Origin of the sequence: Loktanella sp. DSM 29012 (assembly GCF_900110705.1) — a bacterium.
Taxonomy (GTDB): domain Bacteria; phylum Pseudomonadota; class Alphaproteobacteria; order Rhodobacterales; family Rhodobacteraceae; genus Loktanella; species Loktanella gaetbuli.
Map to the genome: position 1 here is coordinate 628,371 of NZ_FOEJ01000001.1, position 55,963 is coordinate 684,333.

The window sequence follows — 55,963 nt, forward strand, 5'->3', positions numbered from 1 at the left end:
GCGCCCCTGAACAAGGCATCGGTCGATGCTGCGTTCGATCGTTTCGACGGGCTGCGCCACGCCAGCGGTGGCACCCCCACCGCAGAGCTGCGTCTGGAAATGCAAAATGCCATGCAGGCCGATGCCGCCGTTTTCCGCACGGACAAGACATTGGCCGAAGGCGTGGAAACCATGACCGGCATCGCCGCGAAACTGGACGATTTGCACGTCACGGACCGCAGCATGGTCTGGAACAGTGACCTGATGGAAACGCTGGAACTGACGAACCTGATGCCGAACGCGCTGGCGACCATCGTTTCCGCCGAGGCCCGCAAGGAAAGCCGCGGCGCACATGCGCACGAAGACTATCCCGAGCGTGACGATACGAACTGGCGCAAGCATTCGCTGGCAAAGGTTAAGGGCAACAAGACTGACCTGTATTACCGTCCGGTCCACCTTGATCCGCTGACGACGCAGGACGAAGGCGGGATCGACATGGCCAAGATCGCGCCGAAAAAGCGCGTCTACTGATGGTGCTGCGCGGGATCAGCCTGATCGCACTGTCGGTGCTGGTGGCCTGCGGGCCACCGGCACCGCTGACGATCCAGCAGATCGAGGCGCGCTGTGCCGATCAGGCGGCCTCGGCCGCGGGGCCGACGGGACAGGTCGCGATCGGCGTATCCAGTTCGCGTGGGGTACAGACGGGTATCGCCATTGGCGTGACGGATGATTTCCTGCGCGGCCGTGATCCTGCGACGGTCTATGCCGAATGTTACACACGGCTCAGCGGTGCTGCACCGCTGACGCCCTATTCCGCCCGCTAAGGGCACGCTTTGACGGGCGATCCGCCCACCGACGAAAGGTCTGAGACATGGTCGAACTGACGCTTCCCAAGAACAGCCGCATGGTGACGGGCAAGACATGGCCCAAGCCCGAGGGTGCCACCAATACCAAAAAGGTGCAGGTCTATCGCTGGAGTCCCGACGATGGCAAAAACCCGCGTCTGGATACCTATTACGTCGATCTGGACAACTGTGGCCCGATGGTCCTGGATGCCCTCATCAAGATCAAGACGGACATCGACCCCACGTTGACCTTTCGCCGGTCCTGCCGCGAGGGGATCTGCGGGTCCTGTGCGATGAACATCGACGGCGTGAACACACTGGCCTGTATTTCGGGCCTCGACGAGGCGAAGGGCGACATCAAGATCTATCCGCTGCCCCACATGCCCGTGGTCAAGGACCTGATCCCGGACCTGACGCATTTCTATGCGCAGCACGCCAGCATCATGCCGTGGCTGGAAACCAAGACGAACGCGCCCGCCAAGGAATGGAAACAGTCCATCGAGGACCGCGAGAAACTGGACGGCCGGTACGAATGCATCATGTGCGCCTGCTGTTCGACGTCCTGCCCCAGCTACTGGTGGAATTCGGATCGCTACCTCGGCCCGGCGGCGCTGCTGGCCGCGCACCGCTGGATCGTTGACAGCCGTGACGAGGCAACAGGCGAGCGTCTGGACGACCTTGAGGATCCGTTCAAACTGTATCGCTGCCACACCATCATGAACTGTGCGAAAACCTGTCCCAAGGGTCTGAACCCCGCCAAGGCGATTGCGGAAATCAAGCACATGATGGTCGAGCGGATCGTTTGATTTGCTCTGTATGACATAGGTGCAGAAACGCCGTCCCATGACTGGGGCGGCGTTTTCGTTTCGCGCGATGACAACTGAGAGGCGCAAAGATGACTGTGACTGACATGCCGCCAGAGGATGCCGACGCACGCCGTGCGGTGCCGCCGGTGATTTGCTATCCCAATGATGCGTTGCCCGTGCCGAAACCCGCATTGGACCGCGCACATCAGCCGCTGCAGGTCATCGAAACCGTGCGGGTGCCACCGCGCGATGCGGGTTTCGTGCGGGTGCGCGCAGGTCAGGTGCTACGCATCCTGTGTCCCGACGGTCCACAGGTCGGCGATCTGAACCTGTTTAACGCGCATGACCTGTCCGAACGTTTCTATTCAGGCAAGACGCGGGCGCTGCACGGGTCGCATGTGACGACCGGGGATCGGCTTTGGTCCTGTTTTCCGTATTTGCGGCCCATGGCCACCGTCGTGGCGGACAGTCTGGGCTGGTACGGGCGCGATGCCTTCGGCGGCGCGGTCCATGATGTGATCGGCACGCGCTGTGATCCTTATACGGCCAATCTGCTGGGCGGGGCGCAGTATCATCATTGCTGCCATTCGAACCTGACCCGCGCGTTGTCGGATGCATCCGGTCTGCCGCTGACCGAGGCCGAACCGCATGTCCATGATGTGCTGAACGTGTTCATGTGCACCGGTTTCACCGCAGACACTGGTCAGTATTTCATGAAGGCAAGCCCGGTCCGCGCGGGCGATTACCTGGACCTGCTGGCCGAGATCGACCTGCTGGCGGTGTTGTCCGCCTGTCCGGGTGGCGATTGCAGCGCGCAGCATTCTTCCGACGTGGCGGTCTGCTATCCGCTTGATATGCAGGTCCTGGACACGAAAGAGGCGGCCCCTTGGTCGGAGCCGCCGCTGAATTCATACGACCGCAGTCACGGGCGTTAGGCGAAGGCGGCTTCGAGCGCGATTTCCACCATATCGCCGAACGTGCGTTCCCGCTGGTCGCTGGGCAGTGATTCGCCCGTGATGATGTGGTCGGACACGGTCATGACAGCCAGCGCACGGCGCTTGTAGCGGGCTGCCAGAATGTACAGCTCAGCCGCTTCCATTTCGACGGCCAGAACGCCGTGGCGAATCATCTGTTCGGTCAGGTCGTTGCGTTCCGCATAGAACGTGTCGGACGAATAGATGCTGCCGACGTGGGTCGGCGTGTCACGCTTTTGCGACGCGGCATAGGCGGCCTGCAACAGCCCGAAATCGCAGACAGGCGCATAGTCGATTTCGCGAAAGATCGTCGATGATGGCGTGCCGGTCGACGTGGCCGTCATGGCAAGCACGACGTCGCGGACCTTGACGTCGTCCTGCATGCCGCCGCAGCTGCCGATGCGGATGATAGTCTGCGCGCCGTAGTCTTTCATCAGTTCGTTGGCGTAGATCGACATTGAAGGCATGCCCATGCCGGACCCCATGATCGTCACGCGGTTTCCGTTCCACATCCCGGTAAAGCCCAGCATGCCCCGGACCTCATTGATGCAGACGGCGTCGGTCAGATAGGTTTCTGCCGCCCATTTCGCGCGGTAGGGATCGCCGGGCATCAAGACCGTTTCAGCGATATCGCCAGGCTTGGCGGCAATGTGAGGTGTCATGGGTTCTTCCTTTGCAATTTACCGCTAGTATTGGTCGAAACCGGGGCGAAAGAAAAGCGATGCGGCACATCCTAAAGATCATTTTGATGGGCCTGCCGCTGACCTCGCTTGCAGCCCAGGACCTTGATGAGCTGGCCTTGGCCGAACGCACCCTTGGCGACCTGCAAGCGCTGTCTTTTGCTGAGCGGCGTGAATACTGTGGATTTCTGGGCTACAATGCCGACGGCGATCTGGTTGCCAGCCGACCGGAAAAGGGGACGATTGATAGCTGTTCAGCCCCATTTCCACCTGATCTGGCGGTGACAGCATCCTATCACACGCACGGGGCCTATGATCCGGGCTATTTCAACGAATTGCCCAGTCTGATGGACGTCGATGGGGACGCCGACTTTTTTCTGGACGGCTATGTCTCAACCCCCGGCGGGCGACTGTGGTATGTGTCTGGTCGAAACCGCAGCGTGCATCTGATGTGCGGGCTGGGCTGTCTGCCCGTTGCACCCGATTTCCGCAAGGGATCAAGCGGAGAGATCCTCGATGGCTATACCTACGAGGATCTCCGACGCGCGTTGCAACGCTGAAAAATCAGATTTCCAACGTGGACGGATCAGTTCCGGCCGCGATTGCGGTCTTGAACCAGTCTGGCTGACGGCCTTTGCCGGTCCAGGTTTGTGTCGCATCGTTCGGGTTGCGATATTTCGGTGCCGATTTCGTCGCTGCCGCGCGTTTCGCACCCGGCAAATTCGACAGGTCGGCCAGCGTGAAACCGTATTCCGCTGCGGCCTTGGCAGCGGCTTCCTGGGCCATTTTCAACTCGCGGCCTTCGATGGATTTGAGGGCCTTGTCGACATCCTTGCGCAGTTTTTCGAGTTCCTTGCGCGACATTTCGTTCAGGTTAATGGTCATGAAGACACTCCTATGCGAACGTTTGTTTTCCAAACGCGGTATCGCAGAGCATTCGCATTAACGAGGGGATGAAATCAAGTTGTATTATTCGGCAGCGACAGCCGTCGGATTAACCAACGTGACGATATCTTCCATTATTCGGTTCAATTCGAAATCCTTGGGTGTATAGACTTTGGCGATTCCCATTTCCAATAGCCGGACGGCATCTTCGTCCGGAATAATGCCCCCGGCAACGACCGGAATGTGGGACAGGCCGTTTTCGCGCATCTTATCCATGAATGTCGCGATCAGTGGGATGTGCGAACCCGAAAGAATTGACAGGCCGATCACATGCGGATCGTCCTGCTTTGCCGCGGCGACCAGCGCGTCGGGGGACAGGCGAATACCCTCATAGGCGATATCCATCCCACAATCGCGGGCGCGTGCGGCAATCTGTTCAGCCCCGTTGGAATGACCATCCAGACCAGGCTTGCCAATCATGAATTTCAAACGCCGCCCGAGGGTGTTTGAAACAGCATCGACGCGCGCGCGCAGATCATCCAATCCTTCGGTCTGGTTGGACGGCGCACGCGCGACCCCCGTCGGACCGCGGAACTGGCCGAAAACCTCGCGCAGGATACCCGCCCATTCGCCGGTTGTGACACCAGCTTTTGCGGCTTGGATCGACGGCGGCATCATGTTGCTGCCATCGCGGGCGGCGGCACGCAGTGCGGCGATAGCTTCTTTCACAGCGGCAGGGTCACGGTCCTGTTTCCAGGCCGCCAGCCGCGTCAGTTGATCCGCCTCTGCCGCGGCATCCGCAACCATGATCGCGTCTTCGCCGGCGGTCAGGGGTGACGGTTCGCCCGCCTGCCATTTGTTCACGCCGACGACGGTGGTGTGACCGCTTTCGATGCCACGGATCCGCGCTGCATTGCTTTCGACCAGGCGGTTCTTCATGTAGCCGATCGCCTTGACCGCGCCGCCCATCGCGTCAATCTGCGCAAGCTCTGCCCGTGCGCCCTGCTTGAGGGTTTCGACCTTGCGTTCGATTGCGGGGTTTCCGTCGAACAGATCCTCGTATTCCAAAAGGTCGGTTTCATAGGCCAGGATCTGCTGCATCCGCAACGACCACTGCTGGTCCCATGGCCGGGGCAGGCCCAGGGCCTCATTCCAGGCCGGCAATTGCACAGCGCGCGCCCTGGCGTTCTTGGACAATGTCACGGCCAGCATTTCGATCAGAATCCGATAAACGTTGTTTTCGGGCTGCTGTTCGGTCAGGCCAAGCGAATTGACCTGCACACCATAACGGAACCTGCGATATTTCGCATCCTCGACCCCATAGCGGTCACGACAGATTTCGTCCCACAGTTCGACAAAGGCACGCATCTTGCACAACTCTGTCACGAACCGGATTCCAGCATTCACGAAAAACGAGATTCGCCCGACCATTTCCGGAAAGTCCGCCTCGGACACCTTATCGCGCAAATCGTCCAGCACTGCCGTTGCGGTTGCGAGAGCGAATGACAATTCCTCTTCTGGTGTCGCACCGGCCTCTTGCAAATGATAGGAACAGATATTCATCGGATTCCATTTCGGCAAATGCGCGCGCGTGAAGGCCGCCACATCGGTAATCATGCGCAGCGACGCCTCTGGCGGACAGATGTAGGTTCCGCGCGACAAGTATTCCTTGATGATATCGTTCTGTACGGTCCCCTGCAGCGCGCTGATATCGGCGCCCTGTTCTTCGGCGACCGCGATATACAGCGCCAGCAACCAAGGGGCGGTCGCGTTGATCGTCATCGAGGTGTTCATCTGTTCCAGTGGAATAGCGTCGAACAATGCGCGCATGTCGCCCAGATGGCAGACAGGCACGCCGACCTTGCCGACTTCTCCTTGGCTCAACTCATGGTCGCTGTCGTATCCGGTCTGGGTCGGCAGGTCGAATGCGACGGACAGGCCCGTCTGACCCTTTGCCAGGTTGCCGCGATACAGCGCATTTGATGCCTTGGCCGTGGAATGACCCGCATAGGTCCGGAATAGCCAGGGGTGGTCTTTCGTGGTCTCGGTCATCACGGCTCCGATCGTCGCGCAACAATGTTTCGTCATGAACTGAATAGAGGACACTTTGCTACAACGTCAAGATGCCGCGTCGCAGCATGTATCGTGTTCCCATTGTCGTGAGCGGGATTCCCTGCCACCAATGGCGCATGACGCAACCGGTGACATTACCATTCTGGGCTTTTGGGCTAATCCTGATTTTTGCCGGGGTCACCTTTGCGTCCCACTTTCTGTTCCCTTCGGTGCGCTGGTTTTTCCGCAAGCGGGCCGAACGCGTCATCGCACGACTGAACCAGCGGCTTGCCCGTCCGATCGAGCCGTTCAAGCTGGCCCGGCGGCACGACATGATCCAGCGTCTGATCTATGATCCAGAGGTGACGGCCGCGATCGTCGAATACGCCCGCGAAGAAAACACGCCTGAAAACGTCGCCTTTGAAAAGGCGCAGAGATACGCGCGCGAAATCGTGCCGGGGTTTTCCGCGACGGCCTATTTCAGCTTTGGAATGCGGATCGCACGCTGGCTGTCGAACTCTCTCTACCGCGTGCGGATCGCCACATTCCCGCGTCAGGAACTTGAAACGCTCGACCCGAACGCGACCATCATCTTTGTCATGAACCATCGGTCGAACATGGATTATGTGCTGGTCACCTATCTGGTCAGCAGGGCCGGTGCATTGTCCTATGCGGTGGGCGAATGGGCGCGTGTCTGGCCGCTGTCGGCCCTGATCCGCGCGCTGGGGGCGTATTTCATCCGGCGCAGGTCGCGGGGCAATCTGTATCGCCGGGTGCTGGCGCGCTATGTGCAGATGGCGACGGATAACGGTGTGACACAGGCGATGTTCCCCGAGGGCGGCCTGTCATTGACAGGCGAGGTGCGGCCAGCAAAGCTGGGCCTGCTGAGCTATATCGTCACCAATTACAAACCCGGTGGGCGGGACGTGATCTTTATCCCGGTCGGTCTGAACTATGACCGCACCATCGAGGATCAGTTTCTGATTCGCGCCCACAAGAGGGGCAATCGCAGGTTTCGTCCGCCTGCATCGACGGTGCTGCGCGGCGTGTCATCGCATCTGTGGGCGCGGCTGACGCGGCGGTTTGATACATTCGGGACAGCATCCGTCGGGTTCGGGCAGCCGTTGGAGCTGTCGTTGTTTCTGAAAGAGGTGACAGGCGATCCGACCGAGGCGGTTGCCAATGAACTGATGGAACGTGTGCGTCAGGTGGTTCCTGTTCTGGCAACGCCGCTGGTCGCGCGCCTGTTGCTGGAAACACCGGGATTGGATCGTGAGGCGCTACTGGGTCGGGCACGGGACTGCCTTGCGGCCTTGGCAGAGCAGGACATGCCGCTGCCCCGCCGGTCTGCTGAGGAACTGGTCGAGGATACGTTGCGTCGACTGGGTAGTCGCGGCCTGTTGCAGGAGATTGGTGGCCGCATCGAGATCACGCCGGCGGGGGAAGAGGTCCTGCCATATTATGCCGCCAGCATCGCACATCACTTTCCGACCGAGGGACAGCAGGAATCCGTCACGTAATTAAATTACAAAAATAGCGATATTGGGGTTGCATAGTTACGCTGCAACCGCATAAACAATTCCTGCGCCGGTACTGCGGTGCAGCGAATTGGTGGATCATCGCGATGGAGACGGACATGGCCCTAGATCGAAGCGCAACCGAAGCGGCGGCGGAAAAGACACTCTACGAGGTCGGCCAGCTGCCGCCTCTCGGCCATGTGCCGGACCAGATGTATGCGTGGACGATCCGGCGCGAGCGTCACGGCGAACCCGACAAGGCATTCGAGATCGAAGTCGTTGACGTGCCCAAGCCTGACAGCAACGAAGTGCTGGTCATGGTGATGGCGGCAGGCGTCAACTACAACGGGATCTGGGCCGGCCTCGGCATTCCCCTCAGCCCATTCGACGTGCACAAGGCGGATTATCACATCGCGGGGTCCGACGCCTCGGGGATCGTCTGGGCCGTGGGCGACAAGGTGAAACGCTGGAAAGTCGGCGACGAGGTCGTGATTCATTGCAATCAGGACGACGGCGACGACGAACATTGCAACGGTGGCGATCCGATGGACAGCCCCAGCCAGCGCATTTGGGGCTATGAGACACCTGACGGCAGCTTTGCCCAGTTTACCTGCGTGCAATCGCAGCAGTTGATGCTGCGCCCCAAGCATCTGACATGGGAAGAGGCCGCCTGCTATACGCTGACGCTGGCCACCGCATACCGGATGCTGTTCGGCCACCACCCGCACGAGCTGAAGCCCGGTCAGAACGTTCTGGTCTGGGGGGCCTCGGGCGGTCTGGGGTCCTATGCGATCCAGTTGATCAATACGGCAGGTGCCAACGCAATCGGCGTGATTTCAGACGAATCCAAACGTGATTTCGTCATGTCGCTGGGTGCAAAGGGCGTGCTGAACCGCAACGATTTCAACTGCTGGGGCCAGATGCCCACGGTCAACACGCCAGAATACAAGGAATGGTTCGCCGAGACGCGCAAGTTCGGTAAGGCGATCTGGGACATCACCGGCAAGGGCGTGAACGTCGACATGGTGTTCGAACACCCGGGCGAAGCGACGTTCCCCGTGTCGACCTTTGTTTGCAAACGTGGCGGCATGGTCGTGATCTGCGCAGGCACCACCGGCTATAACCTGACATTCGATGTGCGCTACATGTGGATGCACCAGAAACGTCTGCAAGGCAGCCACTTTGCCAACCTCAAGCAGGCATCGGCCGCGAATCAGTTGATGATCGAACGCAGGCTGGATCCATGCATGTCAGAGGTGTTTGGCTGGGACGACATCCCCGCCGCCCACACCAAGATGCGCAAGAACGAACACAAGCCCGGCAACATGGCCGTTCTGGTTCAAAGCCCGCGCGCTGGCCTGCGCACGGTCGAGGATGCACGCGCCGAACAGCGCGGGTAAGACTTGCACCACGGGACAAAGGGTCCGCCGGTTTGGCGGGCCCTTTTTTGTCTGCGGTCCTACCGCAGCGGTGCGCGTCTGCGGAACTGAACACGGCACCGCATGAACCCGGCGCGCAGGCCCGGTTAGCGCTGGCAGGGCCGGGCCACCGCAGGTAGTGTCGCGGCCATGAATACCCCCGCGATCACCTTTTCCGATGACCAGGCGCAAGCCTGGGACAATGTTGCCGTTATTCTGCGACAGGCGGGCATCGACCTTGACGGCGACCTGCTGGAACCGCCGCAAACGGACGAATCCGACGTGATGGCCGTGATCGGCAAGGCGGGCAGCGGCAAGACGATGTTGCTGGCGGAACTGTATCGCGCGCTGGAGGGCGCTGGCGTCGATATCGTGTCAGGCGACTACGAGAGCAAAAAGCGTCCCAACCGCCGTACGCTGGCGATCCTGGCACCAACGAACAAGGCCGCCAGCGTCTTGCGCAATCGTGGCGTGCCTGCAACGACGATCCACCGCATCCTGTACACGCCCGTTTATGATCCCGAATATGAACGGGTGGCCGAATGGCTGGCAGGGCAGGGCGAACGACCTGAAATCGAGGGCCTGACCGACCTGTCTCTGGACCGCGCCGCCGCGTCCTATGAGCTGCACAAATCCATTCCCGCAGCACTGGCCGCCGCCGGTCTGCGCGGCAGTGATTTCATCACCGGCTGGAAACGCCGCGAGGAACCACTGGATATCGGGTTCGTCGATGAATCCTCGATGCTGGATCAAAAACAGTTCGAAGATCTGCGCGAGATCTTTCCCACCTTGCTGTTGTTCGGTGATCCGGCCCAGTTGCCGCCGGTCCAGTCCAGCGGTGGCATGGTTTTCGAGACACTACCAGAGAGCCGGGTGCAGACGCTGAATCGCATCCATCGTCAGGACGCAGACAACCCGATCCTTGATCTGGCGCATGCGCTGGCAGACCCGATGCTGGATTTCTATCATTTCGAGCGGATGATCGCAGAGGCCGCCGCGCGCGACGAACGTGTGGTCATGGCCCAAAGGGTCGAATCCGATCTGATGGCGCGGTCACCGGTTCTGGTCTGGACGAACAAGACGCGCATCAGGTTGATCCACGCCTTTCGCGCGGCCTTTGATGCACCGCCCGACAGCCTGCTGGAAGGCGAGCCGCTGATCTGCGACGGCATCGAACTACCGATGAAGCACCGCAAGAAACGGCTCGACCTCGAGGCGCGCGGCCTGATCAAGGGCGCACAGGTCATCTACCTTGGGCCGGGCAAGCGGCCCGGTTTCAGCCGTTTGCACCTGATCGGCGCACTGGACCCGCAGATGTCGGCGGCCAGTATCGTCAAGATCGAACACGAGGGCGACGCCGAACCCTTTATCCCCTTTGCCGCGAAGATGGGGGCGACGTTCCTGCACGGGGCCGCTGTCACCATCCACAAGGCACAGGGGAGTCAGTGGGACACGGTGCAGGTCTTTGCTCCCGATATCGAAATGGCGTCCCGCATGGGCCGGGTCGAGGCTGGCCAGCCGCTGTGGAAACGGCTGGCCTATGTTGCCATCACGCGGGCGGAAACGCAGTTGCGCTGGGTCGTGCGGAACCGTCTGGGCAAACCGGCGGAACCGGTCTTGCGGGTCGATGATCTGAAACCCGGCCCTGCGCCCCTAGTCTTGCAGGCCGAAACCGACGACAGCTAGCGGCGCAGTGCTGCAAATCCGGCCGATGCCGCCCAACCCGCAGCCGCCGCCAGGACCAGAGACAGCATCCCGTAGATCAGCGGATCGGAATGCGCGAGGTTGTACAGCCACCGTTCCAGTCCAACCTTTTGCACGGGAATGACGGTGCTGGCCTCGTCGATGGGGCGACCGTCACGGGTCAGGAAAATACGCGCCACATAATCGCCTTCGGTCAGATTGGCAGGCAGGGCAAATGACGCCATGAACAGCGTATCCTGTTCCAGATCGACGCCGTTGATCTGGGTCTGATACAGGTTATCCGCCTCGCGGATGCGGATCAGTGCCTCGGTGAATGCGGCGCTGTCCTGCACGGTTGCGCCAACCGACCGGATCGCGCGAGGGATCGTGATCTCTTGGCGCAGGTCTGACGTGTCACGCAGCACCTCTTGCAAGGGGCCGGATGTAGCCACTGCATAGAATGAGGGGGCATTGTCGACCTCGACCTCGTCGGTGTTGATCCAGATGCCATAGCGGCGGGCCTTGCGATAGACCGACACGCGCTGGTCGGGGCCCGCCACGGTGACGATGACGCCCAGATCGCCGTCGTCCGTCGGGGCGGGTGCGTCGCGGCGGACAGCACCAAAGATCAGGATATCATCCCCGTCAAAGGTCGCGGTGATCGAAACGGAATCCTGGCTTAGTCCCAGAACGATGGTTTCTGCACGGGCAGCACCGGTCAAAATAAGCAAGATCAGGATGATGCGGAACATCAGACCCCTCCTGCGCTGACGGAATAAAGTTCGGCCGGTTGCAGCAGCAAATCCAGCGCCAGTTTCCCGCAGACCAGCAGCACCAGCAACGCCAGCAGGATGCGCAGCTGTTCGGCCTTGAGCCGAAGCCCCAGGATCGCCCCGAATTGCGCACCGATCACGCCGCCGATGATCAAGAGCAGGGCGAGCACGATGTCGACGGTATAGTTCGTCGTGGCGTGCAGCATGGTCGTGTAGGAGGTCACGAAGATGATCTGGAACAGCGATGTGCCGATCACCACCTTCGTCGGCATGCCCAGCAGATAGATCATCGCAGGCACCATCACGAAACCGCCACCCACGCCCATGATCGCGGACAAAATGCCGACGAACACGCCGACCAGCAGGGGCGGCACGACCGAAATATACAACCCCGATACCCGGAATTTTACCTTCAGCGGCAGCTTGTGCACCCAGTTGTGCTGACGGCGTGCGCGACGCGGACCCGACGGGTTACGCGCCCGGCGCATGGCGTTCAGACTCTCGATCATCATCAGCGACCCGATGGTGCCCAGAAATACCACGTAGAACAGGTTCACCAGCAGATCGACCTGACCTAGTGCGCGCAGGTAGTTGAACACGACCAGACCCAGCGACGACCCGATCAGGCCGCCGATCAGCAGCACGGTGCCCATTCGGAAATCGACCGTCTTGCGTTTCACATGGGCCAGCAACGCAGAAAAGCTGGAGGCAACGATCTGGTTTGTCGATGTCGCAACGGCGACAGCCGGGGGAATGCCCACAAAAAACAAGAGCGGCGTGATCAGAAACCCGCCGCCCACACCGAACATGCCCGATAGCAACCCGACCAGCCCCCCGAGGCCCAGCAACAGGAACGCGTCGACCGACACTTCGGCGATGGGTAGGTATATCTGCATGTCTGATCCGGACAGTGGCACGAAAACGATAACCGGGCGCGAAAGCGCACCCGGCTGTCATAGCACCCTTACCGCTCTTTGACGTAGGGTTCACCCCCTGCACGTGGTGGAATCGCCTTTCCGACGAAACCAGCAAGGATGACGACGGTCAGGATGTAGGGCAGGGCGTCCAGCAGCTGCGACTGGATGTTGAATTGCAACACCCGTTCGATCAGGTCGGACCGTAGTGCTATGGCTTGCAGGAAACCGAACAGCAGGCAGGCCCACAGACAATAGACGGGCCGCCATTTTGCAAAGATCAGCGCGGCCAATGCGATATAGCCACGTCCGGCGCTCATGTCCTTGGTGAATCCCGCTTGCAGGGCGGTCGCCAGATAGGCACCTGCAATGCCGCACAGCACGCCACAGATGGCCACGGCAGCGAACCGCATACCGACGACGCTGATGCCCGCCGTGTCGACCGCCGCCGGATTTTCACCCACGGCCCGCAGGCGCAGACCGAAACGGGTGGAAAACAGCACCCAGGCCGTGATCGGGACGATCAGCAGCGCGAGATAGACGATGATGGTATGGCCTGAAATCAGCTCGTAATAGATTGGACCCAGCACGGGCACATCGCGCAGTGCCTCGGCCCCCGGCAGGGTGATGGGATTGAACCGTGCGGCACCCGCCAGCTGGGGCGTGCGTCCGCCTTCGGCAAACCAGCTTTGTGCGATGACGACCGTCAGGCCAGCGGCCAGAAAGTTGATGGCGACCCCTGAAATCAACTGGTTGCCCCGGAAGGTGATCGAGGCGAGCCCGTGAATCGCGGACAACAACAGAGATGCAAAGATCCCCGCCAACAGGCCCAGCCAGACGCTGCCCGTGACCGCAGCAATCGCCGCGGACAGGAATGCGGCAGCCAGCATCTTGCCCTCTAGCCCGATGTCGAAAATGCCCGCACGTTCGGAAAACAGACCGGCCAGACAGGCCAGCAGCAGCGGTGTTGCCAGTCGCAGTGTCGAATCCAGCAGTTGCAGCAGTGTCAGCAGATCCATCAGTTCGTCCCCACGGCAGGCGTCGATTTCGCGTCAGGCTTGGGCGGCTTGCGGCGCGACAGGAAAAACCGTTCCAGCGGCATCCGCACCATGTTGTCCAGCGCACCGGTGAACAGGATGACCAGCGCCTGAATGACGACAATCAGCTCGCGCGGGATAGACGTCCACAGCGCCAGTTCTGCCCCGCCCTGATACAGAAAGCCGAACAGGATGGCGGCGAGAAATACGCCCAGCGGGTGACTGCGCCCCATCAGCGCCACGGCGATGCCGATGAAACCAGCACCTTCGACAGCGTTCAGCACCAGGCGCTCTGCCTCGCCCTGCACGTTGTTGATCGCCATCATCCCGGCCAGACCGCCCGAAATCAGCAATGACACGACGATGATCTTGGTCGGGCTGATGCCCGCGTATTTCGCTGCCGATTCCGAATGCCCGTAGGCGCGGATCTCGTATCCCAGGCGCGTGCGCCAGATCAGCGCCCACAGCGCGATACAGGCCGCGATTGCCACGAAAAAGCTGATGTTCGCCGGTGCGCCGCGAAACAGCGTGGCCTCACCGAACGAAAACATGTCCTGAAAACTGGGCAGATGCGTGGTTTCGGGAAACTTGCCTGTGGCGGGTTCCATGCTGCCCGCAGGTTTCAGCGCGCCGACCAGCAGATAGTTCAGCAGCGCTGCGGCGATAAAGTTGAACATGATCGTCGTGATGACGATGTGACTGCCCCGCTTGGCCTGAAGAATCGCCGGGATAAAGGCCCAGGCGGCCCCGAACAGCGCCGCACCGACGCTGGCCGTGATCAATGCCAGCGACCAATGCGGAAACGGGATGTACAGACACACGAGGGCGACGCCCAGACCGCCCAGAACGGCCTGACCTTCACCACCGATATTGAACATGCGCGCGTGAAACGCGATGGCCACGGCGAGACCGGTAAAGATGAAATTGGTCGCGTAATACAGCGTATAGCCCCAGCCATAGGTCGACCCCAGCGCGCCATCCACCATCAGTTTCAGGGCATCCCAGGGGTTTTCACCAATGGCCAGGATGACCAGCGCCGAGAGAACCGCCGCCAGCAGCAGCGAAATCAGCGGAACCAGAATGACCTCGGCCCATTTTGGCATGACATCCATGATCAGACCTTTCCCGTTCCGGCATGTGCCAGGTTTTCTTCGATATCTTTCACGCTGACCTGTGATGGATTTCCGGTCATGCCCGCCATCAACAGGCCCAGTTCCTTTTCGTCGGTCTGCGCGGGGTCGCGTTCGCCCATGATGTGACCGTCGAACATGACTGCAATCCGGTCGGACAGCGCGAGGATTTCTTCCAGTTCGACAGACACGAGCAGGATCGCCTTGCCCTGATCGCGCAAGGCGACGATCTGCTGATGGATGAATTCGATCGCGCCGATATCCACGCCGCGCGTGGGCTGACCGATCAGCAGCAGGTCGGGGTTACGCTCGATCTCGCGGGCCAGTACGATCTTCTGCTGATTTCCGCCCGAAAAGTTCTTGGCCGCCAGCTTGGGATCCGGGGGACGGACGTCAAAGCGTTCCATCTTTTCGGTGGTATCTTGCAGGATCGCGGCGTTGTTCATGAACAGGCCGTTGCGATATTTGGCGTCGTGGTGATAGCCGAACGCGGTGTTTTCCCAGGCTGCGTAATCCATGATCAGACCCTCGGCCTGCCGGTCCTCGGGCACATGGGCGATGCCGCGCCGCCGCCTGCTTTGTCCGTCGGATTTCTGTCCTGTCAGGTCGATCGGTGTGCCGTTGACGGTGATCTTTCCCGATGCCTTTTCGTAGCCGCCCAGAACCTCCAGCAATTCGGACTGACCATTGCCGGCCACCCCCGCAATCCCCAGGATTTCACCCGCTCGCACGTTGAAACTGATGCCCTTGACCCGGTGAACACCCTTGGCGTCGGTCACGTTCAGGTTCTGCACATCCAGAATCACATCGCCGGGTCGGGCGGGGGCTTTTTCCACCCGCAACAACACCTTGCGCCCGACCATCAGTTCGGCCAGTTCCTGCGGGCTGGTATCGACCGTTTTGACAGTCGCTGTCATCTCGCCTCGGCGCATGACGCTGACCGTGTCGGTAATGTCCATGATTTCGCGCAGTTTATGCGTGATCAGGATGATCGTCTTGCCCTCGCGACGCAGGTTTTCGAGGATGCGGAACAGGTGATCTGCCTCGGCCGGGGTCAGCACGCCGGTCGGTTCATCAAGGATCAGAATGTCCGCCTGCCTATACAGCGCCTTGAGGATTTCGACCCGCTGCTGCATGCCCACGCCGATATCCTCGACAATCGCATCGGGGTCGACGTTCAATTCGTATTCGTCCGCCAGCGCCTTGAGTTCGCGTCGCGCGCGCGACAGCGACGGACGCAACAGGCCGCTGTCCTCTGCCCCGAGGATGATGTTTTCCAGAACGGTGAAATTCTCGACCAGCTTGAAATGCTGGAACACCATGCCGATGCCTGCCGCGATGGCGGCCTGGCTGTCGGGGATATCCGTTTTGGTACCGCCGATGAAAATCTCGCCTTTGTCGGCTTTGTAGAATCCATAGAGGATGCTCATCAGGGTCGATTTGCCTGCGCCGTTTTCACCGATGATCCCGTGGATCGTGCCGGGCATGACGCGAATGCTGATGTCCTTGTTGGCCTGAACGGGCCCGAACGCCTTGGAAATGCCCTTGAGTTCGATAGCAGGTGCGGTCATTGCGCCAGCCCTCCTGCGCCGGCAAATCCGGCGAGCGTCGTCACCTGGCCTGTTGCGTTCAGTGCCGCGAAATAGGTGCCGTGCTGTGCCCAATCGCCACCATCGCCGAATCCGACGATGCTGCGGGCGAATCCGTTCTGCTCTTCGGTCTGGATCACCCCGGCGGTCCAGCCGGGTGCCATCTGCGCATACATGCCGACATAGTCGACCAACGTGTCCAGTGTCGTGAGGTGTCCCGGGCTGCGCGGGTCGCAATAGACGAAATTGTCGGCCATGCAGGCCGCAATGGTCGCGCGGCGTTTCGCGGCGTCCGTTTCGCCCCATGCAGCAAAGAAATCGGCGATGCGGTCTGTCATGACATCCCTTTTATTTTACGCATTGGGGCCGCGCCGATAATCGGCACGGCCCCGGGTCTTGGCCTGATCGGCTGTCTTAGAACGACAGGGCCGGGCAGGATTCATCGGACATATAGTCGTGAACCGTGATGTCGCCTGCAATGATCTGCTCTGCTGCCGCGTCCACGGCAGCCTGCATGTCAGCGCTGACCAGTTCGGCGTTGAATTCGTCCATGGCGTAGCCGACACCTTCTTGCTCCAGACCCAGGGCCTGAATGCCGGGCTCGACGGCTTCACCCGCCATGAAGGAGTTGTAGACGGCATTGTCCACGCGCTTGAGCATGGATGTCAGCACGGAACCGGGGTGCATGTAGTTCTGGTTCGCGTCAACGCCGATACCCAGCATGTCGTTGTCGGCAGCAGCCTGAAGAACGCCGACACCGGTGCCGCCAGCGGCCTGGAACACAACGTCAGAGCCTTGGGATTTCTGCGCCAGCACCAGCTCGGTGCCCTTGACCGGGTCGTTCCATGCGGCCGGTGTGGTACCCGTCATGTTCGCGATGATGGTGACATCGGGGTTTGCGGCCTTGGCACCCTGTGCATAGCCGCAGGCAAATTTGCGGATCAGCGGGATGTCCATGCCACCGACAAAGCTGACGGTGCCGGTCTCAGACGCCATGGCGGCCATCATGCCGACCAGATAGCTGCCCTGCTCTTCGTTGAACACGATGGACTGCACGTTGGGTGCGTCGACCACGGCGTCGATGATGACGAATTTCGTGTCCGGATAGTCGCCAGCCACATCACCCAGCGGTGTTGCGAACGAAAAACCGGCCATGACGATGGGGTTTGCGCCGGACTCAGCGAAACGGCGCAGGGCCTGCTCGCGCTGGGCGTCGGATTGCAATTCCACCTCGGCAAAGGTGCCTCCGGTTTCTTCGGCCCAACGTGTCGCGCCGTTGAACGCCGACTCGTTGAAGGATTTGTCGAACTTGCCGCCAAGGTCAAAGACGATTGCGGGGTCGGCCATCGCCGCACCGGCCGTCAGGGCCAGCGCTGCGGTTGCGCCGAACAGTTTATGCATGAGGGTCATGTCGGTCTCCCGTTGGTTGTTGCGGGCAGTCTGTTGCCGCCCGTCACTGAGGCAAGCAAGGTGGCATTCACCTCGCTTCAGGCAACGATAAGGCAACGGGCGGGGCCGGTGGTCAACCGTTACTTAACGGCGCACCCCTTTTTTTGCCAATCGGTCAAAAAGCAGGCGGAGATTCAAGCGTTCAAGGCTTTTGACAGCACCAGTGCATCGATCGCCGGGCCGTTGGTCCGATCGTAATAGGCGCGTCGCACACCAACCTTTTCGAATCCCAAGCGGTCATAGAGATGACGCGCGGCCAGATTGTCATCGGCCACTTCCAGAAAGGCGGTGTGCGCCCCTTTTTGTTGCCCGGCCAAGAGCAGGGCAAGCACGCATGCCTGCCCCAGACCCTGCCGCTGCATGTCGCGGCGACAGGCCACCGTCAGAATTTCCAGCTCGGGTGCGATGACCCGGCCCATCGCGAACGCGCGGTCGTCCCCAACGGTGATGACCAGTGGGCAGGCCAGCAGGTCCGCAAATTCATCCGCCGACCACGGGCGGTCGCGGTCAAAGGCCGCTGCGTGAACCTGTGCCAGAATTGCGGGCGTCACGGCACGACAACGGGGGGCGCATCGCGCGGTGGTGCTGCATCCGCCGGGCGCAGATACAATGGCGCGGGGCGTGGCTGTGGTATCTGCATCCGGCGGCTTGCGATGATCGCCATGGCGGTTGCGGGCGGCATGGCGGCCGCGATCACCTCACCGAATGCCGCCGCCCCGACATAAGCGGGGCGGATGCCAGCCGGACAGCGGGGGGCTTGCCCGGGCTCCAGAAACTCTGGCGTGCCTCGGGTGGTGGCGTCGAAAAACTGTGCGTAAAACCGGCCGGATCGCGCATCCAGGACCGAAATCACGGGTCCAGTCAGCCCTTCGACCTGTGCCTCGAGGCTGGACACACCGATCGCCGGAATGTTCAGCGCCAGGGCCAGCCCCCGCGCCGCGGCGACGGCGATCCGGATCCCGGTAAAGTTGCCGGGCCCGATACCCACGCCGATTGCATCCAGTCCGGCCCAGTTCAGACCGGCTTCACGCAGCATCTCGTCGAGCATCGGCATCAGATGTTCGGCCTGACCCTTGGACATGGCGTCAATGCGGGTCGTGATGCCTGATGGCGTCATGATGGCAGCAGCGCACTGCGGACCGGATGTGTCGAATGCAAGAACGGTCGCTGTGGCGTTCACACCAGCGACCACGTCAGCGGTTTTGTCGGATGACGTTGCAGTATGTCACGCGCCTCAAGGTCGAGTTGCACGCATTTGAGCCACCAACCCGCCGTGGACCCACCGGGGAACACATCGTCAGGCAGTTGCCGCAGCACACCGGCCTTCATTTGCGCCGCGGTCATGGGTGCCGCTGTGACTGTCGACAACATCGCAGATTTCATCGCGTTGTATTTCGCGGCATCAACCCGGCCCACCTGGCCGGGTTGATTGACGTTCAGGACTTCGACCTTGTCGGCCATCAGGCAGCGACGGGGCGGACTTCGGTCACTTCGGGGATGTAGTGCCGCAGCAGGTTCTCGATACCCATCTTCAGCGTCAGCGTGGACGACGGGCAACCGGCGCAAGCACCCTGCATGTGCAGGTAGACGACGCCGCGTTCGAACCCGTGGAACGTGATGTCGCCGCCATCCTGCGCCACGGCAGGGCGGACGCGGGTGTCCAGCAATTCCTTAATCTGGTCGACGATAGCGCCATCTTCGCCGTCGTGTTCTGCATGGCCGCTGACCGGCTGGTGATCGGCGCCCATGACCGGCTGGCCCGACTGGTAGTGTTCCATGATCGCACCCAGCAACGCGGGTTTGACGTGATCCCATTCCACGTCATCGGCCTTGGTCACGGTCACGAAATCCATGCCAAAGAACACGCCTGTCACGCCGTTCACGGCAAACAGGCGCTGCGCCAGCGGCGATGTGCCCGCTGCATCAGCCGATGGAAAGTCGGCGGTGCCGACCTCCAGCACGGTTTGGCCGGGCAGGAATTTCAGCGTCGCGGGGTTCGGTGTCGATTCGGTCTGGATGAACATGAAAACCGTCCTTTTATGTCAGGTTACCGATATGCGCCCTGTGACGGCCCACGTCAAGGTTTAGAACCGTTCTAAGCATTCAGGTGATGGCGTCCAGTTTTTCTTTTGACAAGTCACCCGGAACGATGGTGATCGGCACGTGGAACGTCCCGGCCTGACGGCTGAGCGCGCTGACCAGCGGGCCGGGTCCCTTGTTGTCGGTGCCCGCGCCCAGCACCAGAACCCCGATTTCCGGGTCCTCGGTAATCTGGGCCATGATCTCGGGCAGCGCCTCGCCTTCTCGGATTACCAGATCGGGGTTCACGTTCTGCCGGTCCCGCATCCACTTGGCAAAGACCTCGAAATGCACCTCGATACGCTCGCGTGCTTCTTCGCGCATGATCTCGCCGACGCCAATCCAGTGGTTGAATTCATCGGGCGGAATGACCGACAGCACCGTGACGCCCGCCCCGGTCTTGGAGGCCCGCATGGCGGCGTATCGCATCGCGTTCAGACATTCGCGGCTGTCATCCAGCACGACCAGAAACTTGCGCATTTCATCCCCCTCTTTGGGCGCATCCTGCCTTTTGCGCCGACATCGTGCAACGGTCAGAGCGTTTCGGACGCGGCCCAGTCCCAATACAATTCCCGCACACGGGCCGTAACAGGCCCGCTGTTGTAGGATCGGTCGTCAAAGGCACTGACCGGCGTGACCTTCATCATGTTGCCCGACAGGAATACCTCATCCGCCGCCCGGAAATCGTCAAAGGTCAGAACCTTTTCGACGACTTCGACGCCATCTGCGCGCAGATTGGTCATGTGCCGGGCACGGGTGATACCGGCCAGAAAGGTGCCGTTGGGGATTGGTGTGAACACCACGCCGTCGCGCACCATGAACACATTGGCGCTGGCGGTTTCCGCCACGTTGCCCATCACATCAGCGACCAGGGCATTGCCGAACCCCTTGGACCGGGCCTCGGCCAGCATGCGGGCGTTGTTGGGATACAGGCAGCCGGCCTTGGCGTTGACGACGTTGTCTTCCATCACCGGACGGCGGAACCGGGTGGTGGTCAGGGTGGTGGATGCGCCCGCCGGTGCCATCGGTATGGCCTCGAGCGATATGGCAAAACCGGTGGATCCTTCCTTGGGAACGATCCCAAGGTCGCCACCATCCAATGCCCAGTACATCGGGCGGATATAGACGGACGTCTGGGGGGAATAGGCGCGCAGTCCTTCGCGGACGATGGCCACCATGTCTGCCGTGCTCACTGTGGGGGTGATCATCAGCGCCTCGGCTGAGCGGTTTACGCGGGCGCAATGTGCCGCCAGATCCGGGACAACGCCGTTGGCGTAACGGGCCCCGTCGAACACCGTTGTCCCCAGCCATGACCCGTGGTCCGCAGCACGCATCACAGCGACGTCCCCGTCGTGCCATGCACCACCGAAATAGGTTCTTATCTGTGTTCCCGTGGCCATGATCACCCCCCTCGTTCGTTTTAAAAGGCCTAGGCCGCAATCGGGCAGAGGTAAAGTGCGGCCGGCTCGCATGGCTGTGCCGATGCGTGACCTGATCAATCGCTGTTTTCAAAATATCCCCGCCGGAGGCCGCCGCCGCAGGATGCGGCGGCCCACCGATTTTTCGCGAAAAATCGGCACCCCGCACCAGGGGTCAGCGCAACAGGCCCACAATTTCATAGGTGCGCGACAGGATCGGCTCTGCGATCGTGCGGGCCCGCTCGGCTCCGTCCGCAAGGATGCGGTCGATCTCTGCGGGGTCGTCCATCAGACGGGTCATCTCGTCCGAAATCGGTGCAAGCCGATCGACCGCCAGATCAGCCAGCGCGGGTTTGAACCGGCCCCAGCCTGCACCTGCATATTCCGTGATCACCGCCTCCGACGTGGTGTCGGACAGCGCGGCGTAGATATCGACCAGGTTGCGCGCCTCCGGCCGGCCTTTCAGCCCGTCCAGCGTGTCGGGCAAAGGTTCGGGGTCGGTCTTGGCCTTCTTAAACTTTTTCGCGATCAGTTCGGCGCCGTCGCGCATGTTGATGCGCTCCATGTCGCTTTCGCCGGATTTCGACATCTTCTTGGACCCGTCGCGCAGGTTCATCACGCGCGTGGCGGGGCCGTCGATCACCGGTTCGGTCATCGGGAAAAAGTCGGTCTTGTAATCGTGGTTGAACTTGGCCGCGATATCGCGCGTCAATTCGACATGCTGTTTCTGGTCCTCGCCCACAGGGACTTGCGTGGCGTGATACAGCAGAATGTCGGCCGCCATCAGCGACGGATAGGCATAAAGGCCAAGCGACACCTTCTCGGCGTTGCTGCCGGCCTTGTCCTTGAACTGCGTCATGCGATTCATCCAGCCGACACGGGCGACGCAGTTGAAAATCCATCCCAACTCGGCGTGCGCCGACACGCGGCTCTGGTTGAACAGGATCGATTGGCTTGGGTCCAGGCCGGCGGCCAGATAGCCTGCTGCAACCTCGCGAGTGGCGTGGCTCAACTCCTTGGGGTCCTGCCAGACGGTGATCGCGTGCAGATCGACCACGCAATACATCGTCTCCATCGCGCCCTGCATGCCAACGAACCGCTTGATCGCGCCAAGGTAGTTGCCCAGCGTCAATCCGCCCGACGGTTTGATCCCGGAAAAGACGCGGGGTGTGAACTGGCTTTGGGTCATGGGATCATCCGGGCTGGTAGGCTGCGATATTTCCGCATACCCATGCCAGAGCACGGCACCATTCGCAACAACCCGAGGCATCCGCCATGGCAATCCAAAGTCCCGTCAACGCCATTCCGCCCGTGGTCACGGCTCTTGTCATGATCGTTGTTGCGGTCGAACTGACCCTGTCAGCGGGTGCGACCGGATTGGTGGGTGGGCCCGGAGGGATCGGCTGGCGGTTGCAGGCCCTGCAGGAATATGCGGTGTCGCCTGCCGTGGTGGATTACGTCGTGATGCGGGGTGACCTGTCGCTGGATCTGCTCAAACGGTTTGTGACCTACGCTTTTGTGCATGGCAGTTTCACCGATGCGCTGTTCGGCGGTGCACTCCTGCTGGCGCTGGGCAAATTCGTGGGCGATGTGTTTCATCCGGCGGCAACGCTGGCGCTGTTTGTGGTTTCGGCGGTGGCGGGGGCATTGGCGTTTGGTCTGGTCGCTGATGGCACGCAACCGCTGTTTGGCGCATATCCGGCGGTCTACGGTTTCATCGGGGCGTTCACCTACATTCTGTGGACCCGGATCGGGCAACAGGGCGGGCAGCAGATCAAGGCGTTTCGCCTGATCGGCTTTTTGCTGGCGCTGCAATTGATCTTTGCGCTGATCTTTGGTGGCACGATGCGGTGGGTCGCGGATCTCGCCGGTTTCGCCGTGGGTTTCGGCGCGTCGATCATCCTCGCGCCGGGCGGATGGCATGCGCTGCTGGTTCGTTTGCGCCAGCGTTAACGCCGCAGCGCCCTGCGAAAGTCCTGTAGTCGAAACGCGCCGATCATCTGACCGATGCCGAAATAGCTGACGATCCCGATTGTGATTAGCACAGCCAGCGCGAGGTAGCGCAGGCCTTCGGTCGCGAGGAACGGGCCCAGCACGACAGCCGCGCCAAACAGCACCACCCCCATCCCGACCGACGCCAGGACAATCCGCCAGATACGTGCACGGAAACGGTCGTCCCACGTCGCGGCGGCCCCCATGCTGCGCGATCCGATCCACAGTTGTGCGACCATGATCCAGCCCACGGCCGTGGTGCCCAATGCCGCGGCGATGAACCCAACGTAGGGGGCAAGCCCCAGCGCGATAACAAGGTTCAACACCATCGCGACCAAGGCATAGATGAACGGTCGCCGCGTATCCTCGCGTGCAAAAAACAACGGTTGCAGGGATTTTTGCAGCACGAACGCGGGCAGGCCCAATCCATAGACCGCGACGGCCAGGGCCGTGGCCATCGTGTCCTCGGGGGTAAAGGCCCCGCGCTGGAACAGCACCGATGTTAGTGGAACGGGGATGACCAGCAGCGCCACTGCTGCCGGCACCGTCAGCGCAAGGCTCAGCTCTGCGGCGCGGTTGAACGCATCGCGCCCGCCCGCCGCATCTCCGGCCCGCAGGCGGCGCGACAGGTCAGGCAGCAGGACAACGCCGATGGCGATGCCGACGACGCCCAGTGGCAGCTGATACAGCCGGTCCGCGTATGACAGCCACGCCACCGCACCGTCAAAGAAACTGGCGACCTGACGGCCCACCAGCAAATTGATCTGGACCACACCGCCGGCCAGTGCGGCAGGGGCCGCGATCATGGCCAGTTTTTTCAATTCCGGGGTCCAGCGCGGCATCCGCAGGGTCATGGTGAAACCCGCACGCGATGCGGCCCACCAGACGATTCCCATCTGCAGGATTCCCCCCAATGGCACCGCCAGCGCAAGGCTGTCACCGATCTGCAGTCCCAGTGCCCGGTCGATACCCATACCAAGGCTGTCAGACATATCCCGTCCCAGCAGGGCAGTGACCAGCATAGCGATGATGAAGACCACGTTCAGGATGACGGGTGCGGCGGCGGCGGCGACAAATCGGCCGGTCGCGTTCAGCACGCCGGACAACAGGGCCGTCAACGAAATGAACATGATGTAGGGAAAGGCGATGCGCCCGTATTCCACCGCCAGATCGAAACGGGCGTCTTCCCGGAAACCGCTGGCCATCGCCGTCACCAGCCACGGCATGAAGATGATCCCCACCACCGTGAACACGGACAGGATCACGGTCATTGCAACGAATGCATCCTGCGCAAAGGCCCGCGCGTCCTCGCCGCCTTCCAGTTTCTTGGAAAACATCGGCACAAAGGCCATGTTGAACGCGCCCTCGGCAAAGAACCGGCGGAACAGGTTCGGCAATGAGAATGCGATGATGAACGCCTGTGCCGCGACCCCTGTGCCCAGATAGCCCGCGATCAGGATGTCGCGGGCAAACCCCATCACGCGGCTGAGCAATGTCCAGATCCCCACGGTGAAAAAGCCGGACATCAGGCGGATGGGTTTCATGGGCTGGGGCCTTCTTTGACTGCGGCGCTACCCTTGCGCCCGTTCCGCGCCACGGTCAATGGCGTGACGCAGCTTGGCTGTCAGCGCCTCGCGCTTGGACTCCGAATGGAACTTCAGCCCGGTGATGTCCTTGACGTAAAAGGTATCGACAGCCTGTTCGCCGTAGGTCGCGATTACGGCGGACGAGATGTAGACGTTGGCATTCGCCAGCGTGCGGGTCAGATCATACAGCAGGCCGGGGCGGTCACGGGTATCCACCTCGATGATCGTGTAGATTTCGGACCCGTCGTTGTCGAATGTGATAACCGTCGGCACCCGGAATGCTCGCATCCGGACCGGCAAAACATCCCGATCCTTGAGTGCGGTGCTTGCCACGACTTCGCCCATCAGGGTGCGCTGGATCATGGAACGCAGACGCGGCAGGCGCGCTTCTTCGTAGGGGCTGCCGTCGGCGTCCTGAATCCAGAAGGCCGCTGTCGCATAACCGTCCTTGGACGTGTAGGTGCGCGCGTCCACGATATTTGCACCGACCAGCGCCAAGGCGCCGTTCATCCGGCTGAACAGGCCCGGATGGTCCACCATCGCAAAACAGGCGCGGGTCGCATCCCTGTCATGGTCCAGCGTCAGGTCCACCCGGATTTCGCTGTCCGAGATGGCGTGCAGCAGATTGGCGAAAACGACATGTGTCGTCAGCGGCAAACCCTGCCAATAGGGCCCGTAGTGACGGTTCATTTCGGTTTTCAGATCAGCGGCGTCCCAGTCCGCCAATGCGTCGCGCAATGCCCGTTTGGCCACCGTTTCGCGGGTTTCGCGGCTGAGGTCTTCCAGCCCGTTGTCCAGTGCGTCACGCGTTGCCGAATACAGGTTGCGCAGCAGCACGGCCTTCCAGTTGTTCCAGGTGCCGGGGCCCACGCCACGAATGTCGCAGACCGTCAGCAACAGCAGCAGGTCCAGACGCTCCTTGGATTTTACCGCCTTCGCAAAGCCGCGCACAGTGCGCGGTTCGGAAATGTCGCGTTTCTGTGCGGTGTCCGACATCAGCAGGTGATTGCGGATCAGCCATTCGACCGTTTCGCATTCCTTTTTCGAGAGCCCCAAGCGCGGCGCGACCTTGCGCGAAATGCGTGCGCCCAGCACCGAATGATCCTCTGGTCGGCCCTTGCCGATGTCATGCAGCAACAGCGCGACATATAGGACCTTGCGATTGACGCCGGCCTCGATGATCTGCGAGGCGACTGGCAATTCCTCGACCAGTTCGCCGCGTTCGATGCGCGACAGGTGGCTGATGACCTGGATGGTATGCTCGTCCACGGTATAGCTGTGATACATGTTGAACTGCATCATCGCCACGATCGGTGCGAATTCCGGCATAAACGTCGCCAGCATGTTCAATTCGTTCATGCGGCGCAGCGCGCGTTCGGGGTTGCCGTATTTCAGCATCAACCGCATGAAAATGCGGTTCGCCTCTGGATCCGCACGGACCGTGTCATCGATCAGGTGCAGGTTGGCTGCAATCAGTCGCATCGCGTCTGGGTGCATCAATGTGCCTGTGCGCATCGCTTCTTCAAAGATGTGCAGCAGGTTCAGCGGATCGGCCAGAAAGGTCTTGGGTCCCGAAACCGTCAGGCGGTTGTGCTTGATCGCAAAGGGCGGTTTCGTCTTGGGCTTGCGGGTCAGCAGACGCTCCAGCATCGGTGCCGCCTTGGCGTGGGTGCGTTCCTGCGCGGTCAGGAAAATGCGCGTCAGATCGCCCACCATGGTTGCATGCCGGAAATAGGCCTGCATGAAATGCTCGACGCCGCGCCGCCCCGCGCGGTCCTGGAACCCCATCGCATCGGCCACCTGGACCTGCATATCGAACGTCAGTTGGTCCTGCGCGCGTCCGGCAATCAGATGCAGATGACAGCGCACGGCCCACAGGAATTCATGGGCCTGACGAAAGGTTTCGTATTCGTCCTGGGTAAAGACCTTGTGCTTGACCAAGTCCGACGCGTCCTGCACGCCGTGGATGTATTTCCCGATCCAATACAGCGATTGCAGGTCGCGCAGGCCGCCTTTGCCTTCCTTGACGTTGGGCTCGACCATGTAGCGCTGGCCGCCCTGCTTCTTGTGGCGCTGACCGCGTTCTTTCAGCTTGGCCTCGATGAAATCGGGGGCTGAGGATTTGAACAGATCGGACCACAGCCGATCGCCCAGCGTCACGGACAGGTCGGCGTCGCCGGTCAGAAAACGGTATTCCACCAGACTCGTCCGGATGGTGTAGTCCTCGCCGGCCAGCCTCAGGCAATCCTTGATCGTGCGGCTGGCGTGACCGACCTTCAGCTTGAGATCCCAGAGCATGTAGAGGCTGGATTCGATGACCGCCTCGGCCCAGGGCGTGATCTTGTAGGGAGTCAGAAACAGCAGGTCGACATCGGAATAGGGTGCCATTTCCCCGCGACCGTAGCCGCCCACGGCGATTACGGACAACCGCTCGCCTTCGGTCGGATTGGGGTTGGGGTGCAGGCGGTTGCGGGCCACGTCCAGCACCGCGCAAACAAGACAATCGGTCAGCCAGCTGTAAGCGCGTGTCGTGGGGTTGGCGCGAAACGGATGATCCAGAAATGCCGCGCGGATTGCGGCGCGCCCGTTCTTTTGCGCATCCTTGAGAATGCCGACAACAGCTGTGCGCAACGCGCGGTCATCAACTGCGTTCTCGCTCGCTGCTGCAATCTGGTCTGCGACGGCGGGGGCATCGAAAATCGACGACGCCGGCAGGATCAGATCCTCCGGCGTCGTGTTCAGTCCGGTCGGCGCGGGCCTAGCTGCCAGCACGGCCAAAGCTGCGCGGTGCGTTTTCAAGGATGACGACGGCATTGTTCCGCACCGTTGCGACAGACAGGGCGCGTTCGTTCGTGCCGTCGGCGCGCAGCCTGAACACGCCCGAGGTTCCCATGAAGCCCTGGCGTTGCGTCAATGCCGCCTTGGTCAGTGCGTCGGACCGGCCCTGGGCCACCAATGCGCCGATGGCTGCGATTCCGTCATAGGCGAGACCTGCGAGGGGGTGGGGCTGACCGCCGTAGACGCTGCTGTAGCGCGCCTCGAAGTTGCTGGACATGGCGCGATCAGGCACCGCGAACAGCCCGCCCTGAAGACCGGGCAGCGCCAGCGCCTGCGGTGCTGCATCCCAGCGCGTCAGACCCAGATACCGTGTGTCCGCAGGGTTGATCCCGGCCTCTGGCAGGGCTGTCGCCAACAACGGCAGGTCGGCATTGACACCTGCCGTCAGGAACACGGCGTCGGCACCGTTTGATTTGACCGTGGCTGCGACTTGCCCGGCAGATGCGGTGATGCCCTGCTGGCTCAGCGGATAGCTGGCGATACCTGCCACGCTGGCACCATTTGCCTGAACCGCACGGGCGATCGCATCACGACCGACCTGTCCGGCCAGATCGTCACCGTGCACGATGCCGATCCGGCTGATGCCCTGACCGCTGGCATAACGCACCAGGCGGTCGGCTGTGTTTTCAAAGGTTGCCCCAAGGACGAAAACGTTGCCGCCCGCGATGGTGGTGTTGTTCGAAAAGGCCAGCACATTCACATTGCGCGGTGCCACGGCGACACCTGCGGCATTGGCCGCGTCGGCGAACAGCGGGCCCAGAATGATCTTGGCGCCTTCGTCCACGGCACGGGTGGCGACGGCCGCCGCCTGCGCCGAATCGGACCCCGAGTTGTAGACCCGCAGGTCGATGCTGACTCCGTCGAGGTCGCTGATCGCCATGCGCGCCGCGTTTTCGAGGCTGGAGGCAATCGCCTGATTTGCGCCCTGCGTGGATCCGCCGGGCACCAGCAAAGCCACCTGAACAGGTGCACTTGCGTCAATGGTCTGGCCGGTGTCCTGCGTCATGCCGACGGTGCCGACGGGGACACAGGCACCCATCCACATCAATCCAACGGTTGCAGTCACATAGGCGGCAGCACGGCGCAACCGTGATGTCATCAATGAAGGGGCGGCAGCGGTCATGGCAATTCCTAACATCTGTGGCGGGCGTTGCGGTATCGGCGTTGTCCTTAACGTCCATAGGCCGCATTGTCGCCCTTTAACGCTATCATAAGGCGAGAGCCGGACGGGTCTAGGCATGAATCATCTCAACGTATCGCTGTCGGCAGGTTTGTATCTGGTCGCGACACCCATCGGCACGGCGCGGGACATCACGTTGCGGGCGCTGGATATCCTTGCCAGTTGCGACATGATCGCGGCCGAGGACACCCGCACGGCGCGCAAGCTGATGGAGATTCACGGGATTCCCCTTGGGGATCGGCGGATCATCGCATTTCACGATCACAGTAGTGACGCCGCGGTGGCCCGTCTGGTCAACGCGATCCGGGACGGTGCATCGCTGGCCTGTGTGTCCGAGGCGGGCACGCCGCTGATTGCGGACCCCGGGTTCGAACTGGCCCGTGCCGTGCGCGCGGCGGGCCTGCCGGTCACGGCCGCCCCCGGCCCGTCTGCGGTGGTTACAGCGCTCAGCGTCGGTGACCTGCCGACCGACCGATTTGCGTTTTGCGGTTTTCTGCCCGCGGCACCTGCGGCGCGGCTGGCAGAGCTGGTGGACCTGCGCGATCTGCCGTTCACGCTTGTTTTTTATGAATCACCCAAACGCATTCATGATTTCTTAGCTGCTGCGCGCGATGCTCTGGGAAGTGATCGTCAGGCAAGCGTTTGCCGGGAACTGACCAAAAAATTCGAGGAGGTGTCGACCGGGCGTTTGTCAGACCTGGTCGATGCTTTTGATGGCCGCAACGTGAAGGGCGAAATCGTGGTTCTGATCGGCCGTGCGGGTGCTGTCGCGGTCGTCGAGGCCGATATCGAGGTTGCCTTGCGACAGGCAATGCAGACCATGCGGGTCAAGGATGCGGCCACGGCCGTTGCCGGCGCGATGGGCCTGCCCCGCAGGCAGGTCTATCAGACGGCACTGCAACTGGGAAAGGATGAGGACGATGCAGGCAACCAATGATCGGACGCGGCAACATCGGGGGCGGTGCAACCACCTGGCGGGTGAGGCTGCGGAACATTCAGTGGCGATGACCTATGATCGACGTGGCTGTGCGACGGCGGCCCGGCGCTGGCGTGGTCAGTCCGGTGAAATCGACCTGATCGTGCGGGACGGCGACACCATCGTTTTCGTCGAAGTCAAAAAGAGCCGCAGTTTCGCGCAGGCCGCCGCCCGTGTCACGCGACGACAGGCTGACAGAATCTGCCGTGCCGCGATGGAATATGTGGCAGGTGAACCCACCGGACAGCTGACCAGAATGCGATTCGATGTCGGTCTGGTCGATTCGGTCGGTGCCGTGCGCATCGTGCCGAATGCATTCGGTGGTTGGTAACGCGCCATTGCCGACCGCCCCTGCCTGCGCCATATCCCCATCAGGACCCGAACGCAGGAGCAGTGACCATGTCGTTGAAAATCGCCTTTCAGATGGACCCGATCGGGCCAATTGATATCACCGCCGACAGCACCTTTCGGATAGCAGAAGAGGCGCAGGCGCGGGGGCATCAGTTGTTCTACTACACGCCGGACCGGATCGCGTTCGACACGGGGCGCGTGACGGCGCGCGGCTGGCCGCTGACGGTCCGTCGTGAAAAGGGTAACCATTTCTCGCTGGGTGACGAGACAACCGTCGATCTGGCCGATTTTGACGTGGTTTGGCTGCGGCAGGATCCGCCATTCGACATGGGATATATCACGACCACCCATCTGCTTGACATGATTCACCCTGATACACTTGTGGTGAATGATCCGTTCTGGGTGCGTAACTACCCTGAAAAACTGCTTGTCCTCGAATTCCAGGATCTCACGCCGCCCACGATGATTGCGCGTGACCTTGACACGCTCAAGGCGTTTCGGGCGACGCACGGCGATGTCATTCTCAAGCCGCTCTACGGCAACGGCGGTGCGGGCGTGTTCAAACTGGGCCAGTCTGACGGCAACCTTGCATCCCTGCACGAGCTGTTTTCCGGCATCAATCGCGAGCCGTTGATCATGCAGAAATTCCTGCCCGCCGTCACCAAGGGTGACAAGCGCGTCATTCTCGTCGATGGCGAACCTGTCGGCGCAATCAACCGCGTGCCGGCCGCAGGCGAGACGCGGTCGAACATGCACGTCGGCGGCCGTCCCGAAAAGGTGGAACTGACGGACCGTGACCGTGAAATCTGCGCGCGGATCGGGCCGCTGTTGCGCGAAAAGGGCCAGATTTTCGTAGGCATCGATGTGATTGGTGACTGGTTGACGGAAATCAACGTGACCTCGCCAACCGGAATTCAGGAACTCGAACGCTTTGACGGAACCAATGTCGCCGCCAAGATATGGGAAGCGATCGAGGCCCGTCGCCTAGCGTAGGCGCGGGGCTGGGCCCAAGGGCAGGGGCCCCAGCATCATGTCCCCCCCGGCAAATGTCAGCGGCAGTTGCAGATTGTCGCTGCCACCCGACAGCATCCGCAACCCGCTGGTCAGCGCAGGCAACAAATTGGGTGGCACCACCCCCGCACCGTTCGCCAGCGCGAGCATGTCGCGCCAGTTCGCGACCTGCAACAGGATCCGTCCGTCTGGATAGCCCCTAGCATCAACCGTCACCTCACCCGCGCCGGCCAGGCGCAGTGATCCCCAGCTCAGGTCGATTTCGCTGATCGTCAGGGTCTCGAGCAGCGGTGGTTGCGTCGGCGCGGTGCGGTCAATTGGTCGGTCAAGGACCGCCGTGATGTCGGCTGTCAGCTGTGCGGCCGTGTCAGGCAGGCCCGCCAGCGGCAGGACGGGGATGATATCGGTCAGGCTGACATAGCCTTCATAGGTGTTTGCCGCCGGGCCCGCCGGACGCATCGCGATCAATGCCGCCCCCGTGGTCGCCTGCCAGCCTGCATCGGAACGGATGTTCAGGGTGGCCGCCTCAGCCGTCAGCGCCTCGAACGCGAGTGACGGCGAGGCCGCGACCTTGACGTTGGCGCGCAGGTTTTCCGAGCCGATCGCAAGCACCTGTTGGCCCAGGCGCAGCGTCTGCTCTGGTGGCAATGTGGCGATCACGCTGTTGGGCCGATAGCTGAGGGCTACGGTCTGCACGACACGTGCCCGCCATTCGACGAAATCGGACGGACTGCGCACAGCCACGTTCGTTGCGGTGACGTCGAACCGCGATGGAAACCCGGACGTGTCGAGCGTTTCGGCATCGATATCCCAGCCGCGTGTTTCGGCTGCACTCATCGCTGAGTCCAGTCCGCTGTTCAGACCCTGGGTAGCGATGAACCAATAACCCGAATAAAGCGCGCTCAGCGCCAGAAACACAACCAACAAAGCCTTCATGATCTCACCCTCGCCATCGCTGCCCCTGCGGTTTATAGCGCAGGCAAAGAAAGGACCACCCGCATGAGTCTTTGGGTTTTTGGGTATGGATCGCTGTTGTGGAAAACCGGGTTCACCCCGGTAGAACAACGTCGTGCGGTGCTGCGCGATTATCACCGCAGTTTCTGCATGCTGTCGATCCATCACCGGGGCACCGTTGCAGAACCGGGCCTTGTTCTGGCGCTGGATGCGGTGCCGGGTGCGATCTGCACAGGGGTGGCATTTCGCGCCGCCGACGCAGAGGCGGACGCCGTTCTGGCGATGCTGCGCGAACGCGAATTGATCTCTTCGGCCTATGTCGAACACGAGTTGACGCTGGAAACGGCTGAGGGACCATTGCAATCGCTCGCTTATGTGATCGACCCGGTCCATGAACAATACGTGCAGCTGGATCTGGAAACACAGGCGCATATGATCGCGCGGGCGGTGGGGGGCATGGGGCCGAACCCTGATTACCTGTTCAACACGGCGGCCCTGCTGGACCAGATGGGGATCGCTGATCCCGACATGGTGTGGCTGTCCACACGGGTCCGTGCGTTGATCGGGCAGGATTAATCGTTTCCAGCCTGTCATTTGCCCGTTAGGCTGCGCAAAACAGAGCAGGACCAGCCCCTTGTCCGAAGACCGCAAACCCAGGCTAGAACCACAGTTTTCCCAACCCGTCCGGCAGATCACGTCGATGTTGATCGTGCTGGCGCTGGTGGCGGCCGGTCTCTATGTCAGCTACCCGCAGATGCGCGGCATCTTTCTGTCGAACCCCTATCTGAACGGCGCGATCCTGTTGGTGTTCGTCATCGGCGTCTATTCGACCTTTGCGCAGGTCTATCAGCTGATGAAATCCGTTGAATGGATCGAAGGCTTTGCCGCGGGCCGGTCCGGGCATCACCTGACCAAGGCCCCGTCGCTGCTGGCTCCGCTGGCGACATTGCTGCGGTCGGTCGGCAAACGGATGCAGATCAGTGCCACGTCCAGCCGGTCGATCCAGGATTCCGTCGCACAGCGCATCGACGAGGATCGCGAGATCACGCGCTATATCGGCAATACGCTGATTTTTCTGGGCCTTTTGGGAACGTTCTATGGGCTCGCCACCACAGTTCCGGCGTTGGTGGACACCATTCGGTCCCTGTCACCGGCCGATGGCGAAAGCGGTGAGGACGTGTTCGGCCGGTTGCAACAGGGACTCGAAAGCCAGCTTGGCGGTATGGGGACGGCCTTTTCGTCGTCACTGCTGGGACTGGCGGGGTCGTTGATCGTCGGTTTGCTGGAATTGTTCGCAGGCCATGGGCAAAACCGGTTTTACCGCGAGCTGGAGGAATGGCTGTCCACCATCACGCGTCTTGGTTTTGCCAGTGGCGAAGAGGGCAATAACGAGGACAGCGCGATGCTGTCCGCCTTTGCCGAACATATGAGCACGCAACTGGACGCGATGGAGGCGATGTTCGCCCGCGCCGAAAATACGTCACGCGAGGCGGATGAACACCTGAGCCAGTTGGCGCGCACGATCGACCGTCTGGTGGATGCGCAACGGGGCACGGGAACGGACGCAGCATTGCTGACCCGCATTGCCGAAGGCCAGGAACGCCTGATCGCCAAGCTGGAGGACGGCGGCGTCGACGGTCTGGATGCAGAAAGCCGGATGCGCTTGCGGTCGATGGATACGCAGATGCTGCGCCTGACCGAGGAAATGGTGTCAGGCCGTCAGGAACTGATCGGCGAATTGCGCAGCGAGCTGGCGCAACTGACGCGGGCGATCCGACAGACCCGCAAGGAGGGCTGACATGGCCTTGTCGCGCCGCAGTCAACGGATGAATTCGACGATTTGGCCCGGTTTCGTGGATGCGATGACGGGGCTGTTGCTGGTTCTGATGTTCGTCCTCACGATCTTTATGGTGATCCAGTTCGTTCTGCGCGAAACGATCAGTGGTCAGGCGACGCAACTGGATGAACTGGCAGGACAGATCGCGTCACTGACGACGGCGCTGGGCCTTGAACAATCGCTGACGGCGACGTTGACCGCCGACCTTGATCTGGCCAGTGAAACCGCCGATGCGCAGGCCAGCCGGATCGCAGCCTTGATCGGTGAACGCGACGCGGCTGCTGACGCGCTGGTTGCCGCACAAAACACCATTACCGGATTCGAGGCACAGGTCGCGGGCCTGCTCGCACAGCGCAGCGATCTGACGGCCCAGGTCGATGACCTGCAAAACCGCGAAGCTGCGCTGCTCAGCGAACAGGAACAGTTGAACCTCGCCCTTGCGACGGCCCGTGACGAGGTCGACGCCCAGGCCGAGGCAGCGCGCCTCGCCGCTGCCCGACGCGAGGCATTGCAGGCGATGATAGCCGATCTGGAACGTCAGACCGCCGACCAGGGCACCCAGATTTCCGATCTGGAGGCAGCACAACTGGCGGATGCCGCGGCGGCCGAGGCGTTGCGGCAGCGTTTGTCGGATGCTGATGCGGAACTGACGGCGATGACTCTCGCGCTTGAGGAACAGCGCCGTGAGGCCGAGGAAACCCTGACACTGTTGGCCGCGACGCGGGCTGCACGCGACGAGTTGGACATGAACCTGTCCGCTGCCCTTCTGGCCCAGCAGCAGGCCGAAGGCGATCTGTCGGCGGCGCTCTCGCAGGGCGATGATCTGGATGCCCGGCTGGTTGCGGCATTGGCGCTACAGGAAAGCACGGCCGCCGAACTGGATGCGGCCCGGGCGGCGCTGGATGCCAGTCAGGCGCAGGCAGAGGACCTGACCGCACGGTTGGCGGCTGCCGCGATCGCAGGGCGACAGACCGAAGCGGAACTGGACAGCGCGCGCGCTGCACTCGACGCCGCACTTGCCGATGGGGCGGCGCAACTGGACGACATTCAGGCGCAACTGGCAGCAGCCATCCTGGCGCAGCAGGCCGCTGAAACGCAGGCAGAAAACGCAGGCGCTCGTTCTGCAACCCTCGAGGATCGTCTGGCCGAAGCGTTGCTGGCGCGGGATGAATTGTCCGCACAGGTGAACGCGCTGCGCGAGACGACAACGGTCGATGATCAGGAACAGGCAGACATCAACGCGCGTCTGGCCGCCGCACTTGCCGCGCGCACCGATGCCGAGAATCTGGCAGACCAGCAGTCCGCCGCGCTGGCCGAGGCCAATCGCCGCCTGAGCGAGGAAGAGGCACAAAGCGCCGAGGCGCAGCGCCAGACCGCCCTGTTGAACGAACAGGTGGCGGCCCTGCGCACGCAGGTGGGTACGCTGCAATCCCTGTTGAACGTCGCCAATCAGGACAGTCAGGACGCCGATGTGCAGATCGAGCAGCTGGGCGCACAGCTGAACACCGCGCTGGCGCGCGTCGCTGCCGAAGAACGCCGCCGCCGTGCACTGGAAGAGGCGGAGCGTACCCGGCTCGAGGCCGAGGCGGCCCGCCTCGCCGCCGAGGCGCAAAACCTCGAACGGTTCCGGTCGGATTTCTTTGGTCAGGTGCGCGAGGCTGTCGAGGGGCTGGCTGGCGTTCGGATCGAGGGCGACCGTTTCGTGTTCTCGTCAGAGGTGCTGTTCAACCCCGGATCGGCCACGCTCTCGCCCCAGGGCCGCGGCGAGATCGCGAATGTCGCCAGCCTTTTGCGCCAGATCGCATCCGATATTCCCGACAGCATCGACTGGATCATCCGCGTCGATGGCCATACGGACAATGTCCCCCTGTCCGGCCAAGGCGAGTTTCTGGATAACTGGGAACTGAGCCAGGCGCGCGCCCTGTCGGTCGTCCGCTACATGGAGGATTTTCTGGGTATTCCTCCGACCCGGTTGGCGGCAAACGGGTTCGGGGAATTTCAGCCGATCAACAGCGCCGATACGCCCGAGGCCCGCGCACAGAACCGCCGGATCGAGCTGAAACTGACAGAGCGTTAATTCAGCACGATTTCGGATTTCAGGACTGCCAGACGTCGGTCGTCGCGGAACAACTCGACCAGACCAATATGCAGGCCCGGTTGCCAGCCACCGGGCGGCGTGCGTCTGCCGCCTGCCCGGAACAGCTGCGCCTGTGTCCGTTCGAGGGTCTGAACATTTTCGAATATCGGTTTCATGTCCGGGCCGATAATCGTCAGGCGCAGCTCGTCGGCCGCGCGCGCGCCGAACATATATCCCCACAGCACCAACGCATCAGAGGTCGTCGTCAGATCATCGGCTGCAGCGTTGCCCGCCTTGATCGCGTCATAGGAAGGTACGGCGTCGCTGAAACCGGCTGCGATGATTCCGCCGGGGGGCGTTGGCGTGACATCCGACCACAACCAGTCCTGTTCGGGGGCGTCGCAACTGATGACGCCATCAGGATCGTAGGGATCAACGACCTGACCGTTCTGCCGGACAGACAGGTGCAAGTGTGGAAACTGGGTCTGACCTGACAGGCCGACCTGCCCCAACGGGGTGCCAGCAGTAACCAGGTCGCCGTTGGAGACACTGATCGACCCCTGGGCCAAGTGGCAATACTGGGTCTCCCAGCCGTTTTCGTGACTGATGACAATACCATTCCCGCATTCCCGCCCGGATACGTCCGGGGCCGTCGCGTCGACTTGCAAGGCGTCTGCCATGCCGTCGCGCACCCCTGTGACCACACCGTCGGCTGCGGCCAGCACGGCCACGCCAGCGGCCTGTGCCGCCAGCGATGGCAGGGCGAAATCCGTGCCCTTGTGCCCGTCATAGGTCAGGCTGCCGCAGCGAAAATCAGACGCGCCTGCCGTCGGGTCGTGATCCACGACCTGCTGAATGTGGCAGTCGATGCCAAGATCACAGTCTATCGGCTGCGCCAATGAAAAATCCCCCGCAGCCGATTTGGCTGCGAGGGACAATATCGCAATGGTCGCAAGCCGGATCATTTGGCCGTCAGCAGGGGTGGCTTCTTTCCGGCAATCTTGCCTTGCTCCGGCTCTTCGAACCGCAGCTCCAGTTCGCCATCCTTGACGCCGACCTTGACCAGTCCGCCCTTGACCAGTTTGCCGAACAACAGTTCCTCGGCCAGCGGCTTCTTGATGTTTTCCTGAATGACGCGGCCCAGCGGACGCGCACCCATTTTCACATCATAGCCCTTGTCTGCCAGCCATTCGGCGGCCTTGGGCGTCAGTTCGATGTGAACGTTCCGGTCGATCAACTGCGCCTCAAGCTGGAGGACGAACTTGTCGACAACCTTCATGATCACTTCCTTGGGCAGCGCGCCAAAGCTGATGATCGCGTCCAGACGGTTGCGGAATTCCGGCGTAAAGATCCGTTCAATCGCCGCCGTATCCTCGCCCTCGCGGGTTTCGCGGCCGAAGCCCATGGCATTCTTGCCCATCTCTGCGGCACCGGCGTTCGAGGTCATGATCAGGATCACGTTGCGGAAATCGGTGGTCCGGCCGTTGTGGTCGGTCAGTTTCCCGTGGTCCATGACCTGCAACAGGATGTTGTAGACATCCGGATGCGCCTTTTCCATTTCGTCCAGCAGCAGCACGCAATGTGGGTTCTGGTCGACACCGTCGGTCAGCATCCCGCCCTGATCGAATCCCACATAGCCCGGAGGTGCACCGATCAGACGCGAAACCGCGTGTTTCTCCATGTACTCGGACATGTCGAACCGGATCAGTTCCACACCCAGCGTGTCCGCCAGTTGTTTCGCCACCTCGGTTTTGCCGACACCAGTCGGGCCCGCGAAAAGGTAGTTGCCGATTGGCTTTTCGGGTTCGCGCAGGCCGGCACGGGCCAGTTTGATGGCAGAGGACAGCGCCTCGATCGCCTTGTCCTGACCGAACACCACCCGCTTGAGCGACTTTTCGAGATCCTTGAGAACCTCGGCATCGTCCTTGGTGACGTTCTTGGGCGGGATACGCGCAATCTTGGCAACGACGTTCTCGATTTCCTTGACGCCGATGGTCTTGCGACGCTTGGATTCGGGGATCAGCTGCTGGCTGGCACCCGCCTCGTCGATCACGTCGATTGCCTTGTCCGGCAGCTTGCGGTCGTTGATGTAACGCGCCGCCAGTTCCACAGCGGTGCGGATCGCATCGGCCGTGTATTTGACGTTGTGATGCTCTTCGAAATAGGGCTTGAGGCCGCGCAGGATCTTGACGGCATCCTCGACCGAAGGCTCGTTGACGTCGATTTTCTGGAACCGGCGTGACAATGCACGGTCCTTTTCGAAATGCTGACGGAACTCCTTGTAGGTCGTGGACCCCATGCAGCGCAGCTTGCCACCCTGCAACGCAGGTTTCAGCAGGTTGGACGCGTCCATCGCGCCGCCAGAGGTCGCACCGGCCCCGATGACCGTGTGGATTTCGTCGATGAACAGAACCGCATCCTTGTGATTCTCCATCTCGGTCATCACGGCCTTCAGGCGTTCCTCGAAATCGCCGCGATACCGTGTACCGGCCAGCAATGCGCCCATGTCGAGGCTGAAGATCGTGGCACCTGCCAGCACTTCGGGCACTTCGCCATTGACTATCTTGAAGGCGAGACCTTCGGCGATTGCGGTCTTGCCCACGCCGGGATCACCCACCAGCAGCGGGTTGTTCTTGCGGCGGCGGCACAGCACCTGGATGCAGCGTTCGACCTCGTGGGCGCGACCGATCAGCGGATCGACATCGCCCTTGCCGGCCTTGGCATTCAGATCGACGCAGTATTTTTCCAGCGCGGTTTCCTTGCCGTCGCCATCGGTGACGCTCTCGTCTTCCTGTTCGGTCGCGCCGGTGATGGGACGGGATTCGCCGTAGGCCGGATCCTTGGCCACGCCATGCGCGATGAAATTCACCGCATCGTAGCGGGTCATGTCCTGTTCCTGCAGGAAATAGGCCGCGTTGGATTCGCGTTCCGCAAAAATGGCGACCAGCACGTTGGCACCCGTCACTTCGTTACGGCCGGACGATTGCACGTGGATCGCGGCCCGCTGGATGACGCGCTGGAACGCGGCGGTCGGCACCGCCTCGGACCCTTCTACGTCGGTTTCCAGCGTCGACAGATCGTCAGAGATGAAATCTTCCAGATCCTTGCGCAGTTCATCAAGGTCGACGGAACACGCCTTGAGGACGCGCACGGCGTCGGGTTCGTCGATCAACGCGAGCAAGAGGTGCTCTAGCGTGGCGAGTTCATGGCGGCGCGCATTTGCCAGCGCAAGTGCGCCATGAATGGACTGTTCGAGCGTTGCGGAAAATGATGGCACGGCTGTGCTCCTTTTCTCGAGCGCGGACGGGATGCCGCGTTTGCCTGTGTTTCCAAGGTCAGACGAATTTGGCCAACCTTCAAGATTTTTCTGTCATATGATGTTCACAAATTCACTGACGTGCCGTGAACACCGGACATGGTCGTCTCTTTTGCCTAGACGCGGTCACGCCGACCGCGGATTTCGGCGAAAATTTCGGCAGGTTGTGAATCCGACATGTTCAACGCTTGCGCCAAATTCGGATCGTCGGCCCGCAGGAAAGGGTTGGTGTCCAATTCCAGCGACAAAAGCGACGGCACAGTCGCATGGCCGTTTTCACGCGCCTGCCGTGTCGCTTCGTATCTAGAGTTAATCGCTGGATTGCCGGGTTCAAGAGATGCGGCAAAGCGCGCATTGGTCATCGTGTATTCGTGACCCGAACAGACCTGCGTGGCCGGGTCGAACCCCCGCAGTTTTTGCAGGCTGTCCCACATCTGGGCGGGGGTGCCCTCGAACAGGCGGCCACATCCCATCGCCATCAGGCTGTCGCCGGTGAACAACAGCTTTTCCAACGGCATGTGAAATGCGATGTGCCCGATGGTGTGCCCCGACACGTCCAGCACGTCGACATCGGATCCCAGCACGGTGAACGTGTCGCCGTCGGATACGGCCAAATCCAGTTCGGGCAGGCGGTGCGCATCCGCCGCCGCGCCAATGACACGGCATCCGCCTCGCAGTTCGGCGACGCCCTGCACGTGATCGTCGTGGTGGTGGGTCAGCAGGATATCGGTCAGCGTCCAGCCGCGCGCGGTCAGTGCTGCCCGGATCGGGGCGGCCTCTGGCACATCGACGACAGCCGTGTCGCCCGTCGCGCGGTCATGAATCACATAGGCATAGTTGTCCGAAAGACACGGGACGGTGATCAGTTCAACGGGCATGGTCTACTTACCTTTGTTCTTGCTAGAATGACGTGACCCTAAACAGGACCGCCATCCGATGCACCTCGACGTTCTGGACCTGCGCCGCTTCTATTACCGAAGCGCCCTTGGCCGGGCTGCGCAGCGTGTCATACGTGATGAACTGGTGCGAATCTGGCCAGAGGCAAAGGGCCAGACCGTCGCAGGTTACGGTTTTGCCGTTCCGCTGCTGCGGCCCTATCTGCCGGATGCCCGCCGCGTCATCGGGTTGATGCCGGGGCCGCAGGGCGTGATGCCCTGGCCGGCAGGCGAAAAAAACGTATCGGTCCTGTGTGATGACACCCACTGGCCGCTGCCGACGGGCATGGTGGACAAGCTCGTCGTGATGCACGGGCTGGAAACCTCTGACCACCCGGCAGGGGTCTTGTCCGAATGCCATCGCGTGCTGGGGCCGGGGGGCAGTGCGGTTTTCATCGTGCCGAACCGGGCGGGCATGTGGGCGCGGTCGGACCGCACGCCGTTTGGATTCGGCCGTCCCTACCTGACCGGCCAGCTGGACGATCAGCTGCGCGCGCATGGGTTCATGGTGCGACATGCGACCGCAGCCCTGTATCAACCGCCATCGCAACGGGCGCTCTGGCGCAAGACGGCGGCCTTTCTCGAACGGGCCGGTCACAAGATCCCCTGGCTGGCAGGCGGCGGGGTGCTGATCGTCGAGGCCGGTAAATCCCATGCACCCATGCCGGGTGGCGGCACGGCGGTCAGAATTAAGCGTCCGCAGCGTGTGCATGACCACCAGCCCGCACCCGCGTGACATGCGCGCGGAAATTCTTTGGACGAAACCCATAATATGCGGCGCTTGTCAGAGTTGCGGACCACGCACACCTCTGTTACATCCGCGCTGACTTTTACGGCCCAACGCTTCGTTTTTGGGTAAAACCTTAATGCCTGCATGGTCCCTAGCGGATTCGCGGGCCTTTGATCGGAAGGGTGGACGTGTCCGAACCAGCTTCGATTTCTCAAGGTATCGCCAAGCGCTATGCGCTCGCGGTGTTTGAACTGGCCAAAGACGGCAACGAGTTCAAGGTCATGGAGGGTGACGTGGTCGCGCTTCAGGCCGCATTGAACGACAGCGCAGACCTGCGTGATCTGATCCATTCGCCGATCTACGGTCGCGATCAGCAATTCGCCGCAATCCGCGCGGTGGCTGCAAAAATGAAACTGTCCGACACGATGTCGAACCTTCTTGGCCTGCTGGCTGACAAGCGTCGTCTGTTCGTGCTGCCCGGCATTCTGACCACCCTGCGCGACATGCTCGCCGAGGAGCGTGGCGAAGTAACTGCCGAAGTGATTACCGCCAAGGCCCTGACCAAGGGTCAAAGCGAGAAGCTGGTGAAAACACTGTCCGACCAGTTCGGCAAGTCCGTCACCATCGACGAAACCGTCGACCCCGCCATTATCGGCGGTCTTATTGTCAAAGTGGGCTCCAAGATGATCGATACCTCGATCCGCTCCAAGCTCAATGCACTCCAGAACAACATGAAAGAGGCCGGATAAATGGCGATCCAAGCATCTGAAATCTCTGCGATCCTCAAGGATCAGATCAAGAACTTTGGCCAAGACGCCGAAGTCGCCGAAGTGGGCCGCGTTCTGTCCGTGGGTGACGGTATTGCCCGCGTTCACGGTCTGGACAACGTCCAGGCCGGCGAAATGGTCGAATTCCCCGGCGGTATCCGCGGCATGGCGCTGAACCTCGAAACCGACAACGTCGGCGTCGTGATCTTCGGCTCTGACCGCGACATCAAGGAAGGCGACACCGTCAAGCGCACGAAATCCATCGTGGACGTGCCCGCTGGTCCCGAACTGCTGGGGCGCGTTGTCGACGGTCTGGGCAACCCGCTGGACGGCAAGGGCGAAATCAACGCCTCTGAGCGTCGCGTGGCCGACGTGAAGGCGCCAGGCATCATCCCTCGTAAATCCGTGCACGAGCCGATGCCAACAGGCCTGAAATCCATCGACGCCATGATCCCGATTGGCCGTGGCCAGCGCGAGTTGATCATTGGCGACCGTCAGACCGGTAAAACCGCTGTCGCACTCGATACCATCCTGAACCAGAAGTCGTACAACGACGCGGCCAAGGACGATTCCGAGAAGCTGTACTGCATCTACGTTGCAATCGGTCAGAAACGTTCGACCGTTGCCCAGCTGGTGAAAAAGCTCGAAGAGACCGGTGCGATCGAATACACCACCGTCGTCGCAGCCACCGCGTCCGAGCCTGCTCCGATGCAGTACCTCGCACCCTATTCCGCCACCGCGATGGCCGAGTATTTCCGCGATAACGGCAAGCATGCCCTGATCATTTACGATGACCTGTCCAAGCAGGCCGTTTCCTATCGTCAGATGTCGCTGCTGCTGCGTCGTCCGCCGGGCCGTGAAGCCTATCCGGGTGACGTTTTCTACCTCCACTCCCGCCTGCTGGAGCGTTCGGCCAAGCTGAACGAAGACAACGGCGCAGGTTCGCTGACCGCACTGCCGATCATCGAAACCCAGGGTGGCGACGTGTCCGCGTTTATTCCGACCAACGTGATTTCGATCACCGACGGTCAGATCTTCTTGGAAACCGAACTGTTCTTCCAGGGTATCCGTCCGGCTGTGAACACCGGTCTGTCGGTGTCGCGGGTTGGTTCTGCCGCCCAGACCAACGCGATGAAATCCGTCGCTGGTCCGGTCAAGCTGGAACTGGCGCAGTACCGGGAAATGGCTGCATTCGCCCAGTTCGGCTCCGACCTTGATGCCGCAACCCAGCGTCTGCTGAACCGTGGTGCACGCCTGACCGAACTGATGAAGCAACCGCAGTATTCGCCGCTGACCAACGCAGAGATCGTCACCGTGATCTACGCCGGCACCAACGGTTTCCTTGACAAACTGCCCGTCGATCAGGTCGGCAAATTCGAGGCCGGTCTGTTGAACCACATGCGCACCAACAAGCGTGACGTGCTGGATTTCATCACGAACGAGGACCCCAAGATCAAGGGCGATGCCGAAGCCAAACTGAAGGACGCTATTGAATCGTTCGCCAAGGACTTCGCGTAATTCAGCTCGAGAGAGGAGTTTAGGTTTTGCCTAGTCTCAAGGACCTTAAAAACCGGATCGCGTCGGTCAAATCGACCCGCAAGATCACCAAGGCCATGCAGATGGTGGCCGCCGCGAAACTGCGGCGGGCACAGGATGCTGCCGAAGCTGCGCGTCCCTACACGGAACGGTTCAACGCAGTGATGGCTGGTCTGTCGCAGGCCGCAGAGGGTTCGCCCGCTGCGCCGAAACTGCTGGCCGGAACGGGCAGCGATCAGACGCATCTGCTGATTGTGATGACGGCAGAGCGCGGTCTGTGTGGTGGTTTCAACGCCAACATCGCCAAGCTTGCACGTCAGCACGCCACCCGGCTCAAGGGTGAAGGCAAGACCGTCAAGGTCCTGACCGTTGGAAAGAAAGGTCGTGACGCCCTGCGCCGTGATCTGGGCGAGTTGTTCGTCGGCCACGTCGATATGACAGACGTCAAGCGGGTCGGTTACGCCGATGCGCAGGGCATCGCCAAGGACGTGCTGGCACGTTTCGACAACGAGGAATTCGATGTCGCTACGATCTTCTTTGCGCGCTTTGAAAACGTCGTCAGCCAGCATCCGACGGCTCAGCAGATCATCCCTGCCAAGTTCGAAGAGGTCGCTGACGCCAACGTCAGCGACGCGTCGAACACGCTCTACGACTACGAGCCCGGCGAAGAGGCGATCCTTGCCGACCTGCTGCCGCGTGGCGTGGCAACGCAGATCTTTGCGGCGCTGCTGGAAAACGCGGCCTCGGAGCAAGGCGCGCGGATGTCCGCCATGGACAACGCGACCCGCAACGCAGGAGAGATGATCGACGACCTGACCATCGAATTCAACCGCTCGCGCCAGGCCGTCATCACCAACGAGCTGATCGAAATCATTTCCGGCGCGGAAGCGCTGTAACGAACCCGGAGAACCATTATGGCTAACGCAAAAGGCAAGATCACCCAGGTGATTGGCGCCGTCGTGGACGTGCAGTTCGATGATCACCTGCCGGAGATCCTGAACGCGCTCAAGACGGACAACAACGGCAAAGAGCTGATCCTCGAGGTCGCGCAGCACCTTGGTGAAAACACCGTACGCTGCATCGCGATGGACGCGACCGAAGGTCTGGTCCGCGGTCAGGAAGTGACCGACATGGACGAAACCATCACCGTCCCCGTCGGTGATGCAACGCTGGGTCGCATCATGAACGTCGTCGGCGCCCCCGTTGACGAAAAAGGTCCGATCGAGACAACAGAGCGTCGTTCGATCCATGCCGAAGCGCCTTCGTTCGAAGCACAGTCCACCACTTCCGAGGTGCTGGTGACCGGTATCAAGGTCATCGACCTGCTGGCCCCTTACGCCAAGGGCGGTAAAATCGGTCTGTTCGGTGGTGCTGGTGTGGGCAAGACGGTTCTCATTCAGGAACTGATCAACAACATCGCCAAGGTGCACTCGGGCTATTCCGTGTTCGCTGGCGTGGGTGAGCGTACCCGCGAAGGCAATGACCTGTATTACGAATTCATCGAATCCGGCGTCATCAACGCCGAAGATCTGACCAAGTCCAAAGTGGCCCTGGTCTACGGTCAGATGAACGAGCCTCCCGGTGCGCGTATGCGTGTTGCCCTGTCCGGTCTGACGATGGCCGAACAGTTCCGCGACCAGTCCGGTACGGACGTGCTGTTCTTTGTGGACAACATCTTCCGCTTTACGCAGGCCGGTTCCGAGGTGTCCGCACTTCTGGGTCGTATCCCCTCTGCCGTGGGCTACCAGCCGACGCTGGCCACTGACATGGGTGCAATGCAGGAACGCATTACCTCGACCAAAAACGGTTCGATCACCTCCGTTCAGGCCATCTACGTGCCGGCCGACGACTTGACCGACCCTGCACCGGCAACCTCCTTTGCCCACCTTGACGCAACGACGGTTCTGAACCGTGCGATTTCGGAAAAGGGTATCTACCCGGCCGTTGACCCGCTCGATTCCACCTCGCGTCTGCTTGATCCCGGCATTGTCGGCGAAGAGCACTACAAGGTTGCCAATGACGTGCAGCAGGTGCTTCAGCGCTACAAGTCGCTGCAGGACATCATCGCCATTCTCGGCATGGACGAACTGTCCGAGGACGACAAACTGGCCGTGGCCCGTGCCCGCAAGATCGAGCGCTTCCTGTCGCAGCCGTTCGACGTGGCACAGGTGTTCACCGGTTCGCCGGGCGTTCAGGTTGCCCTCGAGGACACGATCGCGTCCTTCAAGGCTGTCGTTGCCGGCGAGTATGACCACCTGCCCGAAGGTGCGTTCTACATGGTCGGCGGCATCGACGAAGTGAAAGCCAAGGCAGAGAAAATGGCGGCCGACGCCGCGTAAGGAGCCGACATGGCAGACAACCTGCAATTCGACCTTGTCTCGCCCGAGCGCCGTCTGGCGTCGGTCGAGGCAACTGAAGTTCGCATCCCCGGTGCGGACGGCGACCTGACGGCCATGGCCAACCATGCGCCGACCATCACCACGTTGCGCCCCGGTATCATGACCGTCGTGCACAGTGGCGGGTCCGATGAATATGTCGTGGTCGGTGGCTTTGCCGAAATCACGGCAACATCGGTGTCGGTTCTGGCTGAATCAGCTCTGCCGCGTTCCGAAATGACGCAAGAGGTGTTCAACAAGATGATGGAGGACGCCCACGCAGAAATGCAAAAGGCGAAAACCATCGAAAACGAACCCGGACCCGTCGACGACGCGGCGCGCCTGATCGCTGATATGGTCGCAATCGGCACGCATATCGGTCTGGATCCAAAGCAGTCGAATTTTGGCTGATCCGACTGATAACGGACAATTCAAAAGAGGGGCTGGCATTGCTGGCCCCTTTTTGCTGCACAATCGCCTCAATTCATGCAGATTGTCGTGCAAGTCAGTGGTAATTTACATTAAGTGACATTTGATGCGCAGAATTGAAAATAATGCCGTCGGCATTGATCAGGGCGATCTCGTACTATTCTCTGATTTCGAGGACGACGGGGCCATGTGGACGGGCGAGGGGCCACGCGTCACGCGGCAGCGCGTCAATTTCGGCGAGCTTTACGCAGATACGCCGCTGGTTCATGTGTCGCTGTCGATGTGGGATATTTCCAATTCCGCGAACAGTCGCGTCGATATCACGTCCGAAAACATTGCGCGTGACGGTTTCGATGTCGTGTTCCGGACATGGGGCGACACGCAGGTCGCCCGCGTGCGAGTTGCTTGGATGGCAATAGGCACCCTCCGGTCAGAGGATGCCTGGGACATCTGATCAACCGCTGTAGACGCCCTCGTAGATTGGCTTGAGCGTCTTGTGATTAAACAGCGACGACACGCTGGTGCCGTTCCACGTGTTCAGAATCGCCTGTGCAAAGACAGGTGCCGTGTTCACGATACGGATCTGCGGGCAGGCCAGCACAGCAGCGGTCGGCTGGATCGTGTTCGTGATGACGAGGTTCGTCATGACCGATTTGCTGATCCGTTCGATCGCCGGGCCGGAGAGGACGCCATGCGTGATGTAGGAATGCACTTCCTTTGCGCCGTTATCCATCAACACCTGCGCCGCCTTGCACAGGGTGCCAGCGGTATCGACGATGTCGTCGACGATCAGACAGACACGGTCCTTGACGTCACCGATGACCGTCATTTCGGCGACTTCACCGGGTTTTCCGCGCCGTTTGTCGACGATGGACAGAGGCGCGTTGATACGCTGCGCAAGGTCGCGGGCACGGGCCACGCCACCCACATCGGGTGACACGACCATCACCTCGTCCATGCGATCCTTGAAATGGTGCATCGCATCCAGCGCCCAGATCGGGCTGGCATAGAGGTTGTCGACGGGAATATCGAAAAACCCCTGTATCTGCGTCGCGTGCAGGTCCAGCGTCAGGATGCGCTCGATCCCGGCCTCGACCAGCAGGTTTGCCACCAGTTTGGCGGTAATCGGCGTCCGCGCCTTGCTGCGGCGGTCCTGACGCGCATAGCCGAAATAGGGCATCACGGCCGTGATGCGTGCGGCGGAAGACCGGCGCAGGGCATCCGCGATAATCATCAGCTCCATCAGATTGTCATTCGCAGGATTTGACGTGGGCTGGACCACGAACATGTCCTCGCCGCGCACGTTCTCGAACACCTCGACAAAGATTTCGCCGTCGTTGAAACGCTCGACCCGTGCATCGACCAGACCGACGTCAATGCCACGGTGCAGGCTCATCCGCTGGGCGATGGCCTCGGTCAGGGGGCGGTTGGCATTGCCGGAAATCAGTTTGGGTTCATGGGATGTGGGCATGCAGGGCGGTCCTTTGCGCTGGCAGCGGCAGGAATCGCTGCGTTGACACCGCCTAGCACACCGCTACCGTCGCGAAAACATCCCCCGCACCCGGAGACGGCGCAATGGCCCATGTCGACTACTATTTCGCAACGATCAGCCCCTACACCTACCTTTGTGGTGTGCGCCCTGCCGAAATTACCACCGCGCACGGCGCGACGCTGACCTACAGGCCGATGGACCTGATGAATGTCTTTTCGCGCACGGGGGGCCAGCCGCCAGCGGAACGCCACCCGAACAGGCAGGCCTACCGGCTGCAGGACATGCGGCGGCGTGCCATGATGACAGGCCTCCCGATGAAGGAAAAACCAGCGTTTTTTCCCACCAATCCTGCACCGTCATCCTACGCAATCATTGCCGCGCAGGCGGATGGATCCGGCGACATGGCGGCGCTCGTGGCAGGGATCACCCGCGCCTGCTGGTCCGAAGACCGCGACATCGCCTCGGATGATGTGATCCGGGATTGTCTGACTGCGGCCGGTTTCCCCGCCAGCCTCGCTGACAGCGGGTTGTTGACCGGTGCAGAGACCTATCATCGTAATACCGAAGAGGCTGTGCGCCTGGGCGTTTTCGGCGCGCCGTTCTTTATCACCGACGGCGACGAGCGTTTCTGGGGCGAGGACCGTCTGACCGACCTGGAGGCGCACCTCGCAGGTCGCATCTGATGGTGGCGCTGCATACCGGCTGGACCGGACATTCGCCCGATACGCTGATGCTGCATTGCTCGTTGGCCCGACACGAGGCGCTGTTGCCGCTGGCGCAGGCCGCAGGGTTGCGTGCGGTCCTGCCAGACCTGCTTGGCCACGGCCAAAGCCCTGATTGGGACGGGCAGGGCGACTATCAGACCGCCAATCTGAACGCGATTCTGCCGCTGGTAACGCGGCCCATGCATGTGATCGGACACTCCTTTGGTGGTACCATCGCGTTGCGTCTGGCGGTCGAAAGGCCGGACCTCGTCACGCGACTGACCTTGATCGAGCCTGTGTTCTTTGCGCTGGCCACCGGGACCGATGCGATGCAGGCCCATCTTGCCACGTTCCGCGCGATCAGGTCCGCGCTCTCATCCGGTGATCCCGATGCCGCGGCGCGCAAGTTTCACGCAGCCTATGGCATGGGGGGCTGGGGCGCGCTGAAACAGCAAGTCAAACAGGCAATGGCCGCCGGAATGCCGCTTGTGCTGGCGGCTGCCCCGGCCATCGAGGACGACATTCATGACGTCGCCGCACGTTTGCCGCAGGTGCGGGTGCCAGTCACGCTGATTCGCGGTGAAGTCTGTCAGCCGATCATGGCCGAAATCCACGAAACCATTGCGCGGGTGATCCCGCAGACGCAGTCCCATATCATCGCCGGTGCAGGTCATATGGCACCGCTGACCCACCCAAAGGCGGTGGCGGCACTTCTCTAGGCGCGCAGCAGGTCGAGCAGATCGTCCACCGCCTGATCGTCGCCTGACCAGTCGGCGACCAGCCGTCCGGTCAGCATCTCTTCGGGGTCACCGACATGGGGATCGCCGCCCATCACATAGTAGAGCGCCCCGCCGTTCAGCGCCCTGGCGTGAACCGCACGCGGCGCGTCAAAGAACAGCAGGTTCGCGGGTGGATCAAACAGGACCTGCACATGGGGCATTTGCTGCAAACCGCGCAGCAGCCGCTGACCACGGGCATTTGCGCTACGCGCCATGTCCAGCCACAGATCGCCCGACAGATAGGCCTGCATCTGCGCCGACAGGTAGCGGTGCTTGGAAAACAGATGTGCGCCCCGCTTGCGTCGCAGTTCGAACGTGGCGGCATCGGCCGGGTCAAAAAAAACGCAGGCCTCCACACCCAGCAGACCGTTTTTCGTGCCACCGAAACAGACGGCATCGACGCCGGCCTTCCACGTCATTTCGGCAGGGGTGCAGTCCAGCGCCACGAGGGCATTGGCAAACCGTGCACCGTCCAGATGCACCTTCAGCCCGTATTCATGCGCGACCGCCGAAAGTGCCGCGATTTCGGCGCAACTGTGGACCGTGCCTTTTTCGGTGGCTTGCGTGATGCTGACGGGGCCGCGTTGCGGGCCGTGCACCCCACGCGTTTCCTCGGCCATGATCGCGCGGCGGAGGGTATCGGGCGTCATCTTGGCCGCGACAGCCTCGACCAGCGTCAGCTTGGCACCTCCGGTGAAAAATTCGGGGGCGTTGCATTCATCCTCCTGGATGTGGGCCATCGGGGTGCAGAACACCGTCTGCCAGGGATTGCACAGCGCCGCGAGTGTCAGCGCATTGGCCGCCGTGCCGGTCGCCACCAGATAGACCGCTGCCTGCGGTGCCTCGAAAATCTCGCGAATCTGGGCGCGGACCTCTTCCATGATCGGGTCGGCACCATAGGCGCTGGCATAGCCGTCGTTGGCGCGCATCAGGGCGCGCATGACATTGGGGTGGGCAGGCCCGCCGTTGTCAGAGGCAAAGAACATCAGGTCGGCTCCTCGATGATGTGGTCTTCCCAGTCTTCGTCCGCGACTTCCCACTCGGACAGGGTCTCGCCGCGCATGGTGACGCCGGCGGTGTGCGGACTGTCGGCATCGCCGCTGATCAGCGGGTGCCAGTCATACAGTTTGCGGCCTTCGGTCAGCAACCGGTAGGCGCAGGTCTGTGGCAACCAGTACATGTTGTCCGCAATGGTTTTCGGGGTCAGCACGATGCATTCCGGCACGAACTGGTGGCGCACCGGATATTGGCTGCACAAACAGCTTTCGTTATCCAGCAGCCGGCAGGCGACGCGGGTCAGCGCGACTTCGCCGGTGTCCTCGTCCTCCAGCTTGTTCAGGCAGCATTTGCCGCAGCCGTCGCACAGGGCCTCCCACTCCGGGCGGGTCATCTTGGCCATGGGCACGTTTTCCCAGAACCGCGGCCGCAGGCCGGTGCGCGTGATTTCAGCCATTGGTCAGGATGTCCCGCGCACGGGCGCAATCGGCGTCCATCTGGGTGATCAGCGCATCAAGGCTGTCGAACTTTTCTTCGCCGCGCAGGTATTCCACCAGCCCGACCGAGATTTCGGCACCGTAAAGGTCGCCCTTGAAATCAAACAGGAATGTTTCGCAATTGGGCAGGTTTTCACCGAACATCGGCCGCACCCCGATCGAGGCCGCACCGTGATAGCTGCCAGCATGTGGACCCTCATGGACGTCGACGACCACGGCATAGACGCCGAATTTCGGAGGATGCAGTCCGGCGATGCTCATGTTTGCGGTGGGGTATCCCAGATCGCGCCCGCGCTGGTCACCGCGAATGACCTCGCCCACGATGCGGTGGCGGTGGCCCAACATGGCAGCCGCATCGCGCGGGCGCCCATCGGTCAGCGCCGTACGGATCGCGGTCGAACTGATGCGCCCGTCGTCGTTCTTGACCATCGGCACGACTGTCACACCGAACCCCATCTCTGCGCCAAAGTCCGTCAGGTCCTGCGCCGTCCCGGCCCTGTCCTTGCCGAAACAGAAATCCTGCCCCACGACCACATGGGCCAGACCCAGCCTGTCGTGTATGATCCTTTGCGCGAACTCTCTGGGCGTCAGTGCCACAAGCGCCGGGTTGAAAGGCACCTCGTAGAGTTTTTCCACGCCCAGTTTTCCCAGCGCCTCGGCACGGGCTGCGGCGTTCATCAGCCGAAACGGTGCTGCGTCCCGCGCAAACAGCTGGCGCGGATGCGGCTCGAAGGTCATCACGCCCAGCGGCGCGCCAGCCGCCTGTGCGGCCGCGCGTGCAATGTCGATCACCGCGCGATGCCCCAGGTGGACACCGTCAAAGTTACCGACGGCCGCAGCAGCACCGCGGTCGGCCGGATCGATATAAAGTGTGTCTCTGATGATGCGCATGTGCGAGGCGTATCGCGCGCGCGGGGTCAGCGCAAGTTAGTCGAACTTGCCCGAAGGGGCCAAAACAGTCGCCTCGCCGGTCAGGACCTTTTGACCATCCACCAGACAGCGTGTTTCCATTGTCACGCGCCGTCGGGAATAGTCGATGGCCGTCACCTCGACCTCGGCCAGCACCATGTCGCCCGGGCGCACCGGGGCCAGGAATTTCAGCGTCTGCCCCATGTAGACGGTGCCGTGCCCCGGTAGCTGTTCGCCGATCACGGCGGAAATCAGCCCGGCGGTCAGCATGCCATGCGCGATACGCCCGGCAAAGATCGTGTCCTGCGCATAATCGTCGTCCAGATGCACCGGGTTATGGTCAGTTGTGACCTGCGCGAACATCTCGATGTCCGCGTCGGTCACCACCTTGCGCAGGGACCGGACCATGCCGACCTCGATATCCTCGATGACGATTGTCCCACGGGGCATGTTGTCCAGCATATCCATCATCCATCACGCAATAAAAAGCTATGACGTGTAACTACCACGAAACTTTGTTGCGTCAAGGCTTGATGGGCACTTTGGTCTAGCGCAGGTGTCCAATCGAGAATGTTGGCGAAACCATTTCGGCATCGAGGTAGCGCGACAGCGCATCGGGATCGGGTCCAGCGGTTTCAGTCAGCGTCTCTGCTGCGGCCAGACCGCCCGTGATGAACAGCGTGTCCAGATCTTCTTGCTGGCCGCCCAGAACGTCGGTCCGGATACCGTCGCCGATGCAGATGATCCGCGATTTGTCCACCTCGGGGTCGATCTGTGCCAGCCTGCGGCGTGCCAGATCGTAGATCGGGGGATGCGGCTTGCCGAAATACAGGCTTTCGCCACCCATTTCCGTATAAAGCTGTGCCAGCGCGCCCGCGCACCATTCGCGCGTCTCACCGCGGTCGACCACGATATCAGGGTTGGCACAGAGCAACTTCAGACTGCGCTGCTTGGCTGCGAGGAATTGCGGGCGGTAGGTGTCGGGATGGGCCATCGGGTCGAACGGGCCGCAGCATACGATCCCATCCGCCTCGTCCAGCGGGACGCGGTTGATGGTCATCGGGTCGTCGAGGATATCCATCGGCTTGAAGAAAGCTGCGTCGTGGTCCTCTCCGATGAACCAGACATTGGACCCGACGGCCCCCTTGAACATGGCTGCCCGGGCCGAGTCGCCTGATGTCGCGATCGCGTCGAACGCATCGTCAGGCACGCCCATACTGTTGATCTGTTTGTGCACCGACGACCAGGGACGTGGCGAATTGGTCACCAGGATGACCCGCCCGCCCGCGCGGCGATAATCCTGCATCGCCGTCACGGCCGCGGGATGCGCCCTGATTCCGTCGTGCATGCAGCCCCACAGGTCGACAAAGGCGGCGTCGTAATCGCCCGCCACATCCAGAAAGCTGTTGATGATCTGTGTCATGTGGCGGGACCTCTTCATGATGCGGTGGCCGATTTTTCGCGAAAAATCGGTGCCTCCGGCGGGAGTATTTCAGGCAAGATGATGCGCTGGCTGCGCTTATTTCTTCAGGTTCGGGATGATCTGTTTCTTGCGGCTCATCACGCCGGGCAACACGACCGTGTCGCCCTCGGGCTTGGCGTCAAAGCTGGCGCGTGCCACGTCACGGGTCAGATCGTTGGGCAACAGCATCGTGGCCTCTTCGTTCAGAATGTCCACGACAAAGAGCAGGACCTGATCAACGCCGTCTTCCTCTGCCACGGCGGGCATGGCGGCCATCAGGGCGTCCTTGCGGTCCAGCACGGCCTTGGGCGACGTGGTTTCCAGCACGCTGACGCGGAACTTGGTGCCGTCGACCTCGTATTCCTTGGAATCCATGCGCAGCAGTTCCGCATCCGAAAACGCGCTGACGTCGGATTTGGCGGCGAACATTTCGTCAGCGTAGGCCGCGATATCGACGTTGAGGTCGGTGGCCAGTTGTTCGGCCAATGCGCGGTCGGTCGGCGTCGTGGTGGGCGACCGGAAATGCAGCGTGTCGGACAGGATGCAGGACAGCATCAGGCCCTTGATGCCTTCGGGCATTGTGGCGGCCTTGTCGCCCATCAGCTGGTGCATGATGGTGGCGGTGCAGGCCAGCGGGCGGATCGTGATGTCGATCGGGCCCTTGGTCTTGATGCCGCCGACCAGCAGGTGGTGGTCGATGATGCCGCGGATATCTGCGTCATTGATGCTGGCGGGCAGTTCGGCTGGGTTGTTCGTGTCGACAATGACGCATGCCTGGCCTGCGTCGACATCCGCGATGATGTCCGGCTGTGCGAAGCCCCAACGGTCGATGACGAATGCGGCCTCGGTGTTGGGCGTCCCCAGCAGCACGGCTTTTGCGTCGACACCGGCGTCGTTCAGAAACCATTCCCAGATCAGAGGCGATCCGGTGGAATCGGTGTCAGGGGACTTGTGGCCGAAAATCAGGGTGGTCATGGTATGTGCCTCATGGAATGCGGATTTGGGGCCTTATAGGTCGGAGTGCCGCGGGTGTCACGGGGGCGTGCAATGGCACGGGAAAGCGATCTGTATCCGCCGCTCAAGGCCTGGTTCATGGGGCAGGGATATACCGTCAAGGGAGAGGTCGGCGCCGCTGATCTGGTGGCGCGCAAGGGCGATGAAATCATCGTTGTCGAATTGAAGCTGGGGTTTTCGCTGACGCTGTTTCATCAGGCGATGGACCGGCTGGCCGTGAGCGACACGGTTTATGTTGCAGTACCGGCCGGGGGCAAGGCCAAGCCGTTCGCGTCCAATGTGAAACTGGCCCGGCGTCTGGGGCTGGGCGTCCTGTCGGTGCGGCTGCGCGACGGATTCGTCGAAGCCCACGCCAGCCCCGGCAACTATACCCCGCGCAAATCTCCCAAAAAGATCAAGCGCCTGAAGAAGGCGTTCGACCGGTTGCAAGGTGACCCCAACGCGGGCGGTGCCACGCGCCACGGATTGATTACCGGATACCGTCAGGACGCGATCACCTGCGCGCGGTTTCTGGCGGTGCACGGCCCGTCGGGTGGTGCCCGGATCAAGGATTGGGCCGAGGTGCCGGATGCCACGGCCATCATGGCCGCCAACCATTATGGCTGGTTCACACGGGTGTCGCGCGGAGTCTATGATCTGACCGCATCGGGACGAACGGCCCTGGCCGATTGGGGGGATGTCGGCGACTAGAGCCCCGGCGTGATCGTCCAGCCATCGGTTTCCAGCAGGCGCAGCACGCCCTGCGCGCCCGGCAGGTGACCCGCGCCGACGGCCAGAACGATGTTGTCATGCGCCTCTGCGGCTTTGGCGATAACGGGCATCCAGTCCAGGTTGCGGCGGGTCAGCAGGTCGTCTTCCATTTGGGCGAACAGCGTATCCGCCTCTTCCGGTGCCAAGCCTGGAACCTGACGCGAGACCACGCGGCTCAGTTCCCACAGCTCGGCGATTTCGCCGGAAAAGTAACTGTCGAGCATCGTCGCGTTCATCGCGTTCGCGAGGTCCTCTGGCATGAACGAAAGGTTCAGCGCATCAATCTGATCATCGATCGGGTCGGCAGACATCAGGGAAAAGATCGTGTCCCAGCGTTCGACAGCCTGAACATCGATATCGGCTGCCAGCGCGATATCGATCAATTTCGCATCGAGGCCCTGGCGGCCCTGTTGCAAGTCCGCCAGCGCACAGGTCGGCATGGCAAGGGTGAGCGACAGATACCACGGTTGCATCTGTGCGGCCGCAGCCGCTGGCAGGCCGCGGGCCTCGACCGCGCGTGACAAGGCGATAAAGGCTTCTGGCTCCATCAGGTCGGTCAGCGAATTCCCGTCCGTCAGGAACAGCAGCGATGGGTCGCTTGCGATGGCGTCTGCCATTGCGGCCTCTTCCTCGGGACCTGCCTCGACCAGCAGAAGGTCTGCTGCGGTGATGGCGGGGGACAATTGCGCTGCGATCGGGGCCAGTCGGGGGTCATACAGGTGCATTGTGCCTGCGATGGTGATCCGGTCATCGCCGCGCGTTGCGGTCCAGATCGTGCCGCTGCCGTAGGGCGTCGCCGCTGCGGCTGTCGTCACCTCCAGTCGTTCCGCCGCTGACAGGCGGGTGCGCACGTCATCGCCTGCACAGGCCGCAATGACCTGCGTTGCGCTGACAAGGGCCATCAGGGTCAGGGGAATCAACTGTCGCATCTTGGCCTCGGCTCGCTGGGGGTGTCCGGTGATCCTGCCCCGGACGATTTTTCGCGATCATAGGTTGCCGCGCCAGGATCGGCCAGCGCCTGATCCGCACCAAGTGGTTTGTCGCCTGCCGCACACGGTGGACGAAGGCGAGAGCGTCTGCGGAAGGGGGGCGGACACCAACACTGGCCTTTGACAAATGGTGAACTGCCTAAGGCTGATCGCGGCACGCGCTTGGGTGGGCGGCGCGCATTGTGGTGTGCCCGCCGCACCGCGTGCGGCGGGCAAGTGGGGTCAGGGCAGGGCGACGCCGTCCAGGTCCATG

Annotated in this window: 58 protein-coding genes (2 of these 58 only partly in view); 25 read left to right on the forward strand and 33 right to left on the reverse strand. The window is 61.6% G+C overall.

Translation table 11 applies throughout. The annotated features are described in order from the left end of the window. The 4 genes from sdhA to BMX27_RS03140 form a co-directional block, all read left to right on the forward strand. On the forward strand, positions 1-510 hold the end of the coding sequence (sdhA, locus tag BMX27_RS03125; RefSeq protein WP_090158411.1) for a succinate dehydrogenase flavoprotein subunit. Its footprint begins 1,296 nt before the window's first position; only the last 510 of its 1,806 coding nucleotides appear in the window; its start codon lies beyond the left edge, outside the window; the stop codon is at positions 508-510. After that, the gene (locus BMX27_RS03130; protein WP_090158412.1) at positions 510-803 is read left to right on the forward strand and encodes a hypothetical protein; all 294 of its coding nucleotides are present in this window, start codon (positions 510-512) and stop codon (positions 801-803) included. The genes sdhA and BMX27_RS03130 overlap by 1 nt, the downstream gene beginning before the upstream one ends. Positions 804-850: 47 nt before the next feature. Then, on the forward strand, positions 851-1,630 hold the full coding sequence (locus BMX27_RS03135; RefSeq protein WP_090158413.1) for a succinate dehydrogenase iron-sulfur subunit: 780 nt from the start codon (positions 851-853) through the stop codon (positions 1,628-1,630). 89 nt (positions 1,631-1,719) lie between these two features. Beyond that, positions 1,720-2,565: an urea carboxylase-associated family protein gene (locus BMX27_RS03140; protein WP_090158414.1), complete on the forward strand. Its 846-nt coding sequence runs from the start codon at positions 1,720-1,722 to the stop codon at positions 2,563-2,565. Here the strand turns inward: BMX27_RS03140 and deoD are convergent. Then, on the reverse strand, positions 2,562-3,266 hold the full coding sequence (deoD, locus tag BMX27_RS03145; RefSeq protein ID WP_090158415.1) for a purine-nucleoside phosphorylase: 705 nt from the start codon (positions 3,264-3,266) through the stop codon (positions 2,562-2,564). The genes BMX27_RS03140 and deoD overlap by 4 nt on opposite strands. A 59-nt stretch (positions 3,267-3,325) precedes the next feature. On the opposite strand from deoD, the gene BMX27_RS03150 reads away from it, so the two are divergent. Continuing rightward, a complete protein-coding gene (locus BMX27_RS03150; protein ID WP_090158416.1) occupies positions 3,326-3,844 on the forward strand; it encodes a DUF4329 domain-containing protein in 519 nt (172 codons plus the stop codon). Positions 3,845-3,848: 4 nt separating this feature from the next. Here BMX27_RS03150 and BMX27_RS03155 read toward each other — a convergent pair whose 3' ends face one another. Together BMX27_RS03155 and BMX27_RS03160 are read right to left on the reverse strand one after the other, a co-directional pair. After that, positions 3,849-4,169, reverse strand: a complete 321-nt coding sequence (locus BMX27_RS03155) for an H-NS histone family protein (RefSeq protein WP_090158417.1) — start codon at positions 4,167-4,169, stop codon at positions 3,849-3,851. Between the two features lie 84 nt (positions 4,170-4,253). Next, positions 4,254-6,221, reverse strand: a complete 1,968-nt coding sequence (locus BMX27_RS03160) for a protein meaA (RefSeq protein WP_090158418.1) — start codon at positions 6,219-6,221, stop codon at positions 4,254-4,256. Between the two features lie 149 nt (positions 6,222-6,370). On the opposite strand from BMX27_RS03160, the gene BMX27_RS03165 reads away from it, so the two are divergent. The 3 genes from BMX27_RS03165 to BMX27_RS03175 all read left to right on the forward strand — a co-directional run bounded on the left by BMX27_RS03165 (position 6,371) and on the right by BMX27_RS03175 (position 10,842). After that, positions 6,371-7,741: a 1-acyl-sn-glycerol-3-phosphate acyltransferase gene (locus BMX27_RS03165; RefSeq protein ID WP_371260064.1), complete on the forward strand. Its 1,371-nt coding sequence runs from the start codon at positions 6,371-6,373 to the stop codon at positions 7,739-7,741. A 116-nt stretch (positions 7,742-7,857) separates the two neighbouring features. Next, entirely contained in the window at positions 7,858-9,138 is a 1,281-nt protein-coding gene (gene ccrA / locus BMX27_RS03170; RefSeq protein ID WP_056033191.1) for a crotonyl-CoA carboxylase/reductase, read from the forward strand. A gap of 168 nt (positions 9,139-9,306) precedes the next feature. Continuing rightward, positions 9,307-10,842, forward strand: coding sequence for an ATP-dependent DNA helicase (locus BMX27_RS03175; RefSeq protein ID WP_090158419.1), 1,536 nt, complete (start codon positions 9,307-9,309; stop codon positions 10,840-10,842). Here BMX27_RS03175 and BMX27_RS03180 read toward each other — a convergent pair. The 14 genes from BMX27_RS03180 to trpS all read right to left on the reverse strand — a co-directional run bounded on the left by BMX27_RS03180 (position 10,839) and on the right by trpS (position 22,417). Then, complete coding sequence (locus tag BMX27_RS03180; RefSeq protein ID WP_090158420.1) at positions 10,839-11,591, reverse strand: TIGR02186 family protein; 753 nt, start codon at positions 11,589-11,591, stop codon at positions 10,839-10,841. The two genes, BMX27_RS03175 and BMX27_RS03180, sit on opposite strands and share 4 nt — an antisense overlap. Continuing rightward, positions 11,591-12,508, reverse strand: coding sequence for a sulfite exporter TauE/SafE family protein (locus BMX27_RS03185; RefSeq protein WP_090158421.1), 918 nt, complete (start codon positions 12,506-12,508; stop codon positions 11,591-11,593). Before BMX27_RS03185 ends, BMX27_RS03180 begins: the two co-directional genes overlap by 1 nt. A 68-nt stretch (positions 12,509-12,576) precedes the next feature. Continuing rightward, entirely contained in the window at positions 12,577-13,545 is a 969-nt protein-coding gene (locus BMX27_RS03190) for an ABC transporter permease (RefSeq protein WP_090158422.1), read from the reverse strand. Continuing rightward, complete coding sequence (locus tag BMX27_RS03195) at positions 13,545-14,675, reverse strand: ABC transporter permease (protein WP_056032359.1); 1,131 nt, start codon at positions 14,673-14,675, stop codon at positions 13,545-13,547. The genes BMX27_RS03190 and BMX27_RS03195 overlap by 1 nt, the downstream gene beginning before the upstream one ends. A 2-nt stretch (positions 14,676-14,677) precedes the next feature. Beyond that, on the reverse strand, positions 14,678-16,264 hold the full coding sequence (locus tag BMX27_RS03200) for an ABC transporter ATP-binding protein (RefSeq protein WP_090158423.1): 1,587 nt from the start codon (positions 16,262-16,264) through the stop codon (positions 14,678-14,680). Further along, a complete protein-coding gene (locus BMX27_RS03205; protein ID WP_090158424.1) occupies positions 16,261-16,620 on the reverse strand; it encodes a hypothetical protein in 360 nt (119 codons plus the stop codon). The genes BMX27_RS03200 and BMX27_RS03205 overlap by 4 nt, the downstream gene beginning before the upstream one ends. A 76-nt stretch (positions 16,621-16,696) precedes the next feature. Then, a complete protein-coding gene (locus BMX27_RS03210; protein WP_090158425.1) occupies positions 16,697-17,692 on the reverse strand; it encodes a BMP family lipoprotein in 996 nt (331 codons plus the stop codon). 173 nt (positions 17,693-17,865) lie between these two features. Next, a complete protein-coding gene (locus tag BMX27_RS03215; RefSeq protein ID WP_090158426.1) occupies positions 17,866-18,282 on the reverse strand; it encodes a GNAT family N-acetyltransferase in 417 nt (138 codons plus the stop codon). Continuing rightward, positions 18,279-18,911: a tRNA (adenosine(37)-N6)-threonylcarbamoyltransferase complex dimerization subunit type 1 TsaB gene (tsaB, locus tag BMX27_RS03220; protein ID WP_256212378.1), complete on the reverse strand. Its 633-nt coding sequence runs from the start codon at positions 18,909-18,911 to the stop codon at positions 18,279-18,281. The genes BMX27_RS03215 and tsaB overlap by 4 nt, the downstream gene beginning before the upstream one ends. Next, positions 18,908-19,192: a DUF6958 family protein gene (locus BMX27_RS03225; protein WP_090158427.1), complete on the reverse strand. Its 285-nt coding sequence runs from the start codon at positions 19,190-19,192 to the stop codon at positions 18,908-18,910. The genes tsaB and BMX27_RS03225 overlap by 4 nt, the downstream gene beginning before the upstream one ends. Then, positions 19,192-19,755, reverse strand: a complete 564-nt coding sequence (locus BMX27_RS03230; RefSeq protein ID WP_090158428.1) for a NifU family protein — start codon at positions 19,753-19,755, stop codon at positions 19,192-19,194. The genes BMX27_RS03225 and BMX27_RS03230 overlap by 1 nt, the downstream gene beginning before the upstream one ends. 79 nt (positions 19,756-19,834) lie before the next feature. Beyond that, the gene (locus tag BMX27_RS03235; protein WP_056032381.1) at positions 19,835-20,290 is read right to left on the reverse strand and encodes a universal stress protein; all 456 of its coding nucleotides are present in this window, start codon (positions 20,288-20,290) and stop codon (positions 19,835-19,837) included. Positions 20,291-20,343: 53 nt separating this feature from the next. Next, positions 20,344-21,210, reverse strand: a complete 867-nt coding sequence (locus BMX27_RS03240) for a branched-chain amino acid aminotransferase (protein ID WP_090158429.1) — start codon at positions 21,208-21,210, stop codon at positions 20,344-20,346. Between the two features lie 193 nt (positions 21,211-21,403). Then, on the reverse strand, positions 21,404-22,417 hold the full coding sequence (trpS, locus tag BMX27_RS03245) for a tryptophan--tRNA ligase (protein ID WP_090158430.1): 1,014 nt from the start codon (positions 22,415-22,417) through the stop codon (positions 21,404-21,406). Positions 22,418-22,503: 86 nt separating this feature from the next. On the opposite strand from trpS, the gene BMX27_RS03250 reads away from it, so the two are divergent. After that, the gene (locus BMX27_RS03250; RefSeq protein ID WP_090158431.1) at positions 22,504-23,181 is read left to right on the forward strand and encodes a rhomboid family intramembrane serine protease; all 678 of its coding nucleotides are present in this window, start codon (positions 22,504-22,506) and stop codon (positions 23,179-23,181) included. Here BMX27_RS03250 and murJ read toward each other — a convergent pair. The 3 genes from murJ to BMX27_RS03265 are packed head-to-tail and all read right to left on the reverse strand — an operon-like array spanning position 23,178 to position 28,767. Continuing rightward, positions 23,178-24,764 (reverse strand): murein biosynthesis integral membrane protein MurJ, encoded by a 1,587-nt coding sequence (murJ, locus tag BMX27_RS03255; RefSeq protein ID WP_090158432.1) that lies wholly within the window; start codon positions 24,762-24,764, stop codon positions 23,178-23,180. The genes BMX27_RS03250 and murJ overlap by 4 nt on opposite strands. A 27-nt stretch (positions 24,765-24,791) precedes the next feature. Next, the gene (locus BMX27_RS03260) at positions 24,792-27,620 is read right to left on the reverse strand and encodes a [protein-PII] uridylyltransferase (protein ID WP_090158433.1); all 2,829 of its coding nucleotides are present in this window, start codon (positions 27,618-27,620) and stop codon (positions 24,792-24,794) included. After that, entirely contained in the window at positions 27,565-28,767 is a 1,203-nt protein-coding gene (locus tag BMX27_RS03265; protein WP_226748881.1) for a penicillin-binding protein activator, read from the reverse strand. The genes BMX27_RS03260 and BMX27_RS03265 overlap by 56 nt, the downstream gene beginning before the upstream one ends. A 115-nt stretch (positions 28,768-28,882) precedes the next feature. On the opposite strand from BMX27_RS03265, the gene rsmI reads away from it, so the two are divergent. The 3 genes from rsmI (at position 28,883) to gshB (ending at position 31,144) form a co-directional block, all read left to right on the forward strand. Further along, entirely contained in the window at positions 28,883-29,761 is an 879-nt protein-coding gene (gene rsmI, locus BMX27_RS03270; protein ID WP_090158434.1) for a 16S rRNA (cytidine(1402)-2'-O)-methyltransferase, read from the forward strand. Then, positions 29,745-30,131, forward strand: coding sequence for a YraN family protein (locus BMX27_RS03275; protein WP_090158435.1), 387 nt, complete (start codon positions 29,745-29,747; stop codon positions 30,129-30,131). Before rsmI ends, BMX27_RS03275 begins: the two co-directional genes overlap by 17 nt. Positions 30,132-30,199: 68 nt before the next feature. Then, positions 30,200-31,144: a glutathione synthase gene (gene gshB / locus BMX27_RS03280; RefSeq protein WP_090158436.1), complete on the forward strand. Its 945-nt coding sequence runs from the start codon at positions 30,200-30,202 to the stop codon at positions 31,142-31,144. On the opposite strand, the gene BMX27_RS03285 is transcribed toward gshB, so the two are convergent. Next, complete coding sequence (locus BMX27_RS03285; protein WP_090158437.1) at positions 31,136-32,098, reverse strand: DUF2125 domain-containing protein; 963 nt, start codon at positions 32,096-32,098, stop codon at positions 31,136-31,138. The genes gshB and BMX27_RS03285 overlap by 9 nt on opposite strands. A 63-nt stretch (positions 32,099-32,161) precedes the next feature. Between BMX27_RS03285 and BMX27_RS03290 the strand changes: the two genes are divergently transcribed. From BMX27_RS03290 to BMX27_RS03300, 3 genes are all read left to right on the forward strand, one after another. Continuing rightward, the gene (locus tag BMX27_RS03290; protein ID WP_090158438.1) at positions 32,162-32,692 is read left to right on the forward strand and encodes a gamma-glutamylcyclotransferase; all 531 of its coding nucleotides are present in this window, start codon (positions 32,162-32,164) and stop codon (positions 32,690-32,692) included. Positions 32,693-32,816: 124 nt separating this feature from the next. Further along, the gene (locus tag BMX27_RS03295; protein ID WP_090158734.1) at positions 32,817-33,914 is read left to right on the forward strand and encodes a biopolymer transporter ExbB; all 1,098 of its coding nucleotides are present in this window, start codon (positions 32,817-32,819) and stop codon (positions 33,912-33,914) included. 1 nt (position 33,915) lies between these two features. Then, a complete protein-coding gene (locus BMX27_RS03300) occupies positions 33,916-36,030 on the forward strand; it encodes a peptidoglycan -binding protein (RefSeq protein ID WP_090158439.1) in 2,115 nt (704 codons plus the stop codon). Here BMX27_RS03300 and BMX27_RS03305 read toward each other — a convergent pair. The 3 genes from BMX27_RS03305 to gloB all read right to left on the reverse strand — a co-directional run bounded on the left by BMX27_RS03305 (position 36,027) and on the right by gloB (position 40,224). Continuing rightward, positions 36,027-36,929, reverse strand: coding sequence for a M23 family metallopeptidase (locus tag BMX27_RS03305; protein ID WP_256212380.1), 903 nt, complete (start codon positions 36,927-36,929; stop codon positions 36,027-36,029). The two genes, BMX27_RS03300 and BMX27_RS03305, sit on opposite strands and share 4 nt — an antisense overlap. A 62-nt stretch (positions 36,930-36,991) precedes the next feature. After that, complete coding sequence (gene clpA, locus BMX27_RS03310) at positions 36,992-39,307, reverse strand: ATP-dependent Clp protease ATP-binding subunit ClpA (protein ID WP_090158441.1); 2,316 nt, start codon at positions 39,305-39,307, stop codon at positions 36,992-36,994. 155 nt (positions 39,308-39,462) lie between these two features. Then, positions 39,463-40,224 (reverse strand): hydroxyacylglutathione hydrolase, encoded by a 762-nt coding sequence (gene gloB / locus BMX27_RS03315; RefSeq protein WP_090158442.1) that lies wholly within the window; start codon positions 40,222-40,224, stop codon positions 39,463-39,465. 58 nt (positions 40,225-40,282) lie between these two features. Between gloB and BMX27_RS03320 the strand changes: the two genes are divergently transcribed. From BMX27_RS03320 to BMX27_RS03350, 7 genes are all read left to right on the forward strand, one after another. Next, entirely contained in the window at positions 40,283-41,017 is a 735-nt protein-coding gene (locus BMX27_RS03320) for a class I SAM-dependent methyltransferase (protein ID WP_090158443.1), read from the forward strand. A gap of 182 nt (positions 41,018-41,199) precedes the next feature. Next, positions 41,200-41,760, forward strand: coding sequence for a F0F1 ATP synthase subunit delta (locus BMX27_RS03325; RefSeq protein ID WP_177172633.1), 561 nt, complete (start codon positions 41,200-41,202; stop codon positions 41,758-41,760). Continuing rightward, positions 41,761-43,296: a F0F1 ATP synthase subunit alpha gene (gene atpA, locus BMX27_RS03330; RefSeq protein WP_090158445.1), complete on the forward strand. Its 1,536-nt coding sequence runs from the start codon at positions 41,761-41,763 to the stop codon at positions 43,294-43,296. A gap of 26 nt (positions 43,297-43,322) precedes the next feature. Next, positions 43,323-44,210: a F0F1 ATP synthase subunit gamma gene (locus tag BMX27_RS03335; protein ID WP_090158446.1), complete on the forward strand. Its 888-nt coding sequence runs from the start codon at positions 43,323-43,325 to the stop codon at positions 44,208-44,210. A gap of 18 nt (positions 44,211-44,228) precedes the next feature. Next, complete coding sequence (atpD, locus tag BMX27_RS03340; RefSeq protein WP_090158447.1) at positions 44,229-45,653, forward strand: F0F1 ATP synthase subunit beta; 1,425 nt, start codon at positions 44,229-44,231, stop codon at positions 45,651-45,653. A gap of 9 nt (positions 45,654-45,662) precedes the next feature. Beyond that, the gene (locus BMX27_RS03345) at positions 45,663-46,100 is read left to right on the forward strand and encodes a F0F1 ATP synthase subunit epsilon (protein WP_090158448.1); all 438 of its coding nucleotides are present in this window, start codon (positions 45,663-45,665) and stop codon (positions 46,098-46,100) included. 124 nt (positions 46,101-46,224) lie between these two features. Then, positions 46,225-46,572, forward strand: coding sequence for an H-type lectin domain-containing protein (locus BMX27_RS03350; RefSeq protein ID WP_090158449.1), 348 nt, complete (start codon positions 46,225-46,227; stop codon positions 46,570-46,572). Here the strand turns inward: BMX27_RS03350 and BMX27_RS03355 are convergent, their stop codons facing one another. Further along, positions 46,573-47,589, reverse strand: a complete 1,017-nt coding sequence (locus BMX27_RS03355) for a ribose-phosphate pyrophosphokinase (protein WP_090158450.1) — start codon at positions 47,587-47,589, stop codon at positions 46,573-46,575. Positions 47,590-47,693: 104 nt separating this feature from the next. Between BMX27_RS03355 and BMX27_RS03360 the strand changes: the two genes are divergently transcribed. Both BMX27_RS03360 and BMX27_RS03365 read left to right on the forward strand, forming a co-directional pair. Further along, a complete protein-coding gene (locus tag BMX27_RS03360) occupies positions 47,694-48,293 on the forward strand; it encodes a 2-hydroxychromene-2-carboxylate isomerase (protein WP_090158451.1) in 600 nt (199 codons plus the stop codon). Next, a complete protein-coding gene (locus BMX27_RS03365; RefSeq protein WP_090158452.1) occupies positions 48,293-49,033 on the forward strand; it encodes an alpha/beta fold hydrolase in 741 nt (246 codons plus the stop codon). Before BMX27_RS03360 ends, BMX27_RS03365 begins: the two co-directional genes overlap by 1 nt. Here BMX27_RS03365 and BMX27_RS03370 read toward each other — a convergent pair. The 6 genes from BMX27_RS03370 to BMX27_RS03395 all read right to left on the reverse strand — a co-directional run bounded on the left by BMX27_RS03370 (position 49,030) and on the right by BMX27_RS03395 (position 53,932). Beyond that, a complete protein-coding gene (locus BMX27_RS03370; RefSeq protein WP_090158453.1) occupies positions 49,030-50,079 on the reverse strand; it encodes a threonine aldolase family protein in 1,050 nt (349 codons plus the stop codon). The two genes, BMX27_RS03365 and BMX27_RS03370, sit on opposite strands and share 4 nt — an antisense overlap. Next, complete coding sequence (locus BMX27_RS03375; RefSeq protein ID WP_090158454.1) at positions 50,079-50,546, reverse strand: YcgN family cysteine cluster protein; 468 nt, start codon at positions 50,544-50,546, stop codon at positions 50,079-50,081. The genes BMX27_RS03370 and BMX27_RS03375 overlap by 1 nt, the downstream gene beginning before the upstream one ends. Then, positions 50,539-51,477, reverse strand: coding sequence for a bifunctional riboflavin kinase/FAD synthetase (locus BMX27_RS03380; RefSeq protein WP_090158455.1), 939 nt, complete (start codon positions 51,475-51,477; stop codon positions 50,539-50,541). The genes BMX27_RS03375 and BMX27_RS03380 overlap by 8 nt, the downstream gene beginning before the upstream one ends. Before the next feature lie 36 nt (positions 51,478-51,513). Next, positions 51,514-51,957, reverse strand: coding sequence for a MaoC family dehydratase (locus BMX27_RS03385; RefSeq protein WP_090158456.1), 444 nt, complete (start codon positions 51,955-51,957; stop codon positions 51,514-51,516). An 85-nt stretch (positions 51,958-52,042) separates the two neighbouring features. Continuing rightward, positions 52,043-52,918 carry a TIGR01459 family HAD-type hydrolase gene (locus BMX27_RS03390; RefSeq protein WP_090158457.1) on the reverse strand — a complete coding sequence of 292 codons (876 nt, stop codon included), beginning with the start codon at positions 52,916-52,918 and terminating at the stop codon, positions 52,043-52,045. Positions 52,919-53,014: 96 nt separating this feature from the next. Next, positions 53,015-53,932, reverse strand: coding sequence for a manganese-dependent inorganic pyrophosphatase (locus BMX27_RS03395; RefSeq protein ID WP_090158458.1), 918 nt, complete (start codon positions 53,930-53,932; stop codon positions 53,015-53,017). Between the two features lie 72 nt (positions 53,933-54,004). Here BMX27_RS03395 and BMX27_RS03400 point away from each other — a divergent pair, with 72 nt between their 5' ends. Beyond that, entirely contained in the window at positions 54,005-54,661 is a 657-nt protein-coding gene (locus BMX27_RS03400) for a DUF2161 domain-containing phosphodiesterase (protein ID WP_090158459.1), read from the forward strand. On the opposite strand, the gene BMX27_RS03405 is transcribed toward BMX27_RS03400, so the two are convergent. Both BMX27_RS03405 and BMX27_RS03410 read right to left on the reverse strand, forming a co-directional pair. Next, a complete protein-coding gene (locus BMX27_RS03405; RefSeq protein WP_090158460.1) occupies positions 54,658-55,650 on the reverse strand; it encodes a TraB/GumN family protein in 993 nt (330 codons plus the stop codon). The genes BMX27_RS03400 and BMX27_RS03405 overlap by 4 nt on opposite strands. Before the next feature lie 282 nt (positions 55,651-55,932). Then, a protein-coding gene (locus BMX27_RS03410) for a hypothetical protein (protein ID WP_090158461.1) crosses the window boundary here: on the reverse strand, positions 55,933-55,963 show its 3' portion. 1,373 nt of this gene lie beyond the right edge of the window; only the last 31 of its 1,404 coding nucleotides appear in the window; its start codon lies off the right edge, out of view; it ends in the stop codon at positions 55,933-55,935.

What these genes read in the sequence shown, in the direction of transcription:
- BMX27_RS03185 (WP_090158421.1), bottom strand. Translation starts at nt 12,508, where the DNA reads ATGCAGATATACCTACCCATCGCCGAAGTGTCGGTCGACGCGTTCCTG.
- BMX27_RS03290 (WP_090158438.1), top strand. Translation starts at nt 32,162, where the DNA reads ATGAGTCTTTGGGTTTTTGGGTATGGATCGCTGTTGTGGAAAACCGGG.
- BMX27_RS03250 (WP_090158431.1), top strand. Translation starts at nt 22,504, where the DNA reads ATGGCAATCCAAAGTCCCGTCAACGCCATTCCGCCCGTGGTCACGGCT.
- BMX27_RS03200 (WP_090158423.1), bottom strand. Translation starts at nt 16,264, where the DNA reads ATGACCGCACCTGCTATCGAACTCAAGGGCATTTCCAAGGCGTTCGGG.
- BMX27_RS03155 (WP_090158417.1), bottom strand. Translation starts at nt 4,169, where the DNA reads ATGACCATTAACCTGAACGAAATGTCGCGCAAGGAACTCGAAAAACTG.
- BMX27_RS03320 (WP_090158443.1), top strand. Translation starts at nt 40,283, where the DNA reads ATGCACCTCGACGTTCTGGACCTGCGCCGCTTCTATTACCGAAGCGCC.
- BMX27_RS03205 (WP_090158424.1), bottom strand. Translation starts at nt 16,620, where the DNA reads ATGACAGACCGCATCGCCGATTTCTTTGCTGCATGGGGCGAAACGGAC.
- BMX27_RS03350 (WP_090158449.1), top strand. Translation starts at nt 46,225, where the DNA reads ATGCGCAGAATTGAAAATAATGCCGTCGGCATTGATCAGGGCGATCTC.
- BMX27_RS03140 (WP_090158414.1), top strand. Translation starts at nt 1,720, where the DNA reads ATGACTGTGACTGACATGCCGCCAGAGGATGCCGACGCACGCCGTGCG.
- BMX27_RS03275 (WP_090158435.1), top strand. Translation starts at nt 29,745, where the DNA reads ATGCAGGCAACCAATGATCGGACGCGGCAACATCGGGGGCGGTGCAAC.
- BMX27_RS03385 (WP_090158456.1), bottom strand. Translation starts at nt 51,957, where the DNA reads ATGCTGGACAACATGCCCCGTGGGACAATCGTCATCGAGGATATCGAG.
- BMX27_RS03175 (WP_090158419.1), top strand. Translation starts at nt 9,307, where the DNA reads ATGAATACCCCCGCGATCACCTTTTCCGATGACCAGGCGCAAGCCTGG.
- BMX27_RS03225 (WP_090158427.1), bottom strand. Translation starts at nt 19,192, where the DNA reads ATGGCCGACAAGGTCGAAGTCCTGAACGTCAATCAACCCGGCCAGGTG.
- BMX27_RS03150 (WP_090158416.1), top strand. Translation starts at nt 3,326, where the DNA reads ATGCGGCACATCCTAAAGATCATTTTGATGGGCCTGCCGCTGACCTCG.
- ccrA (WP_056033191.1), top strand. Translation starts at nt 7,858, where the DNA reads ATGGCCCTAGATCGAAGCGCAACCGAAGCGGCGGCGGAAAAGACACTC.
- BMX27_RS03390 (WP_090158457.1), bottom strand. Translation starts at nt 52,918, where the DNA reads ATGACACAGATCATCAACAGCTTTCTGGATGTGGCGGGCGATTACGAC.
- BMX27_RS03360 (WP_090158451.1), top strand. Translation starts at nt 47,694, where the DNA reads ATGGCCCATGTCGACTACTATTTCGCAACGATCAGCCCCTACACCTAC.
- BMX27_RS03365 (WP_090158452.1), top strand. Translation starts at nt 48,293, where the DNA reads ATGGTGGCGCTGCATACCGGCTGGACCGGACATTCGCCCGATACGCTG.
- BMX27_RS03240 (WP_090158429.1), bottom strand. Translation starts at nt 21,210, where the DNA reads ATGGCCACGGGAACACAGATAAGAACCTATTTCGGTGGTGCATGGCAC.
- BMX27_RS03260 (WP_090158433.1), bottom strand. Translation starts at nt 27,620, where the DNA reads ATGCCGTCGTCATCCTTGAAAACGCACCGCGCAGCTTTGGCCGTGCTG.
- BMX27_RS03375 (WP_090158454.1), bottom strand. Translation starts at nt 50,546, where the DNA reads ATGGCTGAAATCACGCGCACCGGCCTGCGGCCGCGGTTCTGGGAAAAC.
- BMX27_RS03300 (WP_090158439.1), top strand. Translation starts at nt 33,916, where the DNA reads ATGGCCTTGTCGCGCCGCAGTCAACGGATGAATTCGACGATTTGGCCC.
- murJ (WP_090158432.1), bottom strand. Translation starts at nt 24,764, where the DNA reads ATGAAACCCATCCGCCTGATGTCCGGCTTTTTCACCGTGGGGATCTGG.
- BMX27_RS03285 (WP_090158437.1), bottom strand. Translation starts at nt 32,098, where the DNA reads ATGAAGGCTTTGTTGGTTGTGTTTCTGGCGCTGAGCGCGCTTTATTCG.
- BMX27_RS03380 (WP_090158455.1), bottom strand. Translation starts at nt 51,477, where the DNA reads ATGCGCATCATCAGAGACACACTTTATATCGATCCGGCCGACCGCGGT.
- BMX27_RS03190 (WP_090158422.1), bottom strand. Translation starts at nt 13,545, where the DNA reads ATGGATCTGCTGACACTGCTGCAACTGCTGGATTCGACACTGCGACTG.
- deoD (WP_090158415.1), bottom strand. Translation starts at nt 3,266, where the DNA reads ATGACACCTCACATTGCCGCCAAGCCTGGCGATATCGCTGAAACGGTC.
- atpA (WP_090158445.1), top strand. Translation starts at nt 41,761, where the DNA reads ATGGCGATCCAAGCATCTGAAATCTCTGCGATCCTCAAGGATCAGATC.
- BMX27_RS03395 (WP_090158458.1), bottom strand. Translation starts at nt 53,932, where the DNA reads ATGACCACCCTGATTTTCGGCCACAAGTCCCCTGACACCGATTCCACC.
- BMX27_RS03345 (WP_090158448.1), top strand. Translation starts at nt 45,663, where the DNA reads ATGGCAGACAACCTGCAATTCGACCTTGTCTCGCCCGAGCGCCGTCTG.
- BMX27_RS03265 (WP_226748881.1), bottom strand. Translation starts at nt 28,767, where the DNA reads ATGACCGCTGCCGCCCCTTCATTGATGACATCACGGTTGCGCCGTGCT.
- BMX27_RS03130 (WP_090158412.1), top strand. Translation starts at nt 510, where the DNA reads ATGGTGCTGCGCGGGATCAGCCTGATCGCACTGTCGGTGCTGGTGGCC.
- BMX27_RS03405 (WP_090158460.1), bottom strand. Translation starts at nt 55,650, where the DNA reads ATGCGACAGTTGATTCCCCTGACCCTGATGGCCCTTGTCAGCGCAACG.
- gloB (WP_090158442.1), bottom strand. Translation starts at nt 40,224, where the DNA reads ATGCCCGTTGAACTGATCACCGTCCCGTGTCTTTCGGACAACTATGCC.
- BMX27_RS03230 (WP_090158428.1), bottom strand. Translation starts at nt 19,755, where the DNA reads ATGTTCATCCAGACCGAATCGACACCGAACCCCGCGACGCTGAAATTC.
- BMX27_RS03160 (WP_090158418.1), bottom strand. Translation starts at nt 6,221, where the DNA reads ATGACCGAGACCACGAAAGACCACCCCTGGCTATTCCGGACCTATGCG.
- BMX27_RS03400 (WP_090158459.1), top strand. Translation starts at nt 54,005, where the DNA reads ATGGCACGGGAAAGCGATCTGTATCCGCCGCTCAAGGCCTGGTTCATG.
- BMX27_RS03210 (WP_090158425.1), bottom strand. Translation starts at nt 17,692, where the DNA reads ATGACCCTCATGCATAAACTGTTCGGCGCAACCGCAGCGCTGGCCCTG.
- rsmI (WP_090158434.1), top strand. Translation starts at nt 28,883, where the DNA reads ATGAATCATCTCAACGTATCGCTGTCGGCAGGTTTGTATCTGGTCGCG.
- gshB (WP_090158436.1), top strand. Translation starts at nt 30,200, where the DNA reads ATGTCGTTGAAAATCGCCTTTCAGATGGACCCGATCGGGCCAATTGAT.
- trpS (WP_090158430.1), bottom strand. Translation starts at nt 22,417, where the DNA reads ATGACCCAAAGCCAGTTCACACCCCGCGTCTTTTCCGGGATCAAACCG.
- BMX27_RS03235 (WP_056032381.1), bottom strand. Translation starts at nt 20,290, where the DNA reads ATGCGCAAGTTTCTGGTCGTGCTGGATGACAGCCGCGAATGTCTGAAC.
- BMX27_RS03355 (WP_090158450.1), bottom strand. Translation starts at nt 47,589, where the DNA reads ATGCCCACATCCCATGAACCCAAACTGATTTCCGGCAATGCCAACCGC.
- atpD (WP_090158447.1), top strand. Translation starts at nt 44,229, where the DNA reads ATGGCTAACGCAAAAGGCAAGATCACCCAGGTGATTGGCGCCGTCGTG.
- BMX27_RS03370 (WP_090158453.1), bottom strand. Translation starts at nt 50,079, where the DNA reads ATGTTCTTTGCCTCTGACAACGGCGGGCCTGCCCACCCCAATGTCATG.
- BMX27_RS03135 (WP_090158413.1), top strand. Translation starts at nt 851, where the DNA reads ATGGTCGAACTGACGCTTCCCAAGAACAGCCGCATGGTGACGGGCAAG.
- BMX27_RS03180 (WP_090158420.1), bottom strand. Translation starts at nt 11,591, where the DNA reads ATGTTCCGCATCATCCTGATCTTGCTTATTTTGACCGGTGCTGCCCGT.
- BMX27_RS03295 (WP_090158734.1), top strand. Translation starts at nt 32,817, where the DNA reads ATGTTGATCGTGCTGGCGCTGGTGGCGGCCGGTCTCTATGTCAGCTAC.
- BMX27_RS03195 (WP_056032359.1), bottom strand. Translation starts at nt 14,675, where the DNA reads ATGGATGTCATGCCAAAATGGGCCGAGGTCATTCTGGTTCCGCTGATT.